This is a genomic window from Streptomyces griseobrunneus (genome assembly GCF_046713465.1).
In the GTDB taxonomy this organism is placed as follows: Bacteria; Actinomycetota; Actinomycetes; order Streptomycetales; family Streptomycetaceae; genus Streptomyces; species Streptomyces microflavus.
In genome coordinates, this window is sequence record NZ_CP177080.1 from 5,400,099 (window position 1) to 5,456,842 (window position 56,744).

The 56,744-nt window shown below is 70.9% G+C and carries 51 protein-coding genes and 1 tRNA gene (1 of these 52 only partly in view); 19 read left to right on the forward strand and 33 right to left on the reverse strand.

The features are described 5' to 3' along the window. Window positions 1–27: 27 nt before the first annotated feature. Both ACK8N7_RS24505 and ACK8N7_RS24510 read left to right on the forward strand, forming a co-directional pair. Entirely contained in the window at window positions 28–1,002 is a 975-nt protein-coding gene (locus ACK8N7_RS24505; protein ID WP_403218941.1) for an ABC transporter ATP-binding protein, read from the forward strand. Further along, entirely contained in the window at window positions 999–1,781 is a 783-nt protein-coding gene (locus tag ACK8N7_RS24510; RefSeq protein WP_500444155.1) for an ABC transporter permease, read from the forward strand. Before ACK8N7_RS24505 ends, ACK8N7_RS24510 begins: the two co-directional genes overlap by 4 nt. A 119-nt stretch (window positions 1,782–1,900) precedes the next feature. Here ACK8N7_RS24510 and ACK8N7_RS24515 read toward each other — a convergent pair whose 3' ends face one another. Together ACK8N7_RS24515 and ACK8N7_RS24520 are read right to left on the reverse strand one after the other, a co-directional pair. Continuing rightward, entirely contained in the window at window positions 1,901–3,841 is a 1,941-nt protein-coding gene (locus tag ACK8N7_RS24515; protein WP_500444156.1) for a TerD family protein, read from the reverse strand. 194 nt (window positions 3,842–4,035) lie between these two features. Continuing rightward, window positions 4,036–4,108, reverse strand: a tRNA-Arg gene (locus tag ACK8N7_RS24520). Window positions 4,109–4,415: 307 nt separating this feature from the next. On the opposite strand from ACK8N7_RS24520, the gene ACK8N7_RS24525 reads away from it, so the two are divergent. From ACK8N7_RS24525 to ACK8N7_RS24540, 4 genes are all read left to right on the forward strand, one after another. Then, window positions 4,416–6,059, forward strand: coding sequence for an ATP-binding protein (locus tag ACK8N7_RS24525; protein ID WP_500444157.1), 1,644 nt, complete (start codon window positions 4,416–4,418; stop codon window positions 6,057–6,059). Continuing rightward, window positions 6,056–8,005 (forward strand): GTPase, encoded by a 1,950-nt coding sequence (locus ACK8N7_RS24530; protein WP_403218935.1) that lies wholly within the window; start codon window positions 6,056–6,058, stop codon window positions 8,003–8,005. The genes ACK8N7_RS24525 and ACK8N7_RS24530 overlap by 4 nt, the downstream gene beginning before the upstream one ends. Window positions 8,006–8,111: 106 nt before the next feature. Continuing rightward, a complete protein-coding gene (locus ACK8N7_RS24535) occupies window positions 8,112–8,585 on the forward strand; it encodes a single-stranded DNA-binding protein (protein WP_500444158.1) in 474 nt (157 codons plus the stop codon). A gap of 189 nt (window positions 8,586–8,774) precedes the next feature. Next, on the forward strand, window positions 8,775–10,355 hold the full coding sequence (locus ACK8N7_RS24540) for a Cys-Gln thioester bond-forming surface protein (protein ID WP_500444159.1): 1,581 nt from the start codon (window positions 8,775–8,777) through the stop codon (window positions 10,353–10,355). Between the two features lie 235 nt (window positions 10,356–10,590). Here ACK8N7_RS24540 and ACK8N7_RS24545 read toward each other — a convergent pair whose 3' ends face one another. The 14 genes from ACK8N7_RS24545 to ACK8N7_RS24610 form a co-directional block, all read right to left on the reverse strand. Continuing rightward, window positions 10,591–11,847 carry a tyrosine-type recombinase/integrase gene (locus ACK8N7_RS24545; RefSeq protein ID WP_500444160.1) on the reverse strand — a complete coding sequence of 419 codons (1,257 nt, stop codon included), beginning with the start codon at window positions 11,845–11,847 and terminating at the stop codon, window positions 10,591–10,593. Next, on the reverse strand, window positions 11,847–12,041 hold the full coding sequence (locus ACK8N7_RS24550) for a helix-turn-helix transcriptional regulator (protein WP_364805917.1): 195 nt from the start codon (window positions 12,039–12,041) through the stop codon (window positions 11,847–11,849). The genes ACK8N7_RS24545 and ACK8N7_RS24550 overlap by 1 nt, the downstream gene beginning before the upstream one ends. Beyond that, window positions 12,038–13,447, reverse strand: a complete 1,410-nt coding sequence (gene repSA, locus ACK8N7_RS24555) for a replication initiator protein RepSA (RefSeq protein ID WP_500444161.1) — start codon at window positions 13,445–13,447, stop codon at window positions 12,038–12,040. The genes ACK8N7_RS24550 and repSA overlap by 4 nt, the downstream gene beginning before the upstream one ends. Before the next feature lie 2 nt (window positions 13,448–13,449). Continuing rightward, window positions 13,450–13,644, reverse strand: coding sequence for a hypothetical protein (locus ACK8N7_RS24560; RefSeq protein WP_364442668.1), 195 nt, complete (start codon window positions 13,642–13,644; stop codon window positions 13,450–13,452). A gap of 5 nt (window positions 13,645–13,649) precedes the next feature. Continuing rightward, window positions 13,650–13,835: a hypothetical protein gene (locus tag ACK8N7_RS24565; RefSeq protein WP_500444162.1), complete on the reverse strand. Its 186-nt coding sequence runs from the start codon at window positions 13,833–13,835 to the stop codon at window positions 13,650–13,652. A 93-nt stretch (window positions 13,836–13,928) separates the two neighbouring features. Then, window positions 13,929–14,255 (reverse strand): SpdD protein, encoded by a 327-nt coding sequence (locus ACK8N7_RS24570; RefSeq protein WP_397701328.1) that lies wholly within the window; start codon window positions 14,253–14,255, stop codon window positions 13,929–13,931. A gap of 14 nt (window positions 14,256–14,269) precedes the next feature. Then, on the reverse strand, window positions 14,270–14,458 hold the full coding sequence (locus ACK8N7_RS24575; RefSeq protein ID WP_030075804.1) for a mobile element transfer protein: 189 nt from the start codon (window positions 14,456–14,458) through the stop codon (window positions 14,270–14,272). A gap of 20 nt (window positions 14,459–14,478) precedes the next feature. Continuing rightward, a complete protein-coding gene (locus ACK8N7_RS24580; protein WP_500444163.1) occupies window positions 14,479–15,153 on the reverse strand; it encodes a DUF2637 domain-containing protein in 675 nt (224 codons plus the stop codon). A 79-nt stretch (window positions 15,154–15,232) separates the two neighbouring features. Then, window positions 15,233–15,430 (reverse strand): hypothetical protein, encoded by a 198-nt coding sequence (locus tag ACK8N7_RS24585; protein WP_500444164.1) that lies wholly within the window; start codon window positions 15,428–15,430, stop codon window positions 15,233–15,235. An 88-nt stretch (window positions 15,431–15,518) separates the two neighbouring features. Next, window positions 15,519–16,871, reverse strand: a complete 1,353-nt coding sequence (locus tag ACK8N7_RS24590) for an FtsK/SpoIIIE domain-containing protein (RefSeq protein ID WP_500444165.1) — start codon at window positions 16,869–16,871, stop codon at window positions 15,519–15,521. A gap of 2 nt (window positions 16,872–16,873) precedes the next feature. Further along, a complete protein-coding gene (locus ACK8N7_RS24595) occupies window positions 16,874–17,203 on the reverse strand; it encodes an SCO3933 family regulatory protein (protein WP_031053368.1) in 330 nt (109 codons plus the stop codon). Between the two features lie 165 nt (window positions 17,204–17,368). Next, window positions 17,369–18,139, reverse strand: coding sequence for a GntR family transcriptional regulator (locus tag ACK8N7_RS24600; protein WP_358727245.1), 771 nt, complete (start codon window positions 18,137–18,139; stop codon window positions 17,369–17,371). A 55-nt stretch (window positions 18,140–18,194) separates the two neighbouring features. After that, window positions 18,195–18,614 carry a TIGR03668 family PPOX class F420-dependent oxidoreductase gene (locus ACK8N7_RS24605; RefSeq protein WP_425845978.1) on the reverse strand — a complete coding sequence of 140 codons (420 nt, stop codon included), beginning with the start codon at window positions 18,612–18,614 and terminating at the stop codon, window positions 18,195–18,197. A gap of 37 nt (window positions 18,615–18,651) precedes the next feature. After that, window positions 18,652–19,506 (reverse strand): nuclease-related domain-containing protein, encoded by an 855-nt coding sequence (locus ACK8N7_RS24610; protein WP_500444166.1) that lies wholly within the window; start codon window positions 19,504–19,506, stop codon window positions 18,652–18,654. Window positions 19,507–20,136: 630 nt separating this feature from the next. Here ACK8N7_RS24610 and ACK8N7_RS24615 point away from each other — a divergent pair. Then, on the forward strand, window positions 20,137–21,495 hold the full coding sequence (locus ACK8N7_RS24615) for a hypothetical protein (protein ID WP_500444167.1): 1,359 nt from the start codon (window positions 20,137–20,139) through the stop codon (window positions 21,493–21,495). Window positions 21,496–21,980: 485 nt separating this feature from the next. Next, window positions 21,981–22,787 carry a DUF6602 domain-containing protein gene (locus ACK8N7_RS24620; protein ID WP_500444168.1) on the forward strand — a complete coding sequence of 269 codons (807 nt, stop codon included), beginning with the start codon at window positions 21,981–21,983 and terminating at the stop codon, window positions 22,785–22,787. Window positions 22,788–22,846: 59 nt separating this feature from the next. Here ACK8N7_RS24620 and ACK8N7_RS24625 read toward each other — a convergent pair whose 3' ends face one another. Beyond that, window positions 22,847–23,962 carry an SRA domain-containing endonuclease gene (locus tag ACK8N7_RS24625; RefSeq protein WP_500444169.1) on the reverse strand — a complete coding sequence of 372 codons (1,116 nt, stop codon included), beginning with the start codon at window positions 23,960–23,962 and terminating at the stop codon, window positions 22,847–22,849. 334 nt (window positions 23,963–24,296) lie between these two features. On the opposite strand from ACK8N7_RS24625, the gene ettA reads away from it, so the two are divergent. The 3 genes from ettA to ACK8N7_RS24640 are packed head-to-tail and all read left to right on the forward strand — an operon-like array spanning window position 24,297 to window position 27,087. Then, entirely contained in the window at window positions 24,297–25,961 is a 1,665-nt protein-coding gene (ettA, locus tag ACK8N7_RS24630) for an energy-dependent translational throttle protein EttA (RefSeq protein WP_015608572.1), read from the forward strand. A 5-nt stretch (window positions 25,962–25,966) separates the two neighbouring features. Further along, complete coding sequence (locus tag ACK8N7_RS24635) at window positions 25,967–26,389, forward strand: acyl-CoA thioesterase (protein ID WP_403207976.1); 423 nt, start codon at window positions 25,967–25,969, stop codon at window positions 26,387–26,389. Beyond that, complete coding sequence (locus ACK8N7_RS24640) at window positions 26,386–27,087, forward strand: DUF8010 domain-containing protein (protein ID WP_500444170.1); 702 nt, start codon at window positions 26,386–26,388, stop codon at window positions 27,085–27,087. Before ACK8N7_RS24635 ends, ACK8N7_RS24640 begins: the two co-directional genes overlap by 4 nt. A gap of 30 nt (window positions 27,088–27,117) precedes the next feature. Here ACK8N7_RS24640 and ACK8N7_RS24645 read toward each other — a convergent pair whose 3' ends face one another. Beyond that, window positions 27,118–27,522, reverse strand: coding sequence for a globin (locus tag ACK8N7_RS24645; protein ID WP_015608569.1), 405 nt, complete (start codon window positions 27,520–27,522; stop codon window positions 27,118–27,120). A 107-nt stretch (window positions 27,523–27,629) separates the two neighbouring features. Here ACK8N7_RS24645 and ACK8N7_RS24650 point away from each other — a divergent pair, with 107 nt between their 5' ends. Further along, window positions 27,630–28,658 (forward strand): methyltransferase domain-containing protein, encoded by a 1,029-nt coding sequence (locus ACK8N7_RS24650; protein ID WP_500444171.1) that lies wholly within the window; start codon window positions 27,630–27,632, stop codon window positions 28,656–28,658. Window positions 28,659–28,684: 26 nt separating this feature from the next. On the opposite strand, the gene ACK8N7_RS24655 is transcribed toward ACK8N7_RS24650, so the two are convergent. From ACK8N7_RS24655 to ACK8N7_RS24670, 4 genes are all read right to left on the reverse strand, one after another. Further along, complete coding sequence (locus ACK8N7_RS24655) at window positions 28,685–30,124, reverse strand: FHA domain-containing protein (RefSeq protein ID WP_403207982.1); 1,440 nt, start codon at window positions 30,122–30,124, stop codon at window positions 28,685–28,687. Between the two features lie 79 nt (window positions 30,125–30,203). Further along, window positions 30,204–31,565, reverse strand: a complete 1,362-nt coding sequence (locus ACK8N7_RS24660) for a vWA domain-containing protein (RefSeq protein WP_403207984.1) — start codon at window positions 31,563–31,565, stop codon at window positions 30,204–30,206. 19 nt (window positions 31,566–31,584) lie between these two features. Then, window positions 31,585–33,066 carry a protein phosphatase 2C domain-containing protein gene (locus ACK8N7_RS24665; RefSeq protein ID WP_500444172.1) on the reverse strand — a complete coding sequence of 494 codons (1,482 nt, stop codon included), beginning with the start codon at window positions 33,064–33,066 and terminating at the stop codon, window positions 31,585–31,587. 2 nt (window positions 33,067–33,068) lie between these two features. After that, on the reverse strand, window positions 33,069–35,597 hold the full coding sequence (locus tag ACK8N7_RS24670) for a serine/threonine-protein kinase (protein WP_500444173.1): 2,529 nt from the start codon (window positions 35,595–35,597) through the stop codon (window positions 33,069–33,071). A 40-nt stretch (window positions 35,598–35,637) separates the two neighbouring features. On the opposite strand from ACK8N7_RS24670, the gene ACK8N7_RS24675 reads away from it, so the two are divergent. Then, a complete protein-coding gene (locus tag ACK8N7_RS24675) occupies window positions 35,638–35,931 on the forward strand; it encodes a hypothetical protein (protein WP_457810820.1) in 294 nt (97 codons plus the stop codon). A 34-nt stretch (window positions 35,932–35,965) separates the two neighbouring features. Here ACK8N7_RS24675 and ACK8N7_RS24680 read toward each other — a convergent pair whose 3' ends face one another. From ACK8N7_RS24680 to ACK8N7_RS24725, 10 genes are all read right to left on the reverse strand, one after another. Next, the gene (locus tag ACK8N7_RS24680; protein ID WP_403207990.1) at window positions 35,966–37,336 is read right to left on the reverse strand and encodes a hypothetical protein; all 1,371 of its coding nucleotides are present in this window, start codon (window positions 37,334–37,336) and stop codon (window positions 35,966–35,968) included. An 86-nt stretch (window positions 37,337–37,422) separates the two neighbouring features. Continuing rightward, window positions 37,423–38,472, reverse strand: a complete 1,050-nt coding sequence (locus ACK8N7_RS24685; RefSeq protein ID WP_403207992.1) for a glutamate ABC transporter substrate-binding protein — start codon at window positions 38,470–38,472, stop codon at window positions 37,423–37,425. 11 nt (window positions 38,473–38,483) lie between these two features. Next, on the reverse strand, window positions 38,484–39,872 hold the full coding sequence (locus ACK8N7_RS24690) for a GlnX family signal transduction membrane protein (protein ID WP_403207994.1): 1,389 nt from the start codon (window positions 39,870–39,872) through the stop codon (window positions 38,484–38,486). A 384-nt stretch (window positions 39,873–40,256) separates the two neighbouring features. Further along, entirely contained in the window at window positions 40,257–41,231 is a 975-nt protein-coding gene (locus ACK8N7_RS24695; RefSeq protein ID WP_500444174.1) for an N-acetylglucosamine kinase, read from the reverse strand. Next, window positions 41,222–42,487, reverse strand: a complete 1,266-nt coding sequence (locus ACK8N7_RS24700) for a 6-phospho-beta-glucosidase (RefSeq protein ID WP_403207998.1) — start codon at window positions 42,485–42,487, stop codon at window positions 41,222–41,224. The genes ACK8N7_RS24695 and ACK8N7_RS24700 overlap by 10 nt, the downstream gene beginning before the upstream one ends. A gap of 2 nt (window positions 42,488–42,489) precedes the next feature. Then, complete coding sequence (locus tag ACK8N7_RS24705) at window positions 42,490–43,392, reverse strand: carbohydrate ABC transporter permease (RefSeq protein ID WP_500444175.1); 903 nt, start codon at window positions 43,390–43,392, stop codon at window positions 42,490–42,492. Window positions 43,393–43,395: 3 nt separating this feature from the next. Further along, a complete protein-coding gene (locus ACK8N7_RS24710; RefSeq protein ID WP_403208002.1) occupies window positions 43,396–44,337 on the reverse strand; it encodes a carbohydrate ABC transporter permease in 942 nt (313 codons plus the stop codon). Between the two features lie 7 nt (window positions 44,338–44,344). Continuing rightward, window positions 44,345–45,676, reverse strand: a complete 1,332-nt coding sequence (locus tag ACK8N7_RS24715) for an ABC transporter substrate-binding protein (protein WP_500444176.1) — start codon at window positions 45,674–45,676, stop codon at window positions 44,345–44,347. An 83-nt stretch (window positions 45,677–45,759) separates the two neighbouring features. Further along, on the reverse strand, window positions 45,760–46,965 hold the full coding sequence (locus ACK8N7_RS24720; protein ID WP_403208006.1) for an ROK family transcriptional regulator: 1,206 nt from the start codon (window positions 46,963–46,965) through the stop codon (window positions 45,760–45,762). Window positions 46,966–47,151: 186 nt separating this feature from the next. Then, window positions 47,152–48,222, reverse strand: a complete 1,071-nt coding sequence (locus tag ACK8N7_RS24725; protein WP_403208008.1) for a mechanosensitive ion channel family protein — start codon at window positions 48,220–48,222, stop codon at window positions 47,152–47,154. A gap of 315 nt (window positions 48,223–48,537) precedes the next feature. Here ACK8N7_RS24725 and ACK8N7_RS24730 point away from each other — a divergent pair, with 315 nt between their 5' ends. After that, window positions 48,538–49,074 carry an HNH endonuclease gene (locus tag ACK8N7_RS24730; RefSeq protein ID WP_031122726.1) on the forward strand — a complete coding sequence of 179 codons (537 nt, stop codon included), beginning with the start codon at window positions 48,538–48,540 and terminating at the stop codon, window positions 49,072–49,074. A gap of 39 nt (window positions 49,075–49,113) precedes the next feature. Here ACK8N7_RS24730 and ACK8N7_RS24735 read toward each other — a convergent pair whose 3' ends face one another. Further along, a complete protein-coding gene (locus ACK8N7_RS24735) occupies window positions 49,114–52,098 on the reverse strand; it encodes a beta-N-acetylglucosaminidase domain-containing protein (RefSeq protein WP_403208010.1) in 2,985 nt (994 codons plus the stop codon). 325 nt (window positions 52,099–52,423) lie between these two features. Between ACK8N7_RS24735 and ACK8N7_RS24740 the strand changes: the two genes are divergently transcribed. The 5 genes from ACK8N7_RS24740 to alc all read left to right on the forward strand — a co-directional run. Beyond that, window positions 52,424–52,735, forward strand: a complete 312-nt coding sequence (locus ACK8N7_RS24740; protein WP_015608551.1) for a secreted protein — start codon at window positions 52,424–52,426, stop codon at window positions 52,733–52,735. Then, the gene (malQ, locus tag ACK8N7_RS24745) at window positions 52,736–54,907 is read left to right on the forward strand and encodes a 4-alpha-glucanotransferase (RefSeq protein ID WP_500444177.1); all 2,172 of its coding nucleotides are present in this window, start codon (window positions 52,736–52,738) and stop codon (window positions 54,905–54,907) included. It abuts the gene before it with no gap. A 20-nt stretch (window positions 54,908–54,927) separates the two neighbouring features. Then, on the forward strand, window positions 54,928–55,158 hold the full coding sequence (locus ACK8N7_RS24750; RefSeq protein WP_015608549.1) for a hypothetical protein: 231 nt from the start codon (window positions 54,928–54,930) through the stop codon (window positions 55,156–55,158). Window positions 55,159–55,252: 94 nt separating this feature from the next. After that, complete coding sequence (locus ACK8N7_RS24755) at window positions 55,253–56,164, forward strand: LysR family transcriptional regulator (RefSeq protein ID WP_500444178.1); 912 nt, start codon at window positions 55,253–55,255, stop codon at window positions 56,162–56,164. Between the two features lie 64 nt (window positions 56,165–56,228). After that, window positions 56,229–56,744, forward strand: partial view of an allantoicase gene (gene alc / locus ACK8N7_RS24760; protein WP_500444179.1) — the beginning only. Its footprint extends 639 nt past the window's final position; the window shows 516 of its 1,155 coding nt (coding positions 1–516); its start codon is at window positions 56,229–56,231; its stop codon lies beyond the right edge, outside the window.

Sequence of the window (56,744 nt, forward strand, 5' to 3'; positions counted from 1 at the left end):
CGGGCCCCCGCTCGTAGCGTCGGAACCATGATCGAAGCAACGGAACTCACCAAACGCTACGGCGGGCGGACCGCCGTCGACCAGCTCTCGTTCACCGTCCGGCCCGGCCGGGTGACCGGCTTCCTCGGCCCGAACGGCGCCGGGAAGTCGACCACCATGCGGCTGATCCTGGGCCTCGACTCCCCGAGCGGGGGACGGGTCACCGTAGGCGGCAAGGCCTACCGGGACCTCCCCGTACCGCTCCGCGCGGCCGGCTCGCTGCTCGACGCGAAGGGCGTCCACGGCGGCCGCTCCGCCTACCACCACCTGGCCGGACTCGCCGCGAGCACCGGCATCCCGCGCCGCCGCGTCGACGAGGTGCTCGACCTGGTCGGCCTGCCCGCCACAACGGCCCGCAGACGCACCAAGGGCTTCTCGCTCGGCATGGGCCAGCGGCTCGGCATCGCGGCCGCGCTCATCGGCGATCCGGAGGTGCTGATCCTCGACGAACCGGTCAACGGCCTCGACACCGAGGGCATCCGCTGGATCCGGGAGCTGATGAAGTCCCTGGCGGCTGAGGGCCGTACGGTCCTGCTCTCCAGCCACCTCATGAGCGAGATGGAGCTCACGGCCGACCACCTCATCGTGATCGGCCGGGGCCGGCTCATCGCGGACACCACGATGCGGGACTTCATCGAGACCAACTCCCGCGCCCACACGCTCGTACGGTCCCCCGAACCGGAGAGACTCCGGGCCCTGCTGGGGACGGCGGGGGCGCAGGTCCGCCTGGACGCCACGGGCGGCTGGCGGGTCGACGGACCGGACGCGGCGGCCATCGGCGACCTGGCCCGCGACCACGGGGTCGCCGTCCACGAACTCACGCCCGCCCACTCCTCGTTGGAGGAGGTCTACACGACGCTGTCGCAGTCCTCGGTGGAGTACCGGACCGAGGAACGAACCCCCGCGATGCCCCCGGCCGGCCGGAAGATCCCCCCGTCGAGCCAGAAGGAGACAGCCCGATGACCACGCTCACCCTCCCCGCCGGACGCAGGGAGAAGACCGGATTCCGGCACGCCCTGGCCTACGAGTGGATCAAGTTCCGCAGCGTGCGCTCCACGGTGTGGACGACCGCCGCGACCGCCGTACTGCCCGTCCTGGGCGCGGTCTTCGTCGCCGCCACCGGCAGCCTGCAACCCGACGACACCGTCCTCGGCGGCAGCCTCACACTCTCCGTCGTCGCCCAGATGCTGGCGGCGGTGGTCGGTGCGCTGGTGGTCTCGGGGGAGTACAGCAGCGGCACCATCCGGACGACCTTCGCCGCCGTCCCGCACCGGTCGACGGTGTTCGCGGCGAAGGCGGCCCTGGTCGCGGGGGTGATGTACGTCCTGGCCCTGCTCTCCTGCTCGACCGCCTACCTGGTAGGGAACGCGATGCTGCCGGAGGGCCGCTACGCCCAAGGAGACCCACTGCCCGCCCTCTTCGGCATCGCGGCGTCGTTCGCGGCGGCCGCCGTGCTCGGCCTGGCTGTCGGCACCCTCGTACGCCACTCCGCAGGCGCGGTCACCACGGTGATCGGCCTGCTGCTCCTGCCGTCCCTCTTCGGCCCCCTCTTCGGGAACGCCGAACGCTGGATCGCCGGCCTCTCCCCGACGGCGGCCCTGGAGAAGCTCACCCAGACCTCGGACGCCGCCGCCGACACGGTGGGCAGCCTGGGCCCCTGGCCCTCCCTGCTCCTGGTCGCGGCCTGCACGGCCGCCGTCTCCCTCGCCGCGCTGCTGCTGCTCAGGCGACGGGACGCGTGAGAGGGAGCGGGCGCGGGCCCACAGTTGCGGGTCGCTGTTGGTGAGGTGAGGCGGCGCGTGGGCGGGCCCCGCCTCGTCCCGCTGCCGCGCCCTTCGTCCCGCTCCCCGCGCCTGCCCGCTCAGTCGGCGATGTCGACGCCGTAGCCGCGTGCCAGGCCGGCGAGCCCGTGGTCGTACCCCTGTCCGACCGCGCGGAAGCGCCAGACCGGCCCGCGGCGGTAGAACTCGGCCAGGAGCAGGGTGCGTTCCGTGGTGGCGGCGTCGAGGGTGGCCCTGGCCAGCGGCGCGGCGCCGGTGCCGGGGACCGCGGTGACCTGGACCGCGCCCACGTCCCTGAAGGTCCTCTCCCTGTCGATGGCTGCCGCGACGGCGACCTTGCGGGAGGCGGGCGGCAGCGCGGCGAGGTCGACGGCGATCGTCTGTTCGGCCGGGCCGTCGGTGAGGAGGTGTACGGTGCCCGCGGGATTCTCGGGGGCACCGTAGAAGACGAAGTCCTCGTCGAACGTGACCTGTCCGTCCTCGTCGAGGACGAAGGCGACGACGTCGATGTCGCACGCGTCCTGTGGTGCCCAGGCCGCGGTGATGTGCCACAGCGGTGCCGGAGTCCCCTGCGGCGCGGGCAGGTCCACGACACCGCCGCGCGGCAGGACGAGAGGTGTCCGCGGATGATCCGGCACCGAGGGCCGGGTCGCCGTGGGGGTGGTGCCGGTCCCGTCGGGGGCCGCCCCCGGCACGGTCAGCCAGTGTTCGTCGTGCAGGGGAATTCCCAGGTCCGACATCCGCCCTGTCCGGCGATCGGCCTCCCCTCCCGCCAGGAGGACGGCATCGGTGACACTTCGCGAGAGGTTGACGGCCGCGGAACCGCCCAGTTCGACGATCCGGGTGCGCGCGGCGGCCGCAGCGGGGTGGGTGCCGCCGAGGACGAGGACGCGTTGCCCGGTCAGGGGGCGGGCCTGCGGTGTGTCCGCCGGGGACGGCCGACGTGGAGCGGGGACGGCCGTTCCCGGGGAGGAGGGGATACCGGAAGCCGCAGGTGCGGTGGGTGTGGGGGTGGTCACCGTGGGGGCGGCAGCGGCGGTGGCGGCCACCTTGGATGTCGTGCCGGCCGCCTTCGTCTCCGCCGCCCGGTGCGGTGTCCCAGGGCGTACGTCGCTCAGCAGCTTCAAGAAGGTGTGCTCGTCGATCACGGGTACGCCTTCGGCGGCCGCCCGCCGTGCCTTCGAGGACCCCGATCCCGCCTCGTTGGTGACCAGCGCGCTGGTGTGGCGGCTGACCGAGGACATGACGTTCAGCCCCGCCGCGACCGACCGCGCCACGAGCTCGGCGCGCGAGGTCGCCGTCTCCCCGGTGATGGCGATCTTCATGCCCTGCACGAGCGGACCGCCCGCCTCCGTCCGCCCCGGATTGCGGTAGGCGCAGGGCGTCTTCGGCGGCTGAGGCGCGAACTGCGCGTCCTGGCGCGGCGGGCAGGCCACCAGGGGGAGGGGCAGGTCGAGCAGCGCGGCCTCCCGAAGCGTTGCGCGGAGGATGCCGGCCAGCACCCGGGTGTCGTCCAGGGCGTCGTGCGCCCGCGTCTGCGGTACGCCGTAGTGCGCAGCCAGTGTTCCCAGCTTCATGTCCTCGGCGGGCGGGTCCACCTGCCGGTTGAGGGCGAGGGTGCACAGCCGCTGTGAGACCGGCAGGTACAGGCGGGCCCGCGCGAACTCGTGCGCCAGGAAGTCGTAGTCGAACTGGGCGTTGTGGGCCACCAGGACCCGGTCCTGCAGCAGCGCCCCGATCCGACCCGCTACCTCCTCGAAGGCCGGTGCCCCCAGCAGCCGCTCGGCGGTCAGGCCGTGCACCTCCACCGGCCCGGGGTCGCACCCCGGGTTCAGCAGGGTCGAGAACTCCCCGGTCTGCTCCCCGTCCGGACCGATGGTCACCACCGCGATCGACAGCACCCGGTCACGCCGCGCGACGAGCCCTGACGTCTCCACATCCCCCAGCGCCCAGTCGAAGGCGTAATCACGCAGGCCGGACACATCAGAAGAGGGGGAGGGGATGGGGGTACGCGGCGTCATGCCCGCAAGAATGATCCGGCATGTGCCCACTCCTCAACCGGAATGGCCTTTTGCCTGGATATGCGGAGAGGCGTTGTGCGCTGGGCCAGATGAGTGACCTCTCTTACGCCGTCACTACGCCGCCCCCCGTTACCCTGCCCCGACCAGCGAAAAGGCCCCCCAGTGCGGAGGGCCTCACGGTCGTGCGGGCGGTGCGCCCCCGGCAGGACTCGAACCTGCGGCCAAGCGCTTAGAAGGCGCCTGCTCTATCCACTGAGCTACGGGGGCCGGGAGTCCTGATCGGGTGGTTCCGTGGCCGTGCCGGGACAAGGATAGGGCTCCGATCGCCTGGACCCGGTTGCTTCACCTGCGTGGCACGATGTGGAGGTTCGGTGAAGCGAACCGATAATCGCAGGTGGGTGCGGATCCCGCACCGCTTTTCGCGCCCTGCGGCCCGGGTGTTGTGCACTCGTTATGCCTGCGCCCCACTCGTCCCCTCTGTCCCGACTCTGTCCAGAGGGTGGAACCGCCGCGCAGAGGGGCCTATACGCTTCAAAAAGGCGCCAAAATTGGGCATTCTTCGCATGTGGTGACCATGGACGTACGGCCTCAGCTCATCGACGCACTTTCCGCCCTGCGCGACCGTGTCGCCGCCGTGCGTCTTCCACTCCCGCTGCCGGGGGCCGAACGCGCCCGGCAGACGAGGGTCGAACTCCTCGCACAGCTCGACGACTACCTCCTGCCCCGGCTCAAGGACCCCGAGGCCCCGCTCCTCGCCGTGATCGGCGGATCCACCGGGGCGGGGAAGTCAACGCTGGTCAACTCGCTGGTGGGGTGCCGGGTCAGCGAGGCCGGGGTGCTGCGGCCCACCACCCGCACCCCGGTGCTGGTCTGTCACCCCGACGACCACCACTGGTTCGCCGGCGTACGGGTGCTCCCCCAGCTCACCCGCATCTGGCTGCCGCCGGGTCAGGTCCGGGACCCCGACGGGCTCGACGACCTCGGCCCCGGCGCGGACGACGAGGGGAACGTGCTGCGGGTGGAGACCGCGGTCAGCCTGCCCCGCGGGCTCGCCATCCTCGACGCCCCCGACATCGACTCGCTCGTCGTACGCAACCGGGTCCTGGCCGCCGAACTCATCTGCGCCGCCGACGTCTGGGTGATGGTCACCACCGCCTCCCGGTACGCCGACGCGGTGCCCTGGTACCTGCTGCGTACCGCGAAGGAGTACGACGCGGCCCTCGTCACCGTCCTCGACCGGGTGCCCCACCAGGTGATCGCCGAGGTCTCCCGGCAGTACGCGGCGCTCCTGACCCGCGCCGGGCTCGGGGACGTACCCCGCTTCACCATCCCCGAACTCCCCGAATCCGCGGGCGGCGGCAGCGGACTGCTCCCCACCACCGCCGTCGCCCCGCTGCGCGCCTGGCTCACCCACCGGACCCAGGACCCCGCCGCCCGGCAGCAGGCGGTGGGGCGCACCGCGTCCGGGCTCATCGAATCGCTGAACGTACGGATCCCCGGGCTGGCCGGCGCGGTCGCCGCGCAGTACGCGGCGTCCGTACGGCTCACCGGCGTGGTCGAGGACGCCTACGGCAAGGAGGCCGCCCGGATCCGCCGCAGGCTCCAGAGTGGAGCGGTCCTCTCCGGAGATGCCCGGACCCGGTGGCGCGGCTACCCCCTCTACAGCGCACCCGGCGAACTCCTCGAAGCGCTGGTCGACAGCCTGATCGCCCTGCTCCAGTGCGCCGCCTCCGCCGCCGACCAGCAGATCCGTACGCAGTGGGGCCGCGAGCCCGCCGCCGGAGTCTTCCGGTTCGAGGGCGCCGGGCGGGAAGCCGGGGGGTGGGGGCCGGCCGAGGACATCGAGGGCCGGATCGCCGTGGCCGTACGGCGGTGGCGACGGGTCCTGGAGGAGCTCGCCGAGGAAGAGGTGCGCCAGCTCGAACGCAGCGTGGCGCCCGACCCCGAGACCGTCGCCGCCCTCCTCGCGGCGGCCCTGCTCGGCGGCCGGCGGGCCCGAGCGGCGGGGGAGCAGCTCGCCGAACGCATCGGAGCGCAGGGCGCGCTGCGCCTGAGGGACAAGGGCGGCGAACTGCTGACGACCTATCTGGACCAGGTGCTCGGCGCCGAACGCGAGCGCAGGCTCGCCCCGCTCGACGCGCTCGACGTCGCCCCCGAACCGCAGGCCGAACTGATCGCCGCACTTTCCGTACTGCAGAAGGAGAGGTGGCAGCGATGACCGCCGTCACGGACGAGGACCAGGGCAACGGCACGACGGAGACCGGCGAACGGAAGGAGAAGGAGGCTCAGGGCAAGGGCGGCCGCTGGGACGACGGGCTCATCGCACGGCGCGCCGCGGCGGCCGACGCCCGCAGCGACGATTCCGGAACCGGAGACTCCCGTACGGACAGGACCTCCACGGACTCCGCCGGCTCACCCGACGCCGCCGGCTCCCCTCCCGACGAGGACGACGTACAGCCGCAGGTCGAGGCGTACGGGCCCTCCGACGGCCCCCTGCCGACCCGGCTCGACGCCCTGCGCGAACTCGTCGGCCTCTCCCGCGCCCGGCTCGACCGGGACACCCTCGCCGAGGCCGGACGCGTACTGGACGAGGCGGCCGCCCGGCAGCGGCTCTCCTCCCGGCACACGGTCGTCGCCATCGCGGGGGCCACCGGGAGCGGCAAGTCGACCCTGTTCAACGCCCTGTCCGGGGCCCAGATCTCCGACACCGGGCTGCGCCGCCCCACCACCTCCCAGCCCATCGCGTGCAGCTGGACCGACGGGGCCGCCGGCCTGCTGGACCGCCTCGCGATCCCCGGCAGGCTCCGCCGCAGGCCGCACCCCGGACCCGCCGCTTTCGACGAGGCGCTCCAGGGGCTCGTCCTGGTCGACCTGCCCGACCACGACTCCGCCGCGACCGCCCACCGGGACCAGGTGGACCGGGTGCTGGCGCTGGTCGACGCGGTGATCTGGGTCGTCGACCCGGAGAAGTACGCCGACGCCGCCCTGCACGAGCGCTATCTGCGCCCCCTGGCCGGGCACGCGGAGGTCACCTTCGTCGTCCTCAACCAGATCGACCGGCTGCCCGGCGAGGCCGCCGACCTCGTGCTCGACGACCTTCGCCGGCTCCTGGACGAGGACGGCATGGCGCTCGGCGAGCACGGCGAACCCGGCGCCACCGTCATGTCCCTGTCCGCGCTGACCGGCGACGGGGTGCCCGAACTGCGCGAGATGGTCGGCCGGTTCGTCCAGGACCGCACGGCGGCCACCCGCCGCCTCTCCGCCGACGTGGACGCGGCGGCGGCCCGGCTGCGCCCCGTGTACGTGGCGGAGGGGCGGCCCGGACTCGGTGAGCGGGCCCGTGAGGAGTTCGCCGACCGGCTGGCCGAGGCCGTCGGAGCGGCCGCCGCCGGGCAGGCCGCCGAGCGGGAGTGGCGCAGGAACGCCGGGCGCGCCTGCGGTACGCCATGGCTGCGGCTGTGGCGCTGGTACGAGTCCCGGGGGCTGCCGGGCAGCCTGGACCGGATGGGCCAGGCGCTCGCCCCGCCCGAGGAGGAGCCGACCGCCCGGCAGCGGGTCGAGCAGGCGGTCCGGGTCGTCGCGGACGACGCCGCGGACGGGCTGCCCGCACCCTGGGCGCAGGCCGTGCGCGAGGCGGCGTTCAGCGGGGCGAAGGGGCTGCCGGAGGCGCTGGACGAGCTGGCGGTCGCGGGGGGTGCTTCCTCCAAGGGCCCGGGCAAGGGCTCGGGAGGCGTCGGGCGGGTCGGCGCGGTGGGGGGCACAGCCACCGGCCCGGCGTTCGGCGGGAGGCCGGCCAAGCCGCCCCGGCCGAAGTGGTGGCCCGCCGCGGTGCTGGCCCAGGTGTCCATGACGCTGCTTCAGGTCTTCGGCGGTCTGTGGCTGCTCGGCCAGATCGTCGGGATCCTGGAGCCGGGGCTCGTCACCCCCGCCCTGATCATGCTGGCCGGAGTCGTCGGCGGGCCGCTGGTGGAGTGGTCCTGTGCGGCGGCGATCCGGGGCCCCGCCCGGCGCTACGGGCAGGACGCCGAACGCCGGCTGCGCGAAGCGGCGGCCGGATGCGGCCGGGCCAGGGTCCTGGACCCGGTCTCGGCGGAGCTGGTGCGGTACCGGGAGGTGCGCGAGCGGTATGCGGCGGTGACGGAGTTTTCCACAACCGGCCAGTAGTCCACAGGCTCCCGCGCCATTCGCTCCCGGCGCCCACCATGAAGTCAGCACACCGGTGGACGGAACGACCGGAACGACGGGAACGACGGAAAGCGGGGGGCGGAAAATGAACGAGACGATGGTGACGCTGGTGGGAAACGCCGCCACGGCGGTGGAGTTCCGAGAGACGGCGACGGGGGGAATGGCGCGATTCCGCTTTGCTGTGACACCGAGGCGCCGGGACCGCGAGACGCAGCTCTGGACGGACGGCCCCACCAGCTTCTACACGGTCTGGGCCTGGCGGACGCTGGCCGCGAATCTGGCCGGTTCGGTGGGGATCGGGGAACCTCTGGTGGTGCACGGCCGGTTGAAGGTCCGCGAGGAGGAACGGGAGGGCGGGCGAAGGACGTTCGTGGACGTCGAGGCGGTCGCGGTGGGCCACGACCTGAGCCGCGGTACCGCCGCCTTCCGCCGGGTCGTCAGGACCGAACCGGCGCTGACGTCACCGTCGCACCACGGGCCTGACGGTAGGTCGGAAGGACCGCCGGGCGGCACCACGGAGGTGTCCTTCGCCGTGCGGGAAAAGGTGGCGGTGTCCTGAAAGGGCTGGTCGGGAGGGGCGGCCCGGGGATAACGATTCCGATTCGGAATGGTTGACCGAGGGCAGTACGGGGGATTGTGGTTCGCCCGGTCCTTAGGATTCCCAGAGCTCATGGGTCACTTGAGTCTGCTGGCGGGGCATTCCCCACACGCGCACCACGCGCGAGGGCCTCGCCCGGAGGGGAATTCTGTGTTTTCTGCGTCTTCTGTGTCCGCTTCGCCGTCCGACACGAAGGCGGTGCACGCCGTCCGCGGCAGAGCCGCGCGCGTCGGGGAGACCGCCGGGGCCGGGCGCACCGGGGAGACCCGCAGGGCCGGACGGAGGGGGCGCGGCCGGGCCGCCCTCCGCCCGGTGACCGCTCTGCTGCTCTCCGGTCTCGTCACGGCGGCCACCCTCGCCGGGACGGGCACGGCGGCCGCCGACGACCCGGGCCGGCACCAGGGCGGCGCGGCGGCGGTACTCGACGGGCTGAAGACCTTCGACAGCGCCGTGCTCCGTATGCCGGGTGAGAACGGCGCCCCCGACCGTACGCAGGAGCTGCCCGCCGGGCTCTTCGAGATGACCGTGGACGGCGGCGGCAAGCTCAAGACGTACTGCATCGACCTCCACAACCCCACCCAGGACCAGGCGAAGTACCTGGAGACCCCCTGGGCCGAGACCTCCCTCGGCGCCAACCGGAACGCCGGGAAGATCCGGTGGATCCTCCAGCACTCCTACCCCCAGGTCGACGACCTCGCCGCACTGGCCGAGGCGGCGGGCACCGGCCCGCTCACCGAGCGGACCGCCGCCGCGGGCACCCAGGTCGCCATCTGGCGCTACTCGGACGACGCCGATGTCACCGCGTCGGACAAGCAGGCGGAGAAGCTCGCCGACTGGCTGCAGAAGCGCGCGCGCAACGTCGCCGAACCCCGGGCCTCCCTGACGCTGGAGCCCACGGCGGTCTCCGGCCGGGCGGGGGAGCGGCTGGGCCCGGTGATCGTCCGTACGGACGCGGACCAGGTCTCCGTGTCACCCCCGGTGGACGCGGCGGCGAGCGGCATCTCGGTGACGGACGAGAAGGGCGTGCCCGTCACCTCCGCCACCGACGGCGCCCGCCTCTACTTCGCCGTACCGAAGGGCAGCACCGACGGATCCGCCTCGCTGACCGTCCAGACGACCACCTCCGTACCGGTCGGCCGGGCGTTCGCCGGGACCACCCGCACCCAGACCCAGATCCTGGCCGGCTCCAGCGAGTCCACGGTCTCCGCACGGGCCACCGCCACCTGGGCCGAGACGGGCGCCGCCCCGGCGCTGACCGCCCGGAAGAACTGCGCCGCCGGCGGCGTGGACATCACCGCGGCCAACCAGGGGGACGAGCCCTTCACCTTCGAGCTCGGCGGCACCGAGCACACCGTGGCCGCCGGAGCCACCGAGACGGTGACGATCCCGGTCGCCGAGGACCAGGCGTACGACTTCACCATCACCGGCCCCGGCGGCTTCCGGAAGAACTTCACCGGCGTGCTGGACTGCGCCACCAGCGGCAGTGTCATCGCGGCCGAGGCCGACCGGCAGAGCGACGACGACACCGGAGTCGGCACCCAGAGCGCCCGCCAGTCCGTCCCCGCCTCGACCGGCACCACCACCTCCGGCCTGGAGGGCGACCTCGCCGAGACCGGCGGCTCCAGCACCACCCCGATGATCGCGGCCCTCGCCGTCGGCCTCCTCGTCATCGGCGGCGGCACCCTGTTCGTCCTGCGCCGGAAGGAAGCGCGCCAGCACGCCGAGCAGTGACCGTGTGCGGCGTCGACCGGCGGCAACCCCGGACAACAGCCAGTGACAGATCAACTACGCGCCCGGGGCGTCGGCGTCCAGGTCGCGGGCGCCTGACCGTACTCGTTTCCATTGGGGGATGGACGTCAGGCAAGATGGGGTGTTTCTGGCGGCCCGAGAACGCAATTCGGCCCCTGACCTGGGGCGGAACCGCCAGGTAGGGGCCGAATCGGGGCCGTGGGCCGTCTGTGGGCCGTCAGGCCGCCGCCGCGAGGTCATCCAGTGAGCGGACCCGCCGGAACACGGACGACATGGCGGCTCGGGCCTTCTCGTCGCTGCTGGGCAGGAGATGAGTGTAGATCCGGAGCGTGAACCCGGGGTCGGAGTGCCCCAGATAGGTGCTCAGAGCCTTGATGCTCCCTCCGGCTTCCAGGACCACCGAGGCGTAGAAGTGCCGCAGCGCGTGCATTCCGTCGTCAGGAGCGGCAGCGTAGCGCTGTCCCGGTTCCTTGGGCGGGATGACGCCAGCGTGGGCCAGGGCGGGCTTCCAGACGTAGTCATCGAAGTAGCTCCGCCAGATGGCCTTGCCGACAGCGCTGGTGAAGACCAGCTTCCGCGTCACCAGGGGACCGCTCGGGGTCTTCCACGGCAGAGTGACGGCAACGGGCGGGAACGAGTCCATATGCTCCTGCAAGCCGGTTCCCACCGCGTCACTGAGAGGGGCATCCCGCAGCTTGCCACGCTTGGGCGGAGCGAAGACGAGGGTGCCGCCCACGCGCTTGATCTGCTGACGGACGTGGACCCACCCCGTCTTGAAGTCCAGGTTGTCTTCCGCGAGGCCCAGCACCTCCCCCTGCCGCAGACCGCAACCTCCACCAGCGTCCACGGTGGCCGCATACCGGTCGGGCATCCCCGAACGAACACTCAGCACGCGATCCTCGGTCCAGGGCACGATCAGCCGCTGTTCCGGGATCGGAGGCTTGACCGACTGGGCGTGGCACGGATTGGACTTGATCACGCCGTCATCTACCGCGGCATTGAACAGGGACGACACCGAGTCGTAGATCGCCCGGCGGTAGGTGCCGTTGGGCACGGCCGATTGGAGGGCGTTCAACCAGGTGCGCATGTGCTCGGGCTTGAACGATCCCATGGGGCGCGTGCCCAGGTAGGGGAAGGCGTGCAACCGAATGCGCCTGCACACGACTTCCTGACTACCCAGATCGGTCGTCAGCCCGCTCAGCCACTTCTCGCCGTAGTCCCGAAAGACGATCTCCCCGGCCTTCGGGTCAATGTACTGTCCCGCATCCATGTCCGCTGCGATACGGGTCAGCCACTCCTCAGCCTTGCGCTTCTGCCGGTCGGGGAAGCTCTTGGACTTCTCCGTGCCGTCCGGGCCGATGTAGCGGGCGCGGTAGCGCAGGCCGATCCCGTAGCGGTCGGTCTTGACGCGTACGGGCTTGCCGGTGGGTCCGGGTTCGGTCTTGTACCAGCGGTCTTGGATGTGTCCGGCCATCAGGCGGCCTCTTCCATGAGGGAGGAGACCCAGGCGCGTACGTCTTCGGGGTCGTAGCGGAGGTGTCGGCCGACGCGGAAGCCGCGGGGCCCGGTGTCCTTGCGACGCCACTGGTAGATCGTCTCGATCGGGACGCCGAGGAGGTCGGCCAGATCGACCGGGGTCAGGTAGCGGTCGGGCAGAGGTCGCTTCATGCCCACACCTCCGGTCCGTCGAGGGCTTCGAGTTCGGCGCGGTGTTCGCGGGCGGTGTCGCGGTTGTGTTGGATGTCGCGGTGGATGTTGGCGGCGAGCCAGGATTCGCCGGGGGTGTGGCCGTTTCCGGCGTAGGCCCAGTGCGCGAGCGTGAGTGTGGTGGCTTCCGGGTGGTCGTCGGGGTCGGGGAGGCCGAGGGCGGCGCGTTGTTCGGCGGCGCGGTAGTCGGCGCGGGTCTGGCGGAGGGCTCCGAGGGTGGTGGAGTAGGCGCGGGATTTGGTGGAGAAGTGGCCGCGGAAGCCGAGCATGTGGGCCCAGTCGCGGAGCTTGCGTTCCGGGTAGGCGTGGTGCAGGTCCAGGCACGCTTCGATCAGCCGCCGGGGGTGCTCGGGGACGTCGAGGAGGACGAGGGCTTCCTTGTTCCCGACCCGGTGGTCGACGGTCCCGGTGGTCTCGGCGGCTTTGGTGGCGTACTTGGCGACGTAGGAGGCGACGGCCTGTTCGGTGAGGTCCTCACCGTTGCCGAACGCCCCGATGGGCTGCACATCGAGCTGAGTGCCCCACCGCAGCGTCCACCCCTGCGTGACCCCGGCTTCCGGAACGGCCGGCACGACGACTTCGACGCGTGCGGCAGCGGCGCGGATCGCGTCGTCCAGCAGGTCGAGGGTGGCCCAGGCCGGGGGCGCGGTGTCCGGGCCCTCGGGTCCGTCGAAGCGGATCACCGCGTGGAAGTGGACGGCAACGCGCTTCTGGTACTCCGCGACCTTGCCGAAGGACACCTTGGACTGTTCGCGGGCGGCCTTCTGGGTGAGTCCCGCTCGCTTGGCGATCTCGCGGCGGAGGTAGATCGTGAAGTAGCGCCAGAGGTCGGAGGCGTGGTTGTTCCACAGCACCGCCCCCGCGTAGTCGTAGGTGTCAGGGTCGAGCGGCGTGCCCAGCTCCGGGGCGTCTTCGGGGTGCCGGGTGCCGCAGCGGCAGGTGCGGTTGCCGGGCCGGTTGTGGACCGGGCCGAACGAGGGGGCCGTCAGGGTGGCGAAGACCCGGGGGTGATCTCGGATCGTGGTGGGGGTGCCTTTGTCGGGGTCGCCGGTGAGTCCGGCGCGGATGAGGTGGTAGGTGTCTCCGGCGTAGGTCCAGGCGCAGGCGGGGCAGCGTGAGGCGCGGCGGTTGCCGCAGGCGATCCGTAACCGGCCGCCGGGCTCGGTGTCCGTGGAGTAGTGGTGCAGCAGGGTGCCGGTGGTGTGGTCGATGGTCTTGGTGGCGCCGGTGAGGTGGATGGGCTGGGAGCAGCCTCCGGTGCGGCGGAGTTGTTCGGTGAGGCGGTCGAAGCCGGGAGACCCGGTCACCCTCAGCAGATCGCCCAGGGTGGCCGGGTCCAGGCCCGCCGCAGTAGCAGCGGTGGTCATGGTCAGCGGCCCGTCCGGCCGTGCGCGGCACCGTGGTTCGCGGTGTAGCCCTCAACCAGGGCACGCACCTGGTTGTCGCCGGTCGCGGTCGCGGAGGCTCCGCAGTGGCAGACGGCCGAGCCGGTGGCCGGGGCGTTCGGGGAGGGCTTGCTGACGTGGAGGCCGGGGCGGTCCGGGGTGGGGGTCAGGTCGGCCATGGCGCTCAGGCCCCGATCCGGCTGTGGGTCCGGGCGGGGGTGGTGGTGTGGCCGGTGCCGCGGCAGGCGGGGCAGTTCGCGGTGATGGTCTGGCGCTGCCCGGCAGGGGTGGTCTGGCCGGTGGTGATGGTGACGGTGGGGAAGCCGTCGCAGTGGCCGCAGATCGGCCGGGGCGGGGTGGGCTGGGGCATGATGGGATCTCCCTTTCGGGTCCGTTGGATCTGGAAGTGGAATGGGCGCCCGGGGCGGCGGAAACTTGGCGGTTGAGGCCGCCCCGGGGGCTGTCAGCGGTTGTTCGTGTGGTTGAGGAGCGAGCGCAGGACCACGGCGCAGATCGCGACGGACGCGGCGGTGATCGCGGTCGCGAGCAGCATGGAGACGAGGACCGTGCCGATGATCAGGACCATGGCGGTCCCGCCCGCGGCGGCGACGAGGAGCGATCCCGGGGTGAGCTGAACGGCCGGCCGGGAGACCGGAGCGGGCGCCGGGGCCGCGGCGGGGGTGTGGTGGCAGGTGCAGGCCGGGGTGTGGGTGATGCCGGTGAGCGGCTGGACGAGGGACGTTCCGGGGGTGGGTGCGGTGTCCGGGGGCGGGATCTTCGGGGTGAACACGGGTGGGCCTCCTGTCAGGGGTTGCAGCGGTGGGTGCGGGCGGCGAGTTCGGCGGCGGAGCGGTTGAGGTAGTCGGCGGAGAAGTTGCAGCCGGGGGCGGTGCAGGCGGCGGTGTGCTTGGTCCGGCCGCGGCCGTCGTGGTGGGTGCCGACCTGGACGGGGCCGACGCGGAGCACGTTCGTGAAGCGGTTCGGGCGCGCCATGGAATGAACCTCCTTACGGGTTAGGCGAGTTGGGCGGTGATGGCGTCTGCGAGGGGTGCGGGGACGCCGAGGCGGGCGCGGAGGGTGGCGGAGTCGATCCGGCTGCCGGTGGTGGCCTGGTGGGTGTCGGCCAGCTTCCGGGCGTGATCCAGAAGGGCCGGAGGAACGGCCGCGGTCGGAGCGGAAGCCGGAGCCGGAGCGGGTGCCGCGGCTTCTTCCGGAGCGGGTGCGGGCGGCAGTTCGGGAGCGCGCTCCACTGTCACGTCCGGGACCGGTTCGGGCTCGGAAGGGGTGGGCAGCGGTGCCGCGGGGACGGGCGCGGTCTCGGTGGGCGCAGTGATGGGGCTGTGGACGAGGAGGGTTCCGCCGAGGAAGGCGAGGGCGGGCCACCCGGCGACGAGGATGCGCAGCCAGGCAGGAACGTCGTTGAGGTCGAGGAGCCCGGCGGTGGCGACGTTCGCGCCGAGCGAGGCGGTGAGGGCGATGATGAACCAGGCCCAGGCGGCGCGGTTGTCCGCGGTGGTGCGCATACGGCGCCAGGCGGCGACGAGGAGCAGGTCGACGCTGACGGGGTAGGCCCAGGCTTTCCAGCCGTCTTGTCCGGCGGCTGCGGCCAGGTCGTGCAGGTGGGCGAAGGACAGAGCACCGGCAATGACGGCCTGGATGAGTACGGCGTCGATACGGATGCGGGACACGGGTTCACCTCCTTTCGAAGGGGCGAGGCCGGGGCCGGGCGAGGGCGAGAGTTCACCGCCCGGCACCGCGGCGAAGGAGTCAGGCGTCGGGGTCGGTGCCGGAGCCCAGGCAGTTGAGGCAGAGGCCGTCCTGCTGGCCGACCGGGCGGCGCTTGCGACCGACCCGCACCGTGATCGCGACATTCCCCGTTCCGCCGCACGGCTGGCACGGCGCCGGTTCGACCGGGACGGGGGCGGGGGTCTTCGGGGTCTTGGCGGTGGTCAGTCGAGGTGCCATGGCGGGGGTTCCTTCCGGTTCCGGGCATGGGCGGGGTAGGGACCTGGCGCGAGACGGTCACGCCAACCGGTCTTGCGGGGTAGGGGTGTTAGCTGGTGGCGGGTCGGGGCTTGAGGAGTGGGGAGCCCGGGGCCGGGGCGGTGGAAACGGCCGGCCGGAACGGTGCCAGAGCGGCAAGGTGCGGGGTGAGGTGGGCGTACTCCCGGCAGATGGCGACGGCTTGGGCCGGGGTCATGGCGGGGGTGCGGATCCGGGACCAGCCGCCGGACGAATCTCCGGCCACGGCGACGCCGGGGCGGTCGGGGGCGATGGTGGTCACGGCGAACACGGCGTCGGGGGCGATGTCGCCCAGGCCCATGTCTGCGGTCTGCTTGTCGTTGACGCGGTGGACGACGCGGCCGGTGAGCTGGGCGCGGAGCATGGTGGCGCCCTTGCCGAGGTCGGAGCCGAAGCGCTGCCCGCAGACCTCCAGATAGATGCCGACCGCGCGGGCCATCTGCGCGAGCCGGATCATGTGCATCACCATCCGGTCCCGCCGGTCCTCATCCTTCTTGGCCGAGACGAGGAACAGTTCGGCGACCTCATCGACCAGGACCACCAGCGGCACCGGCCGCACCGCGGCAGGCAAGCCCCACAGGTCCGAGACACCGTGGTCGCTGAGGAGGTCGAAGCGCTCTTCCATCTCGCCCACGAGGGCTTCCAGCAGGCCGGAGGCTTCGTTGGGGGTGATGGCGAGGGCAGAGAGGCGGGGCGCGTACCCGCGCTGTTCCACCCCCCGTTTGCAGTCGATGCCGACCAGGCCGACCGGGAGCTTCGCGAGCCCGGAGACGAGGTTGCGCTGATACATCGACTTGCCCGACTGGTTCGCACCCAGCGTCAGGCTGTGCGGGATCTTCTGGTAGTCCCGCACGAACGCGGTGCCGTCCTCCCGCAGCGCCACCGGCACGACCAGCGGACCAGCGAGCAGCTTGCGGGGCAGGCGGCGGGGCATCTTCACCCGGCGCAGCACGTCGTAGCCGGTCATCCGCAGTTCCACGAACCCCGGCTTCACCTCCACCACGTGCACGGAGTGGACGCCCCAGGCGTGCCGAAGCCTTTCGGAGGCGGCGGCTACGTCGGCGGGCTCCAGACCGGCGGGGAGGCGGAGGATGGCCCGCATCCCGGTGGTGGAGTAGCGGACGCGGCGGACCTGCGGGGGGACCGGCTGGACGTCCTGGCGGCGGGCCAGGTTGCGGACCATGAACGCCCGCAGGCGGGACGGCTGGACCGTCAGCCCGCACACATCCATCGTCGCCCGGTACGTGAGCGTGAACCGGACCCGCGCGACCGGGGCACCGACCAGCGACCAGAACACCCGAGGGGACCGGGCCTTCGCGTAGCCGAGGCCACCGGCAGCCGATAAGGCCCCCGCCACCTCGATCACCGTGGACAGGTCCGACATGATCAGGCACCCACCGTGATGGCCACCGCGCGGAACGAAATACCGTGCCGGGTCTGACCGTTGAACGTGTTCTCCCAGTCCCGGGCCTTAAGCCCGACCACGTGCACCATCGTCCCCGGGGCCAGGCCCTCCGGGACACCCGTGCTCGGCACGGTCACCTGGTAGAGGTTGCCCTCCCCCTCGTCCGAGATCAGCAGACCCACGGTCGCGAGCGGGGCGCCGGTCTCACGGTCGATGGCGATCTCGCCGGTCTGCTTGCTCACGAGCTTCGGCGTCGGGGGCGTCGCCACGAACACGACAGCGGAAGAAGTGTCGATCTTGAAGGACGGCATACAGCAGCTCCTGTGCCAGGCGGAGGACCAGAGATGAGGAGGTCCCCCACGAGTCGTCAGCTTGTATATGCAAGCTGTGTCATCAAGGTAGGGCGGTCAACTTGGATATGCAAGTGGTGAGTTGAAAAAAGAGGGCCCGAAGGCCCTCTCCGGCAGCACCGTTGATCAGGGAACGTCGATCACGTATCGGAAGACGTGGCGATCGCATGGCACCCGCGAATCGAGCACTTCCACCACCTGACCAGCGGATGTGTGCGCCGTACGAAGCACGCGTGCGAGCGGTACCCCGGGTGGAATCTTGAGGGCGGCTGCTTCCGCAGGTGTAGGCATGCGGATCTCAAGATCTTCTACGAACTGCGTGATCCGCTGCCCTACAGGCCCGGAGGGATCTTCGATCAGTCGGCTGACGCCCCCACGGATACGGCGGGGCTCGGCAACCTCGGTGCCAGCGAACAGGGTTGACGGGTAGTACCCATCGACAAGTTGCATTGGCTCCTCGTTCACGAAGAACGCCCTGCGTCGAATGATCACCTCGGCATCTTGGGGGCCCCCGAGGCGATCTGCCACGTCGGCCGGCGCGAGACCGGACTCCACTGACAGGATGCGTTGCTCGGGGCGTAGCCCCTGGGCCTCGGCTTCTGCGTTGAAGTTGCTGACGCCGGTGTCGCGCCGCTTGCGGAAGTTCGCCCCTGTAGTGAGCATCTGTACGTTGGGGCGCGGCCGCACGAAGACGCCCCGACCTTGCTCGCTGATCAGCAGTCCATCGGCCTTGAGTAGAGCCAAGGCCTTTCGCACCGTAACGCGCGTGGTGCTGTACTGATCCTTGAGTTCATTCTCAGACTTGAGCTTCTCGCCGGAGCGCAACTTCCCGAGCAGGATGAGTGTGCGCAGTTCGTCGGCGATCTTCCGGTACGTCGGAAGATCCTTCTCCGCCATCTAGGTCACCTCGACTTGGCTATGCAAGCCAGCTTACGGGGTGCACTGACAATCGTCACCCGGCGTAGGCCCAGCCAGTCCAAGCAGCTACATGGATGGCGACGACCGGCCCCTGGGGTGGTGACTCCTTGTACTGGTGGTACTTGTGTTGTAGCAGGTTGAGGGCCCTCACCCTCTCTTCGCCGTCGTCCCGGATCGCTGCCCGTCCGTCGGCGCGGGCCCACCACAGGTCTGTCCAATCATCCGCGTACCGATCAGCGATGACCGAGACCATGGGATTCTCGGCGATATTGCGCAGTCGACGGAGGTTGGTAGAGCGCTTCGGCTTGTGGTCGATGGCGAAATAGATCATGTCGTCGTCCACGGCAAAGGTGACTGGCACGATGTGCGGCACGCCAGCGGCATCGGCGGTTGCCAGGCGGGCAATCGGAGAGCCTGCGAAGCGTTCACGTGCATCGGCCTCAGAGAGGTTCATGGTCCGAACGTACCCACGGTGATGACGTTCATCGGCATCACCTGCCGACCCAGTTGCGACTGTCGCGTGCCACGGCGTACACGAGCTCTAGCTGTGCGGGATCAAGAACGCCAGACCGTGGACCAAGGCTCGACAGGTCCCGTTCGCTCAGAGCCCGCACATCCAGAAGTGTTTGCTCAACTCTGATGGAAGCTGGTTTGACAAAGACGATCAGAGGGGTGACCGGCACCGGGAAGCCACATCCCCGCTCAAGGACCCGTGTGGCACGAGCTGCCTCGCCACGGCTTTTTCGAACGTATGGATAGGCCTCACCTCCATTCAACTTCACCATGTCGTTGCCGACCCAAATGGATGCTTTGGGATGATTCTTGGTGTTGATGGTGAACGCGCCGCCGGGGCCGATGAGTAGGTGATCGATGTCGTTTCTGGCGGAGAGCGGGATCGAGTGCAAGGCCCGCCAACCATGACGTGACAGGCGTTCAAGTTCACGGCCGACCGTGCGCTCGCCGACGATGCCCGCGTTCCAGCTATACGCAGCAGTGCGACGCCGGAGTATCCATGCCAGGGAACGTTGGAGCAGCCCCGGGGTGGCCTCCCGCAGCTTCGGCAGCAGACTGACACCAGGCTGGTTAAGAGCTAGGTCGTACTCCGGTGGGGGAGGAGAGGGGCGCCCCTTCTCGAAGTCAGACGCGACGGAGAAGGCGTTCGAAGCAGGCGAGCGGGTGAGGTAGGGGGCCAGGGCCTCGATCGCTGCTTCTCGGAGAGCTTCCACCTCGATGACGATCCTCCCGGTTGCCCGGTCGAACCATGCCACGGTGGTGCCATCCGGCTGACTGACGTATAGCCGGTCCTTTCCGTACCTCTTCCATGCCGATACTCGCAGTTCGCCCATACCTCGTCCTCAGCAGCCGCGATGCGCAGCCACCATGGGAGCAAGGGGCGACCTGCCGCACAAGGGGGCCGATCCGGCCAGGAGATCGATCGGAGTTGTTACAGGTTTCTCTACCTCATCAAGGCACCCGGCTGCGCTCCGCTCCGCCGGGCGCGCTTCCCGGCTCTGGCTGCGCCCGCGCTCCTGCCTTCGGCCCGCTCGGCGCTGCCGCCGCCGACGCGCGCCCGCAGTGGATAGGCCCGTAGGGCATGAGACGAGAACCAAGCCCGCGGCTTCAAGAGGATGCCTCCGGCGGGGGCGCTCAGACTCCGGGATGGACGGGGCACCGTTCGCGAGTGCCGGCCGGAGCAGGGCGAGCGTCGTGCGGCTCCCATCCCGACCACCTTCGACCCAGGCAGAGCCGAGCAGTCGCGGCCCAGGGCGTCAAGGTCGTTCGTACAGTGGCGCGCTCCACCTTGACGCCCTGAACCACGACCGCTCCACGGTGTGTGGGTCGAAGGCGGACGGGATGGGAGCTGGGGCGAGCGGTGGGTTGAGATCAGCACACAGCGCAAGGCCTGAAGCGATCGTGCAACTACGAGATCAACGAAGTGTATGGCGGGCCGACCGAGAGCGTGACATCGTGTTCCGATGCTGCGAGGAATCACTAAGAGAGCCATGGTCGGAACACACCCAGAGGATGCAATCGGGCTTCTGACCGAAAAGCTTCCTGCGACCTATAAGCCCACCATCAGGCCACTGATCAAGCATCAGGCAGAACTCTTTGGAATTTCGGAGGATGCATTCAGAGGGAGCGACTCCGATCCTTATGCGCGCTCAAGTTATCGCCCCGATGACGACGCTCTGGATGCCGAGATCTTCACCTTTGGAAGCGTATTGATCGTAGTGGGCACCTCCCGGGCCACCCGGATGAAGCGAAGCAGAAATGAGGACGGGGAACTGGTCACGACCGAGGAAGAGGAAGATTCCGTTCTCGTCACCTACGCAGTCCCGTTCGTCGAAGATCCAGATATTGCAGAATTCGAGAGAATCGCGTCGGAGGTTTGGCCCGATATGGAACTGCGGGAGATTCGCCCGATCTCCCGCAGACTTCGAGAACTCGACAAGGGAAAGCCCAACCCAGCAGAAGTTCCCACACCAGAAGAGGAGAATGCAGCCAAGGTACTTTCTGAAAAGTCCGTGAGAATGCTCGCCATTGCAATCAAGTCCTCGAAAGGCTTGCTGCTAGGCGATGCATCGAAACAGATTCCCCCAGCTGAGCGCGGAAGAGTCGACGAACTAGTAGCCCTCCTGGGTGAAAGCGGCATGATCGACACGGAAATCGTCGTCATCTGCAGCAAAACATCCGCACAGATTAACCTACTACCCTCCATTGAGACGCTTGACCATCTCGATAAGGCCGGCGTTAGGTGCGCGTGCGGCCGAGCACTGTCAGACGAGAGGCGGGAGGAAGCTCTTACTGTGACCGACTTCGGTCGCGCCATGCTTGATGGAAATCGCTGGATGTCGATCCTCGTACTTCAGCATTTGATCAAACTGGGAATCCCTGTCTCTAATATCAGAATGGAGCAAATTTACGCTGGAGAGGAGGTCGACTGCATCACTGAAATCCACGGGCGCATCGTTCTTTTCGAGCTTAAGGATAAGGAGTTCAATCGAGGTAACGCCTATTCGTTTGGGGCAAAGATCGGAATCTTCCAGCCAGATATCTCCGTAGTTATTACGACAGAGAAAGTCGGCGTAGACGCCCGGGATCATTTCACAGCGAGATCTGCTGGCAGCTCTAGAACTCGCAGGCCCTTTACAGAGTCTTTCGATGGTGAAAGTGTGACATTCATCGAAGGTTTGCCTAATCTGGAAAGCGGGCTCGATGCGATTGTGACAGAGGTTGCAAAGTCGGCCCTCGCTCCAAGATTCCGCACCGCGCTCTCATTCACCAGCCCTGGCCCATTCTCACTGCTGTCCGCTTGGGCTGGTGAGAGCTCCTGACTCGGACTAGTCCGATGACTTACATCCGCTTCGACTTCAACGGCAGCGCATAACAGAGCTCCTTGAATCCTTGAGCGCGATCAGCGATCAGCGATCGTTTGGCGACATCGGCTCTGGGCCGTGCCGGGGCCGTGGAAGGGCGCTCAAGGACGACCAACACTGACAACAGCTAACCGCTCAACAGCTGGTCACAGCGTTGATCGATTGCGCGGCCGCAGCTCGGAACCCCGGCACGTCACTTCTTCGGCTACTGATCGAGCCAGGGCTCGTGGCCCGCTCGGCGGCGCCAGCGGTTCTCGACTAGGGCATGGAGCGCCACCAGCTCCGCGGCGCCTAGGTGACCACCAAGGAGACAGCTCGCAGCAGGGAGTTCGCCCCTACCCGCAGTGGCGGCGGGTTCGGCGGCCGGCGTGGTGGGCACATTTAGGCGTTCTGGGCTCTCGCTACTTCCTGGAGCTCGGCCGGTATCCATTAGGATCTTTTTCATGACGCAAGAGAAGCTTGGCAAGATCCTAAAGTCGGTCGCTGTGAAGATGCGGGCTGATTATGAGCAGTCCCAAAACTTCAACCATAACGGCGAAGCTGGAACCTCGCGTGAGCTGCTCATTCAGCAGTTTCTCTCCGGTTACCTTCCGGCCCATGTTGAAGCTGTTCACAATGCGGAAGTTATTGCGGCGAACGGTGATGTATCCCCTCAATCTGACATTGTCCTTATCGATCGTGGTACTCCGCCGTTCACTACGCTCCAGGGGTTTCGGATCATTCCCAATGAATGTGTATACGGGATGATCGAAGTCAAGACTAAGTTGGACGGGGTGCAGGTAGTCGACGCCTGTGAAAAGATCCGCAGGTTGCGGCGTATGCCTAAAAGTGCGTATCGCCCCATTCCGGGAGTGATTTCTCGCCGAGCTAAGGCGTATGGGAGTGAATATGACTACTTCCCAACCTCCGGCATGATTATTGCGTTCGATGGCCTGAAGTTGGAGACGATTGGCAATCATCTCGTGAACTGGTGTCGGACGCGTAACCCTAGTGAATGGCCCGACAGTGTGTGGGTGACAGGGAAAGGGCACCTGCAATGGGGTGATCCGCGAACTGGGGCGCTGCTGAGGTCTCCGGTGGCAGGCGCATCACTAATTCAAATTGACGCTATTCCCGATCAGGATATTTTGATGTCACTGGCCCTTCACCTGAACATCCACTTTTCCGATGCTTGGATGAACCCGCTCGATTTGGTTCCCTATTCTGGTATTTCGCCGTTGGGAAACATTGCGCACGTGTGGACCATCTAGGTGGTCGAGCGTTGGGTGCCTCGGCCACGGTGTGATGGCAGAGGCACCCTCGCCGTTGGTCAGCCGCGAGGGGCTGTTGCGTCTACGAAGCGGCCGTCGTCTGATCTGTAGACGACTCCCACGTCGTATCGATCGAGCAGGCTGTACATGTCAGGCGTTGGGGCGGCCGGCAGCAAGATGACCCGCTTGGGCTCGCCCTCGTGCCTTTCTGAAATGACGTACCGGCTGTAGTCCAAGATTTGTCCGAGCGCCATGCGGATGTCTTCACGTGAGTTAGAGCCCTTGGCCTCGTAGAGCACATGTTCTGTTGCGTCATAGAGGTCGGTGCGGAGCGTCGAGGTTAGGCCCTTAACTTTGATCTGGAAAGCGCCGGTCTGATGTCCGGCGGATTCCAGAAATGTTTTGTACGCCTGGGTCAATTCAGCTTCATGTCGAACAGCCACTGTGGCGGCCGTAGCGGCCCGTAGGCTCAATTTGGTACCAAAGGTCTCAGGGACGACAAAGGTGCCGCTGGTCTCCGGGTTCGGGGCCGGCTTTTTAGTCTTGGTTGTTTTAGTTGTACGCTGCTTAGGCAGAGGCAGATCGCCGCTTGTTGCCGGCTCGGACTCGAACATTGCCGCGGTGACCGCCTGGAACGGCACGAACTTCGCCGTAGTCTCCTTGGCGGGCGGAACCATGTCCTCTGCGGCGTGCTGGACGGGCCCCTCAGCGCGAAGACGGAACACGACAACGTCACGCTCAAGGCCGTCCTCGCCGGGTGCACGTCTCCACACGTAGGGCTCCAGGCCATCCAGCGTGAACGAACCCAAGTAGCGGTGTGTCTTCGTGTCACTGCCGGGCACCTTGCCAACCCGGGTGAAGACGCGGAGGGTTCGTCCCTGCTGAGCGTGTTGAAGGATCGCCCTGTTCCCCGAGCCGGCGTCTCCTTCGAATGTCTGATTGCCTGACTTGCCGGCTCCCGTGTACTCGAAGACGGGCCCAAGCTCGTCTTCCTCTGCCAGCCAGCCGTCGTAGTAACCAACCCGCTCGCCTACGTCTGGGTCGGAGTAGAGGTTGACGCTGTGTCTATCGACGGAAGGACAGATGCCTCCTTGCGGGCTCCCTCCGAACACTGCGCGAATCTGCTTCCGCGTACGGACGTCTCCGGGGTTGATCACTTGGGCGCTAGCAGTCATAGGCGCGACCCTAGAGGATGGGTCTGACATGCTCTCCCGGGCCGAGCTTCCTCCCCGGGGCCGGTGCGTGCCGCGCGACAGTGGCGATCCAGAGGTAGGAGTTCCAAGGCGGCTCCTCGCCAGTCAGTTTCGGGCAGCTTCTGGGCCGTCCCTGGGCCGTGCGGGGTCGACCAGGGTCGACCACAGGCGACATCTAGTGACAGATCAACTACGCGCTCGAAGCAGCAATGCCCAGGTCACGGCCCCCTGACGAGACGGGTTACCACCCAGGGATGGACGTCAGGCAAGATGGGGTGTATCTGCCCACACCTCTATTGCTGCCGGACGGTTTCTCTTGGCTGAGTTCATCTACACCATGCGCAAGACGCGCAAGGCGCACGGCGACAAGGTGATCCTTGATGACGTCACCTTGAACTTCCTGCCCGGCGCGAAGATCGGTGTCGTGGGGCCCAACGGTGCCGGTAAGTCCACGGTGCTGAAGATCATGGCGGGCCTGGAGCAGCCGTCCAACGGTGACGCGTACATGTCGCCGGGGTACAGCGTCGGCATCCTCATGCAGGAGCCGAAGCTCGACGAGAGCAAGAGCGTCCTGGAGAACGTCCAGGACGGCGCCGCCGAGATCATGGGCAAGCTCAAGCGCTTCAACGAGGTCGCCGAGCTCATGGCGACCGACTACTCCGACGCGCTCATGGACGAGATGGGCAAGCTCCAGGAGGACCTGGACCACGCCAACGCGTGGGACCTGGACGCCCAGCTGGAGCAGGCCATGGACGCCCTGGGCTGCCCGCCCGGCGACTGGCCGGTCGTCAACCTCTCCGGTGGCGAGAAGCGCCGCGTGGCGCTCTGCAAGCTGCTCATCGAGGCCCCGGACCTCCTCCTCCTCGACGAGCCCACCAACCACCTCGACGCCGAGTCGGTGAACTGGCTGGAGCAGCACCTCTCGAAGTACCCGGGTGCCGTCGTCGCCGTCACCCACGACCGGTACTTCCTGAACAACGTCGCCGAGTGGATCCTTGAGCTCGACCGCGGCCGCGCGATCCCCTACGAGGGCAACTACTCCACGTACCTGGAGCGCAAGGCCACCCGCCTCAAGGTCGAGGGCCGCAAGGACGAGAAGCGCCAGAAGCGCCTCAAGGAAGAGCTGGAGTGGGTGCGGTCGAACGCCAAGGGGCGCCAGACCAAGTCCAAGGCCCGTCTCGCCCGGTACGAGGAGATGGCGGCCGAGGCCGACAAGATGCGGAAGCTGGACTTCGAGGAGATCCAGATCCCGCCGGGCCCGCGCCTCGGTTCCATCGTCGTCGAGGTCGAGAACCTCTCGAAGGCCTTCGGCGACAAGGTCCTCATCGACGACCTGTCCTTCACGCTGCCCCGTAACGGCATCGTCGGCATCATCGGTCCCAACGGTGCGGGCAAGACCACGCTGTTCAAGATGATCCAGGGCCTGGAGACGCCGGACAGCGGCGCCATCCGGGTCGGCGACACGGTCAAGATCTCCTACGTCGACCAGTCCCGCGCCAACATCGACCCGAAGAAGACCCTTTGGGCCGTCGTCTCGGACGAGCTGGACTACATCAACGTCGGCCAGGTCGAGATGCCCTCCCGCGCCTACGTCTCCGCGTTCGGCTTCAAGGGCCCCGACCAGCAGAAGCCGGCCGGTGTCCTCTCCGGTGGTGAGCGCAACCGCCTCAACCTGGCGCTGACGCTCAAGGAGGGCGGCAACCTGCTGCTCCTCGACGAGCCCACCAACGACCTCGACGTGGAGACCCTGTCCTCGCTCGAGAACGCGCTGCTGGAGTTCCCCGGTGCGGCCGTGGTCATCTCCCACGACCGCTGGTTCCTGGACCGCGTCGCCACGCACATCCTCGCCTACGAGGGTGACTCCAAGTGGTACTGGTTCGAGGGCAACTTCGAGTCGTACGAGAAGAACAAGGTAGAGCGGCTCGGCGCGGACGCGGCCCGCCCGCACCGCGCCACGTACAAGAAGCTCACGCGAGGCTGATCGTCGTGGCTCGGCACATCTACAGCTGCCCCCTGCGCTGGTCGGACATGGATGCCTTCGGCCACGTCAACAACGTGGTCTTCCTCCGCTACCTGGAGGAGGCGCGCATCGACTTCATGTTCCGGCTGGCGCCGGGCGACGGCTCGCCGTCGTTCTCGGGCGGGTCCGTCGTGGCCCGGCACGAGATCGACTACGTACGGCCGCTGGTGCACCGGCACGCGCCGGTCACCGTCGAGTCGTGGGTCACGAAGATAGGTGCCGCGTCGCTGACGATCGCCTATGAGATCAAGGACCCCGACCAGGTCTACGTACGGGCCTCGACCGTCGTCGTCCCGTACAACCTGGCAGAGGAGCGGCCCCGGCGGATCTCCGCCGAGGAGAAGCTCTTCCTCCAGAAGTACCTGGCAGAGGAGCCCGCCGCGGCATGACGTTGCCTGTGCAGTCGCTGCTGTTCGCCGACCCGAGGGAGGCGGCGGATCTCGCCGCCTTCCTCGGTCGGCTGCTCCACTACGACCGGGCCGCCGCGGTCCGGTTGCAGGCGGGCGGCGGCGACGCACTGGCCGTGTTCGGCCGCCCGCCCTCCTTCGAGGTCCTCGCGATCCGTACGGCCCGCCTGGCCCGCCCCGAGACGCTCGATGTCACGGTGTCGGCGGGCGAGCTGCTGGAGTCCCTCGACATCTCCGGGGAGGGACCCGGGGAGCGGGGCGGTGCGCTGCCCGCCCCCGTCACCGGGCCGCCCTGGACCGGCGTCCTGCCGCCCCGGGGACCCTGGCGTGAACAGGCCGGCCTGCCCCGGCCGGACGCCCTGCGTGCCTCCCTCGACGCGGCCGTCGCCGAATTCCGTACGCGGGACGAGGCGCTGCCCGAAGAGCTGCGCACCCGCGCCGAGCGCGACCGTATCGGCCGGGAGATCTGGTCCCGGCCGGTCGGCGCCACCGTACTGCCACTGCGCGCGGTTCACGCCGCCCAGTCCCTCGGCTTCCTGCGCGCCGACCCCGGCTTCCCCGTCTCGCTGTTCGCCTCGGGCGGCTGGCTGCGGCTGCGGACCCCCTTCGGGTCGGTCGCCCTGCGCCGCGACCCGGTCGGCGGGCTGGGATCACTGGCCCTGACCGTCGGGCACCGCTGAGCCCGGCAGGCGGATCGCCCGCCCGGCCCGTCAGTCGGCCGTGTTGACCATCGAGGCCGCCGCGTACGTCAGGTAGTCCCACAGCTGCTTCTCGTGCTCGGGCGCCAGACCCAGCTCGTCCAGCGCGACCCGCATATGGGCCAGCCAGGCGTCATGGGCCGCCCGGTCCACCCGGAACGGGGCATGCCGCATCCGCAGCCTCGGGTGGCCCCGGTGGTCGCTGTAGGTACGCGGGCCGCCCCAGTACTGCATCAGGAAGAGGGTGAAGCGCTCCTCGGCCGGGCCCAGATCCTCCTCCGGGTACATCGGCCGCAGCAGCTCGTCGCCCGCGACCCCCTCGTAGAAGCGGTGGACCAGGCGTCGGAAGGTCTCCTCGCCGCCGACCTGCTCGTAAAAGGTCTGCTCCTGAAGCGTGTCGCGCGGAATCTCTGTCACCCGTCCATGGTCGCAGACGCACCGGCCGAGGTCAGGGGTCCTAGGACCAATGGCCGGGACCGCCCCGCCCGGTCGCCTCCGCCGCGCCGCCGCAGGACAGTGGAGGCATGGGTGCACACCGGAAAGTCCCTTCCGAGGCCGCTACGGACGCCGAAGTCGGCACCGGCGCAGATACCGACGCCGAGGCCGACGCGGCGCACCAGGCCCTGGTGCGGGACATCGTCGCGCTGGGCGGGCTCACCGATCCCGCCTGGCGTGCCGCCTTCGAAGGGGTGCCGCGTCACCTCTTCGTGCCGTACTACTACGTGCACGGCATCCGGGGCTACGAGCGGCTCTGGGGCGAGGACCCCGATCCCGTACGGCGCCGGCGCTGGCTGCGCGGGGTGTACGGGGACGAGCCGCTGGCCACCCGGATGCGGGACGGCGAGCTCATCTCGTCCTCCAGCCAGCCCTCACTGATGGCCCTGATGCTCGACGCCCTCGACGTGCGGGACGGGCACACCGTCCTGGAGATCGGCACCGGCCCCGGCTACAACGCGGCGCTGCTCTCCCAACGGCTCGGCGCCCCCGCGGTGACCAGCGTCGATCTGGACCCGGAGATCACGGAGTCGGCCCGTAGCCACCTCGCCGCCGCAGGGTACCGCCCGACGGTCGTCACCGGCGACGGGGCCCGGGGCTCCCCGCAGCAGGCCCCGTACGACCGGATCATCGCGACCTGCACGCTGCCCTCCGTACCGCCCGCCTGGCCGGAACAGTGCTCGCCCGGCGCGCGCATCCTGGCTCCGGTCGCGACCGGGCTCGTCTCGCTGGAGGTACGGGAGACGGCGCACGGCCCGCGCGCCGAGGGGCACTTCCTGCACACCCCGGCGTACTTCGTGCCCCTGCGCGGGGCCTCACCGCTGCCCGGACCCGTCACGCGCTCCGGCGGAGTGCCGAGGCGCGCGATCGGGAACGAGCTCTTCCGGTTCCTGCTGACCCTGACCGCCGGCAGCCTCGACCCGCACGAGGCCCTCTCCCTCTGGGAGCGCGAGGAGCGCCCGCAGCGGGAGAGGTACGGCATCACGGTCGCGGACGGCCGGCAGTGGGCCTGGCTGGACGACCCGGAGGGGCCGTACACCTGGCCCCTGGCCGGGTGATCTCCGGCCCGTCGGGGGGACGGGGCTCAGTCCCGGCGGATCGTGATCGTCGTCCAGGCCCCGACGTGTACCTGGTCGCCGTCCTGGAGGGGGACGGGGACGTACGGCTGGATCGGGTCCTCGGCGCCGTTGAGCGTGGTGCCGTTGGTGGACTTCTGGTCGACCACCGCCCAGCCGCCGTCGGGCTGCTGCACCAGCACCGCGTGCTGGTGGGAGACGCCCGGGTCCTCCGGCGGCACCGACAGGTCGATGTCCGGGGACTCGCCCGTGCTGTGCCGACGGCGGCCGATGGTGACCTGGCTCCCGGTGAGCGGCAGACGCTGCTCGGGGGAGTACGCGGGCAGGTTCAGCCCGGTCGCCTCGGGGCCGCTGCGCTGCATCATCGCCAGGAAGTACTCACGGTCCGGCGCGATGACGGCGGTCCAGGACGCGGCCTGCTGAGGCTGCCCCTGACCTGGGGCCTGGCCGTACCCCTGGTCCTGGCCGTATCCCTGATTCCCCTGACGCTGGTCGGGGTGTCCGACCTGCTGCCCGCCCGGCCCCTGCTGTCCGCCCTGGTACGGGGCCTGCTGCTGGAACGCCTGCGGCGGCTGCGGTGCCTGCGCCTGGGACGGCGGTGGCAGCACCCAGTCGTCGCCACCGCCACCGTGCGGGGACTGCTGCTGCGGCGGCGCGGAATGCTGCTGCTGGGGCGGGAAGGGCGAGGACTGCTGCGGCTCGAACGGCGAGGGCGCCGACTGCTGCGGCTCGAACGGTGACGGTGCCGACTGCTGCTGGTGCGAGGGCGGCGGCCCCTGCTGCTGGAAGGCCGGCGGAGGCGGCGGGCCCTGCTGGAACGCGTGCGGCGGAGGGCCGCCCTGACCGCCCTGGACACCGCGCTCGTCCTGGCCGCCGTGACCGGTCCGCTCCGGAGCGAGCGGCTCGGCGGGACGGTTCATCTGCGAGGGCCGCGAAGCCTGGAACTCGAACGGGTCGTGCTGCTGGGACCCACCACCGGGACCGCCGGGACCACCCTGGCCGCCCAGTCCTCCGGGACCGCCGTGGCCACCTTGTCCGCCGGGACCCTGCTGGGATCCTCCGGGACCCTGCTGGGACAGGAAGCCGGGCGGCAGGTTGAGACCGGGCGGAGGCCCGCCGGGGCCACCCGGGCCGCCGGGCGTCCCGTGCTGCGGGGCCAGCGGCGTGTACGAGGTCGCAGTGTTGGTGAGGAAGTTCCAGCGGCACTCCTCGCAGTACGGCGCGTTCGCCTCGCGCGGCGTGCGGCACTGCGGGCAGAGCTCCGCCTGCATCGTCGGCGGACCCCCGTCGTTGCCTGCGGGCGGCGGATAGCCGTAGCCGGGCGCGGGGGGCGGCGGAGGGGGCGGGGGGACGGCGCCGGCGGGGGCGCCCGTTCCGGTCATGCGGTGTCCGCAGACCTCGCACCAGTCCTCGGAACCCGACTGGTGTCCGTTCGGGCAGGTCGGCATGTCGGCGCTTCCCCCTCTCCTCGTCCGGCCCCGGGGGCCGTCATGCTGTCGATCGTGACCGTTCGGCCACCAGATGCTGCTACTTCTTGACGCGAACTGTCTTGGTCGAGCGCGTTTCGAGGGTCATCTCGTCCGCTTCCGCGACCTTCGCTTTCAGTCGCACAGTACCTGTCGCCGCATCGACGACGTCGACCACCTTCGAAAGCAGTTTCGCAGTGTCCTGGTTCCCGGACGCCGATGCCAATTGCACCGCACGGCCCAGTTTCGCCGTCGCACCGTCGAAGTCGCCCGACTTGCGGGCGTCCAGCCCCTGCTGGATGACTTGTGCCAGTTCCGCCTGACCTGTGTAGTGCGCGACCTGCGGATTGATCGAGGTCGACGCCACCATGTCGTCCGTCCACACCGCCCGGACGAGCCCTTGGGAGAGGACCTGCGGAGTCCCCGCGCCGGAGGGGTCGGGCAGGATCAGCGAGACCCGGGCCGCCAGCATCTCCTGGCCGATCCCGGCCTCGGGGACCAGGACGCACACGTGGTAGTCGCGGGACTCGTCGCCCCAGGAGCCGGTCGGGTAGTCCCCGGCGCGCGGGGACGCCTCGGTGCGCCGGCCGGTCAGGTCCTCGACCGTGGGCGCCACCTGCTTCACGAACCGGATCTCCACCCCGACGGGCGTCCAGAGCCGCAGCGCCACGTCCGCGACCTCCTTGCCCATCGCGTTCACCATCATCTGCGTGAAGTCGGCGGCGAGACCCGCGGGATCGGCGACGATGTCGGCGGTGCCGAGGAGCGCGGAGGCGATGGAGGTGACCTCCTTCACCTCCCAGTCGGTGCCGACGCCCCGGGCGTCACAGGTGAACCGGCCCGCGCAGGAGTCCAGCGCGGCCCGCAGGTCCTCGGGCGCCTCGTGCTCGTTGCGGCCGTCGGTAAGCAGGATGCCGTGCCGGATGCCGACGTCGGCGGCGCCCAGCAGCCGGTCGGCCAGCCGCAGCCAGGTGCCGATCGCGGTCCCGCCGCCCGCGCTCAGCTTCCGCAGGGCCTCCTTGGCCTGGGCCTTCGTCCGCGCGTCGGCGACCGCGAGCTGCCCGTTGCCGGGATAGACGTCCTTGGCCACATGCGTACCGGCGACCACCGAGAACCGGGTGCCCTCGCGCAGGGTGTCGATGGCCGCCGCCGTCGCGTCACGCGCGTTGCGCATCTTCGTCGGCGGGTAGTCCATGGAGCCGGAACAGTCCACCATCAGCACCACCGCGGCGCTCGGCGCCTGCCCCGGGCCGTACCCGGGGGCGGCCGCCGCGCCGGGCAGCGGGATGCCGCCGGTGGTGCCGCCGCCGGTCGAGGTGACGGTGACGATCCCGTTGACCTCGCGGCCGCCCTCCGGCAGGAACTCGTTCTGGTACACGTCGACGGAGAACTGCGGCACGTTCGACTTCGAGAAGTTGGCCATCTGGTCTGCTCCTTGAGGCTCAAACGGTGTTGCAGGCCGATCCTGCCCCCTGCTGCTCCACGGCGAACGGCAGCAGAGCCACTGTTACGTTGTCGTGGCCCCCGCCGTCGAGCGCGTGTCCGACGAGCACCTGGGCGCCGTGCAGCGGGCGCAGGTGGGCCTCCGGAGGCACGGCGGCGGCCATCTCCTCGGCGGATTCCGCGTAGTTCCACAGGCCGTCCGTGCAGACCACCACCAGACCGGGGCGGTCCGGCTTGAACGAGGCGGTGTGCGGCTCCAGTTCGTAGGAGTCGGCGCCGAGCCAGCCGGTGATGGCGTGGGCGCGCTCGTCCGCGTAAGCCTCGGCCTCGTTCATCAGGCCCGCCGCCACCATCTGCGCGGCCCATGAATCGTCCTCGGTGAGCCGGGCGGGCGGGCCCGTCCGGTCCTCCGGAACCCAGTAGACCCGGCTGTCGCCTACCCAGCCGACGACCAGCAGACCGCCTGCCATGATCGCGCCGACCAGGGTGCAGGCCGGGGCGTTCTGATGGCGGTGGGCCTCGTGCTCGGCCGCCCCGGGCGGATCCTGGGCCAGCACGTTGACCGCCTCGGACGCGGCGACGATCGCCTCGTGCATCGCCTGCTGCGGGTGCGTGCCACGCGGCAGGGACTCCAGCAGGGCCTCGTTGGCGGCGGCCGCGGCGGCCGCCGACGCCTCGTCGGGCCGGCTCGCCGAGGAGACGCCGTCGCAGACGATGGCGACGACGGCGGGCGAACCGTCCGGCAGCGCGGTCGAGGAGACCGCGAAGGAGTCCTCGTTACGGTGGTGGCGCAGGCCCCGGTCGCTGACGGCGGCCACCGAGCCGAGCTCCTGCTCCATGTGGTCGCGCTCGCGGGGCTGGGCGTGCCCGCAGTTCTCGCAGTACCCGTCGGGGTCCACCCGGCCGGACCGGCAGGCCACACAGACCTTCGTGCCGGCGGCGGGCGTCGGGGTGGGCTCCGCCGTACGGGGATCGGGCGCGGCCAGCGCGAAGTCGCCGGAGCTGTCGGGACTGTCGGAGCTGTCGGGACCGAAGGGGGATCCGGCGGGCTCGGTGGCGGGCTCCGCGGCGGCCGGAACCGCCGCCGCCCGGTCGTCGTGGCGCACCGGAGGCGTCGTCGGCAACGGCTTGCCGCCCGAGTCCGTGCCGGGCAGGTCCGTCGCCCGGTGCACGGGCGCGGGCACGTCGGAGCTGTCCGTCTCCGATGCGGCGGGCCACTGGACCGCCGCCACGGGGGGCGCGGGCGCGTCGGGTACGGGCGGGGCCGCCGACGGCGGTCCGGCAGGCGCGGGCGGGCCCGTCGGCGACAGGGCAGGTGCCGCCGGGGGCACGGTGATGGCCATCGTCGGCCGGTCGTCGGGGCGGGCCGGCACGGCCGAGAGGTCGTAGCCGCACGCACCGCAGAACAGGTCGCCGGACGCCGGCGGCTCCTCGCAGCCGGGGCACCTCGCCAGGGCGGGCTGCTGGTGGCTCTCTGACATCTTCACACCCACGTCCGGGGGCGGAAACGGTTGGCCCGCTCCACCAGTTCGATCCTCTCGTCGCCCCGCTGCGCGAGCCGGGCGAGCATGCGGTACGAGCGTTCGAGGCCCAACCGCAGTCCCCGCTCCTCCAGTTCGGCGTCGAGCAGCTTCCGGGTACCCGGAGGTGCGGCCGCCGATCCGCCCGGCGGCGGGGCGCCGGGACTACCGGAGAGTATCCAGTCCAGCGCCTTGCCCAGTACCTCGGTCGTCAACTGCTCGCGGCGCACCGGGTCCAGACCGAACCCGGTCAGCGCCGCCACCTGGACGGCGGCGGCCGTCAGATCGGCCAGCAGCGGCTCGGCGGGGTCCCGCTCCCGCAGCCGGGCGCGGACGGCCGTGACCCGGGCCGCCGTGTAGTGGATCGACGCCTCCGGCACCGACTCCAGGGTGTGGGCGGCCCCCGCCCGGTCCCCGACGGCGATCTGCACCCGGGCCAGGCCGAACGCGGCGCTCACGAAGCTCGGATCGGTCGCCCACACCAGGCGGTAGTACTCGGCGGCGTTGTCCAGCTGGCCCAGCACCTCCGCGCAGATCCCCAGCGCCAGCTTGGGCGCGGGCTCCCCGGGGAACGCGTCGTACACCGCGTCGAAGGAGAGCGCCGCGACCTCGTGGTCGCCGGTCACCAGCGAGGTGATGCCCCGGTACCAGACGACCCGCCAGTCGTCCGGGTGCCGGCCCTCCAGGTCGGTCAGCGCCCCTGCGGCGGAGTCCAGTTCGCGCATCTCCAGCCGGGCCCGCAGCTCCCGCAGCCGGGTCTCCAGCGAGGCCGCGGGCACCGCCTGCAGGGCCGCGATCAGCTCGGCGGGTGCGGAGGCCATCAGCCCGGCGAGGAACCCCGCGTTCGGGTCGTTCGCGTCGACCCGGGGGACCGGCAGCGCCAGGGCGGTGGCCCGCGCGTCGAACAGGGCGAGCCGTACACCTCCGGCGGTCGCCCCGAAGGGGCCGTACGGGCCGGACCGCGCGGCGGGTGAGGCCGTGCGGGGTGCAGGCACGGGGGCCTGCGCGGGGGGCGCGTACGCCGCCGCCGGGCCGCCGCCTTGAGAGCCGGCGTACGCACCGGCCTGAGGACCGGTCTCCGCACCACCCGGTACGCCGCTCTGCGGACCGCCCCGCACATGGGTCGCCGACGCCGTCAGCGGAGCCGCCCCCGCCCCCGGACCGGACGGCTGCCCGCCCATCGGAAGCGCACCGGCCACCGCCGACGTCACCGCCCCCGGAGCGACCGGCACACCGCCACCCTGACCCGGTACGCCACCACCGGGCACCGCACCGCCCTGCCCCGCAACTCCGCCGCCCTGCGCCGGAATGCCAGGCAGCGGGCCCGCACCGCCCTTGCGCCGCCCGAAGCGGCCACCGCGCCCCGTGGCCGCCGCCCGGGCGCCCAGCCGCGACACATCGTCCACCTGCTCGGCGAACAACACCGTGTCCGTCACCCGCAGTTCCGTACCGAACAGCGTCGACAGCGCCGGCCTCGGCCGCCCCGTCTGGAGCGCCACGACCTCGCGCAGCACCCCGGTCAGCTGCTCGGCCATCTCGGAGGCGGAGGCGAACCGCTGGGCCGGGTCCGGGTCGGTGGCCCGGACCAGCAGCCGGTAGAAGGACTCGTAGGTGCGGAAGACCTCGATGTTGTCGGGGTTCGGCAGCGAGTCCACGAAGACGTTCGTATATCCCTGGAAGTCGAACGTGAGGACCGCCAGCGTCCGCGCCACCGTGTACAGGTCGGAGGCGACCGACGGGCCGACCTCGGCGACCTCGGGGGCCTGGTAGCCGACGGTGCCGTAGATGGCGGACTCGTCGTCGTCCATCCGGCGGACCGCGCCCATGTCGATCAGCTTGAGCTGGTCCTCGGTCTGGATCGCGTTGTCGACCTTGAAGTCGCAGTAGAGCAGATTCCGGCTGTGCAGATGACCCAGCGCCTCCAGCGCCTCGATCCCGTACGCGCAGGCCTGCTCGACCGGCAGCGGGTCGCGCTTCCCGGCCGGGGTGCGGCGCTCGTTGGCGATCTCCTTGAGCGCCTTGCCGCCGACGTACTCCATGACGATGTACCCGTCGAGCGAACCGGTCCGCTGGTCCAGGTGCTCCACGAAGTTGTAGATCCGGACGATGTTGGCGTGCTCGATCTCGGCGAGGAAGCGGCGCTCGGAGATCGCCGCCGCCATCGCGTCCTGGTCGCCGGTGTCCAGCAGGCCCTTGAGGACCACCCAGCGGTCCGAGACGGCCCGGTCCACCGCGAGGTAGACCCAGCCGAGCCCGCCGTGCGCCAGGCAGCCCACGACCTCGTACTGGCCGTGCACGATGTCGCCGCCGGTCAGCTTCGGCACGAAGGAGTAGGGGTGGCCGCACTTGGTACAGAACCCCTCGGTGCGGCCCGGCCGGTCACCGCGCGAACGGCCCACCGGGGCCCCGCAGTCCGAGCGGGAGCAGAACCGCTTGCGCTCGGGCACCTCCGGGTTCTCCATCACCGCCGTACGCGGGTCGGGCCGGGGCACGTCGGGTACCTGCACCAGACCGACGCCGAGCCGCCCCCGGGTGGAGGAGGCGACCGACGAGCCCGAGGAGCGCACCGAGACCGAACGGGAGGTGGAGGAGCCGGAGAGCGAGCGTGACAGCCGCCCCGACACCGAGCGCCGCGAGGTCGACGAACGCGACGAGGAGCGCGCGGAGGCCCGGGAGGAGGAGCGCTGCGAGGAGCTGTCCCGGCTGCTCGCCCGCCCGCCGCCCGCGATCCCCGTGGGCGGCGAGGAGACCATGCCCGTCGGCGAGACGACCGGGGCCAGACCGCAGGTGTCGCAGTACAGCTCACCGCCGCCCATGTCCTCGTAGGCGCCCTCGCACGCCGGGCGCTGGCACTGCGTACTCATCGAATCTCCCCCTGGTCGCCCGGCCCGGACCCGCCCCGCCGGTCCTCGGGGCCGTCGGCCCCGTCGGGCGGGCGCGGTGTCAGCAGCTCGGCCGCCGCCTGCTGGTAGCGCAGCACGTTCTGCTCGGCCACCCGCAGATCGCACGGCGCGCTCCACAGCATCCGGCGCGCCGCGTCGTACCGCTCGATCAGCAGCGGATCCTCCGCCAGACCGTGCCGGGCCACCTTGGCCTTGTACGCGTCGAGCCGGCCGCGCAGCTCGGCGCGGACCGCCAGCGGGGCCGTCACCGAGGTCAGCGACTCCCGGGCGCGCAGCAGCTCCTCCTCGGCCTCCTGCTCCAGCGACTCCAGGAGCGGGGAGAGCCGGTTCCACTGGGCGCGCCTGCGGTACTCGGACGCGATGTCCAGCCGCTCCTGGAGGGCGGTCGCCGGTCCGCTGACGGCGGGCACCTCGGAGGCGGCGATCTTGGCCAGCACTTCGCCGCGCGCCGCCCGGGCCTCGGTCAGCGTGCGGTCGGCCCGCGAGAGCACGTCCCGCAGCCGCATCAGCCGCGCCTCGGCGTCCTGCCGCACCGCGAGCACCGCCTCGATCTCCCGCCGTACGTCCTCCAGGGCGCGGGCCGCCCGGTCGTAGCGGGAGGTGTCCGGGCGTCCGCCGCCGGGCGCGGCGCTGCCGGGGCCCGGCAGCCAGAACGCCAGCGGGTCGGAGATCACCTGCACCCGCAGGGTGGTGAGCTCCTCGGTGATCTCCGCCAGGTCGTCCCCGGCAGGGTGCTCACCGGGGCGCACGCCCACCGAGTGGGCCAGCGAACGGGTCCGGTGCAGCTCGGCGGCGAGGAGGTCGATCCGGGCGGGCAGCGCCGACCAGACGGAGTCCGAGGCGACGACCATGTCCAGCGACCTGGCGTACAGCTCGTTCATCCGGGCGACCAGCTCCTGGAGCGAGAACCGCTCGGAGAGCCGGGCCGGGCCCGTCACCGAAGAGGGCGGCAGGGCGCCGGGATTGGCCACGGTGACCGCGTCGCCGCGCAGCAGCTCGGTCAGGGCGACCAGGTCCTCCCGGTTCGGGTGGCGGCGGCGGGCCCGTATCTCCCTGGCCTCCTCCCGCGCACCCGCGTAGGCGTCGAAGTACTCCCACAGCAGCGTGATCGACTGCTCGGTCGTGGCCCAGCGGTCCCGGGTGATCCCGGTCAGTTCGGCGCCCTCCAGGAGGCGGCGGCCCGCATGGTCCTGCAGGGCGAGGAGCGAGGTCTCGATGGCCTCGTGCTCCGCGCCGAGCCGGGCCAGCGCCCGGTCCGCCTCTTCCCGGTCCATGACCGGGCCGGGGGGCCTCCCCGCGAAGCTGGGGAAGGATCCCGCGACGCCCATCGATCACCTCTCCGCTCTCGCCGCCGGGCCGGTGGGCCCGGACGGGATCAGTTGCTCCGGTATGTACGCGCCCCGGCGCGCCGGGGTCACTCGCTGCGGTACTTCGGGGCCGGTGGCGCCGTGATGCCGGGCAGTCCGGCCGCCAGCCACTTGCGGTACGACACCATCCAGGCGCTGTCCGCCCCGCCCGCCCGGTAGTCGACCAGGACCTTGTTGACCCGGGCCACCAGATCGTCGGCACCCTTCTTCGCCGCCACGCCGTAGTACTCGGTGGTGAACGGCCCCGCGCCCTTGAGGGCCACCGCCGGGTCCTGTGCCGCCTGCCCGGCGCCGAGGGCGTTGTCCGTGAGGACGGCGTCGACCTCACCGAGCTGGAGCCGGACCAGGCAGTCCAGCTGGTTGGGGACGGTCAGCTGGTCCCGGTCCCGCTCGGTGCCGTCGGACTCGTCCTTGAATATCGCCCCGTACGACTCCTTCTCCAGCGCCTCGTACGCGGTGGTGCCCTCGCCGGAGCAGACCCGCTTGCCCTTCAGCGATCCGTCGTACCCCGTGATGGCGGAGGCCTTGGGGGCCAGGATCTGCTGGCCGGTCCGGAAGTAGGCGGTGGAGAAGGAGACCTGCTCCAGCCGCTTGCAGTTGATGGTCATCGTCCGCACGATGACGTCGACCCGGTCCCTCTCCAGGGCGGCGATGCGCTGGTTGGTCGGGATGGCCCGGAAGATCACCGCGTTCGGGTCGCCGAGGATGTCCTTGGCCAGCGCCCGCACGAGGTCGATGTCGAACCCTTCCAGCTCACCGCTGTAGGGGTTGCGGTACCCCCAGCGGAAGCTGTTCTGGTCGACGCCCGCGACCAGCTTCCCGCGCGCCTTGATCTTCGCGATGCCCGGCCCGTCCGCCGCCGAGGGCGGCAGGCTCGCCTCCGGATCGGTGCACGCCTCGGCCCGCGCCGGGAAGGCCGCCGCCGTCCCGCCGCCGACCGTGTCCGCCTCCGCGGTCCGCCCGCCGTGCCGGGAGAGCGGCAGCAGGGTGAGCGACGCGGTGATCACGCACGCCACCGCCATCCCCGTCACCCCGCCCCAGCCACGCAGCCCGCCCCGCGCGGGGCGGTGCCGTGTCCCCGTTCTCGCCCTGGTCATCGCTGCCCCTCTCACCGGTACTCCGAGAGCCTGCGGTTGACCCCGAGGATCGCGGCGACCGCTCCCAGCACCGCCAGCGCGGCGGCTCCTGTCGGCAGGCCGCGCAGGGCCCCGCGCCCGTCCTCGGCGGCCGAGGTGAACTCGCCCTGCTCATGGGCGAGCGCCTTCCGCAGCGCGGTGTCCACCTGCTGGAAGGACTGCCCCGTGGAGTCCTCGGCGCCGATGATCTGCTTCAGCGCACCGTCGTAGTCGCCCCGGTCGTCCGTGGCGCGCGCCTTGCGGTGGCGCTCCTGCCACTCGGTGACGCTCCTGGCGGCCTCGGCCACCGGGGCGCTGCCGCTCTTGTCGTCCGCGAGCTGTCCGGCCTGCTTCAGCTGCGCCTTGAGGGCCTTCATGCCCGTGGTGTAGTCCGTCTCGTACTGGTCGGCCGAACCGTCGGCGGTCAGCACGGCGCCGCGCGCCACCAGCGTGAGGTTCTCGTTGGCGCGCGCCTTCAGGGAGTTGATCCGCGCGTTGTTGAGGACATCGAGCGACTCCTGGCCGTGCGTCATCGCGGACCGCAGCTCGGTGCGGGCCACCGTGTGCCCCACCGCCAGCCAGAGCAGCACCACCGAGGCGGCGGCCGTCGCCACCAGCAGTCCGTGGTTGAACACCCGGTTGGTGCGGCGGTAGTTGCGGCGCTGCATCCACACCAGCGCGCCCAGCACCACGATTCCGGAGGCGAGCGAGAGGAAGGGCCACTGCCGGGCGTCGGCGGAGTCCCGGTCGAGCCGGCCCGTCTCCGCCGCGTACAGCCGCTCGGCGGCGGGCAACAGCTCGTTCGTCATCTTCTGGTTGGCGTACCGCAGATAGGCGCCGCCCAGCGGCAGCCCCTGCCGGTTGTTGGCGCGGGCCCGCTCGATCAGGCCGGTGTAGACGGGCAGCAGCTCGTTGAGGGTGGTGATCTCCTGCCAGGAGCTGGTCGAGGCGTCGGTGTTCGCCGATGCCTTCACCAGCAGCCGTGCCGCTTCCTCGATGTCCTTGCGGTACTGGTCCTGGACGGCCTTCGGCTCCTGGGCCCCCGCGAGGAAGCCGCCGGCCGCCATCGTGTCCGCGTCGGCGAGCGAGCGGTAGATGTTCGCCGCGTCCGCGCTGAGCGGCTGGCTGCGCCCCACCACGTCGTCGGCGGCGGAGGAGCGGTGCGAGATCTCCAGGGCGGTCACCGCCCCGAACGCCAGGACCAGCAGCGCCAGCACGGCCCCGATGATCTGGAGGCGGCCGGGCTCGGTCGTCGCCACGGCGCGCAGCCGCCGGCTCTGCACCGCCCAGGTGCTCGGCCGCTGTGCGGGCAGGCCGATGGGCGCGGGCGCCTGCTCCGGCGCGCGCTGCGTCTGCGGGCCGCCCTGCGGCAGCTGTGTCACTCGACCTCCCCCTCGGTCACTGACGGTGCCCCGGACCCCGGCCGATCGGGGCCGGCGCCCGGCCAGAAGTATGGCCGCAGGGACGGACATTCACCTGAAGAACGCCTGGATCCCGCACCGGTCAACGCATTCGATCAGGGCGAACGCGGCCGATCAAGGCGATCGGCGCAACGTGCCCCGAAACATCCCCATAAGCGAACCGGCCCCCGTCGGCGGCTTCCCACGACCGCCCGGCCGTCCAGCCGTCCCCCGGCTTTCCGGACTCCCCATCAGGTACACGAGCGGGACGCCCGATCGGTTCCCCGGCCCGCTCGCGTTCCCCCGAACGAGGGGCGTCCCGCCGCGTGAACGCGACGGGACGCCCCGGCAGGTTGTGCCGGAGGCTCAGGCGTACTGTGCCCGGAGCCGGCGGTGGACCTCGGGCGCCGCCCCCGTACGGTCCAGGCCCAGCAGAGCGGCCCCCAGCACCGGCGGCTCGGACACCACCCGCACGACCGCCTTCGGGGCTCGCGCCGACAGCAGTTCGGCGATCCGGTCGTTCAGCTGCGGATGGCGCGCGGCCAGCACGCTGCCGCCCAGCAGCACCGGCGCCGCCTCCTCCAGCAGGCCCAGGCGGGTCAGCGCCACCGACGCCATCGCCACCACCTCCTCGGCCTGCTGCTCCACCACCGCGGTTGCCACCGGGTCCCCCGCGGCGGCCGTGGCGAACAGCACCGGCGTCAGCTCGTGCCGCCTGGCCAGCGGGATCGTGCCCCGGTGCAGCGCCTCGATCAGCGCGTACATCGAGTCCAGCCCGAAGTTGGCCGGCAGCGTACGGGCCAGCTCGGTCGGCTCACCGCGTCCGTCCTCGGCGCGCGCGGCGAACCACAGCGCCTCCTCCGCGAGCCCCCCGCCGCCGCCCCAGTCGCCGGATATCCGGCCGATCGCGGGGAAGCGGGCGGTCCGCCCGTCCGGCACCATGCCCACGCAGTTGATCCCGGCCCCGCAGACCACCGCGACGCCCCGGGGCTCGTCCACCCCCGCGCGCAGGATCGCGAAGGTGTCGTTGCGCACCTCGACCGACGCCGCCCAGCCGCGGGCCTCCAGGGCCTCGGCCAGCTCGGCCTCCTCGACCGGCAGGTCGGCGTTGGCCAGGCACGCGGAGAGGTGGCCGGGAGAGCCGGGCGCGGACGGCAGTTCCGCGACCGCCCGGTCCAGGACCGAGCCCAGCACGTCGAGCGCCGCCTCCACTCCGACGAGGGGCGGCTGGAAGCCCGCGCCCCGGGCCTTGGCCAGGATCGTGCCGTCCGCACCGATCAACGCCACATCGGTCTTGCTGTTGCCCGCGTCGACGGCGATGACCGAGACGTTCACGCCCACGCGAGGTGCTCCCGGTTGTGCGCGATCAGCCGGTCGGTGAGCCCCTCGGCGTAGTCGTACTGCCCGATCAGCGGGTGGGCGAGCAGTGCCTTGAAGACCCGGTCCCGGCCACCGCGCAGCGCGGCTTCCAGGGCGAGGTCCTCGTACGCCGTCACGTTGGCGATGAGACCGGCGTACAGCGGGTCCAGCGCGGGCACGGCCAGCGGGGTCGCACCGCCGTGGTCCACCCGGGCCTGCACCTCGATGACCGCGTCGTCCGGGAGGAACGGCAGCGTCCCGTTGTTGTACGTGTTCACCACCTGGACCGGCGAACCGCCGCCGCCCAGCAGGGAGGCCGCGAGGTCCACGGCCGCCTCCGAGTAGAACGCCCCGCCGCGCTTGGCGAGCAGCTCGGGCTTCGTATCCAGCGTGGGGTCGCCGTACATCGCCAGCAGCTCCTTCTCCATCGCCGCGACCTCGGCGGCGCGGGACGGCTTGGTGCCGAGCTCCCGCACGACCTCGTCGTGGGCGTAGAAGTAGCGCAGGTAGTACGAGGGGACGACGCCGAGCCGGTCCACTATCTGGCGCGGCATGTGGAGGTCGTCCGCTATGGCGTCACCGTGCTCGGCCAGCAGCTTCGGCAGCACGTTCTCGCCGTCCGGGCCGCCCAGGCGCACGCCCAGCTCCCAGGTGAGGTGGTTGAGCCCGACGTGGTCCAGGTGGACCTCGGAGGGGTTCACGTCCAGCAGCCGGGCGAACTTGCGCTGGAAGCCGATCGCCACGTTGCACAGGCCGACCGCCTTGTGCCCGGCCTGGAGCAGGGCCCGGGTGACGATGCCGACCGGGTTGGTGAAGTCGATGATCCAGGCGTCCGGGTTGGTGCGGCGCACCCGCTCGGCGATGTCCAGCACGACCGGCACGGTCCGCAGCGCCTTGGCGAGACCGCCGGCGCCGGTGGTCTCCTGGCCGATGCAGCCGCACTCCAGCGGCCAGGTCTCGTCCTTGTTCCGCGCGGCCTGTCCGCCGACGCGGAGCTGGAGGAGGACGGCGTCGGCGCCGGCCACGCCCGCGTCCAGGTCGGTGGTGGTGGTGATCTTCCCGGCGTGGTCCTGCTTGGCGAAGATCCGCCGGGCCAGGCCGCCGACCAGTTCGAGCCGGTCGGCCGCCGGGTCGACGAGCACCAGCTCCTCGACCGGCAGCGTGTCCCGCAACCGGGCGAAGCCGTCGATCAGTTCAGGGGTGTAGGTGGACCCGCCACCAACTACTGCGAGCTTCATTGTCAGCCCTTTACTCCGGTGAGTGTGACGCCCTCGACGAATGCCTTCTGAGCGAAGAAGAAGACGGCGATCACGGGGGCCATGACCAGAACGGTCGCGGCCATGGTCAGGTTCCAGTCGGTGTGGTGTGCGCCCTTGAAGGATTCCAGGCCGTAACTGAGCGTCCAGGCGGCCGGGTTCTCGGAGGCGTAGATCTGTGGTCCGAAGTAGTCGTTCCAGGCGGCGAAGAACTGGAAGAGGGCGATGGCCGCGATACCGGGCTTGGCCATCGGCAGGACGACCTTCATCAGGGTACGGAACTCACCGCAGCCGTCCACCTTGGCCGCGTCCAGGTACTCGTTCGGGATGGTCAGGAGGAACTGCCGCAGCAGGAAGATGGAGAACGCGTCACCGAAGGCCATCGGGATGATCAGCGGCCAGAGGGTGCCGGAGAGGTCCATCTGCTTCGCCCAGAACAGGTACATGGGGATGATGACGACCTGCGGCGGCAGCATCATCATCGAGATGACGAGCATCAGGGACAGCTTGCGGCCGCGGAAGCGGAACTTCGCCAGCGCGTACGCCACGGGGATCGACGACACGACGGTGAGTACGGTGCCGAGTCCCGCGTACAAGAGGGTGTTGCGCCACCAGATAAGGAAGCCGGGCGTCTCGAAGGCCTTCTTGTAGTTGCCCCACTCCCAGGTGTTGGGGGTCAGGTCGCGGGTCAGCGCCTGCTGGTCGTTCATCAGCGAGGTGAGCACCACGAAGACGAACGGCAGCACGAAGAAGAGCGCGGCGGCGATCCCGAGCGAGTGAACGGCGATCCAGTGCAGCAGCGCCTTGCGGCGTGCGGTGCGGGCGGCGGGCGTGTGCGGGGCCTTTGCCGGGGAGGCGGGGGCGGGCTTGTCGAGTAGTTGGGTCATGGCTCAGTCACCGGCCTGGATCAGGTTGTTGCGGCCCCGCATGAGCAGCGCGGTGAAGGCCATGGCCAGGGCGAACAGGATGAGGGCGACGACGCAGGCGGCGCCGTAGTCGAAGCGCTGGAAGCCGAGGTTGTAGACGAGCTGGGGGAGCGTCAGTGTCGACTTGTCGGGATAGCCGGGTTCGAAGGACTGGCCGGAGCCGCCGATGACTCCGGAGGCGACCTTTCCGGCCACCAGGGGTTGGGTGTAGTACTGCATCGCCTGGATGACGCCCGTCACCACGGCGAACAGGACGATCGGCGCGATGTTCGGCAGGGTCACGAAGCGGAACCTCTGCCAGGCGGAGGCGCCGTCCAGCTCGGCCGCCTCGTACTGTTCGGTCGGCACGTCCAGCAGCGAGGCCATGAAGATGACCATCAGGTCCCCGATGCCCCAGACCGCGAGCATGGTGAGGGCCGGTTTGGACCAGGCGGCGTCGTTGAACCAGCCGGGCGTCGGCAGCCCCAGCTCCCCGAGGATCGCGTTGACCGGCCCGGTGCCGGGGTTGAGCAGGAAGACGAAGGCGAGTGTCGCTGCGACGGGCGGGGCCAGGTAGGGCAGGTAGAACAGGGTCCGGAAGACGCCCGTCCCCGTCTTGATCCTGGTGATCAGCAGGCCGATGCCGAGCCCGAAGACGACCCGGCAGGTGACCATGACGACCACCAGCCAGAGCGTGTTCCACAGCGACGGCCAGAACATCGGATAGTCCCGGAAGACGTACGTCCAGTTCGTCAGCCCGTTGAAGACCGGCGCCCCGAACCCGTCGTACGACGTGAAGGAGAAGTAGACCGTCGAGACCATCGGGTACGCGAAGAAGACCGAGAACCCGATCAGCCACGGCGACATGAAGGCCGCGTTCCGCAGCGTCGATCTGCGGCGCTTGGAGCGGAGTGTGTGCGTCGTCATCGTCGGGCTACTTGGCCTTGGCGATGTCGGTGTCGATCTGCTTCGCGGTCTTCTCCAGGCCGGCCTGGAGGTCCTTCACCGCGCCCTTCTCGTACTGGTAGCCGAAGTCCTGGAGGGTCAGCTGGTACGCCGCACCGTTGACGGCCCCGTCGGGGGTGTTGGACTTCGGGTGCTGGGCGATGTCGAGGAACGTCTTGAAGCGCGGGTCGAACTTCAGGCCGGGCGACTTCAGCGCCTCGAAGGTGGAGGGCACGTTACGGATGCCGTTGGCGAAGTTGACGACCGCCTCGGTGTCGCTGGTCATGTACTTCACCAGCTCCCACGCGGCGTTCTGCTTCTTGCTGGCCGGGGCGATGCCCACGATGGTGCCGGAGAGGAAGCCCTTGCCGTAGCTGTCCGCCTCGTCGTCGGCGACGGGCATCGGGGCGACCCCGATCTCGAAGCCGACCCCGGCGTCCTCGGCCATCCCGAGCCGCCACTCGCCGTCCAGCTGCATGGCCACCTGGCCGGTGTGGAACGGGTGCTTGGCGCCCCACTCGTCACCGAAGGTGCCGCGGTACTTCTCCAGCTTGTCGTAGCCGCCGAGGGTCTCCACGAGCTTCTTCTGGTACGTGAACATCTCCGCGAACGCCGGGTCCTTGGCGATGTTCGACTTGCCGTTCTCGTCGAAGTACGTGTGGTCCCACGAGGACAGGTAGTGGTCGGCGACCGTCTCGTAGCCGTGGAAGGTGGGCATGAAGCCGAGCTGCTGGTAGCTGTCGCCCTTCTCCACCGTCAGCTTCTTGGCCACGCTAGCCAGTTCGGACATCGTCTTCGGCGGCGCGGTGATCCCGGCCTTCTCGAAGGCGTCCTTGTTGTAGTAGAGACCGTAGGCGTCCGTGAGCAGCGGCAGGGCGCAGCGCTTGCCCTCGAACTGGGTGTAGTCGAGGAGGACCTTCGGGAACGTCTTCTCCAGGTCCAGCTTCGACTTCTCGATGAACGGCTTCAGGTCGGCGAAGGCGCCGGACGAGCAGAACTTGCCGACGTTGGAGGTGGTGAAGGAGGAGACCACGTCGGGCCCGTTCGAACCGCCCGCGCGCAGCGACTGGTTGAGCTTGTCGTCGTTGATGTTGCCGGAGACCTTCACCGTGATGTTCGGGTGGGCCTTCATGAACCGGTCGACGTTGTCCTTGACCGCCTTGACCTCGGCAGGAGAGCTCCAGCCGTGCCAGAAGTTGATCGTGGTCTTCGCCTTCGGGTCGTCGGTCCCTCCGGCCTCGGTCTGGCCGGTACACGAGGTGGCGAGCACCGATATCGCGGCGACGGCGACAGCGGTGGCGGTGAGACGGTTTGTGCGCATGACAAAGCTCCCAGGGGCGGGGAAGAGAAGCAGACGACAGGGGCGGGGGAGGAAACGGGGGCAGGGACGGGGGAATCGGTGGGTCAGCGCGAGGTGTCGAACACTTCGTCGCGGGTGTCGGCGAGCGCCCTCTCCAGGGCGCCGCGCAGCACGGGGGTGCGGTCGATCTCGCCGACGACCAGCCGGGGCCGGGAGGCGGCGAGCTCGGCCAGCTCGGACTGGATCAGGGAGCGCAGGACCTCGCCGCCCGCGACGACCGCACAGCCGGACAGCACGATCAGCCCGGGGTCCAGGACGGCGGTGACGGAGGCGAGGCCGGTGGCGAGCCGGTGGGCGTACTGGCCCAGCAGCTCGGTCAGCGCCTCGTCCTGCTCGTACGCGGCGGCCGCCCGCTCCAGCAGGGTGGCGGCGGCCTTCGCGTACGGCTGCTGCGGGGTGTCGATGCCGAGCGCCTTCGCGAGCCGGGGCACCGACTGGGCGCCCGCCAGCTCCTGGAAGCCGCCGCTGTTGGCCTTGACGACCTGGCGTACGAGGGGGGTCCCGGGCACCGGCAGGAAGCCGACCTCGCCCGCACCGCCGGTGAAGCCGCGGTGCAGGCGCCCGTTGATGACGAGGGCGGCGCCCAGGCCCTCCTCGTTCCAGAGCAGAACGAAGTCGTCGTGGCCGCGGGCCGCACCGAGACGCTGCTCGGCGACGGCGACCAGGTTGACGTCGTTCTCGTACTCCACCGGCATCGGGAGGTACGCGGCCAGCTCGTCCAGGAGGGTGGGGGAGTGCCAGCCGGGCAGGTGCGACGCGTACCGCAGCCGCCCGGTGCTCGGGTCGAAGGCGCCCGGGGTGCCGATGACGACCCGGTGGATGTCGGCACGGGTGAGCCCGGCCTCCTTCACCGCCCCGTCCAGCGCGTCGGCCACCTGGCGCACCACGCTGTCGGCACGCCGGCCGGGAGTCGCCAGCTCGAACTGCCCGACCGTGCTGCCGGTCACGTCCGCGACGGCGGCGACGATGCGCCGCTCGTTCACATCGAGCCCGGCCACATGGGCGGCGCGCGCGTTCACCATGTAGAGCTGCGCGTTGGGCCCGGGGCGCCCCTCGCTGGTCCCGGTGGCGACGACCAGACCGGCCGCCTCCAGCCGGGCCAGGAGCTGCGAGGCGGTGGGCTTGGACAGGCCCGTCAGCTTGCCGATCCGGGTGCGGGAGAGCGGGCCGTGCTCCAGCAGCAGATCGAGGGCGGCCCGGTCGTTCATGGCCCGCAGTACCCGGGGGGTGCCCGGTGTGGTTCCCGTCATCGTGGACGCACCCACCCTTGTCGACTCTGTTAGGAAACTTTCCTATTCTGGGAGGACCGTAAGACGCAGGTCACCGGGGCGTCAATGGGCACCGCCTCTCCGGCAATCAAAGTGTTACCTCGCACGCAAACGCCCCCGGCCGCCTTCCTGGGGTCCAGGGGCGGCCGGGGGCGTCGCGGAAAGGGCTTACTTGTTCAGGTTCGTCGTCGGCGGCGGTATCGGGGTCGCCGCCAGCGACTGCGGGGAGGTAGCCGACGCGTACGCCGAAGGGGCCGCCATCGCCGCCGTCGGGTCCGCCGCGGACTCGGCCTCCGCCTGGAGCGGCACCGCGCCGATCATCCGGATGCCCGCGTCGTCCAGCGCCTGCTTGATGCGCCAGCGCAGCTCGCGCTCCACCCCGATCGCCTTGCCCGGCATCGTCTTCGCGGTGACCCGGACCGTCATGGAGTCCAGCAGGACCGCGTCCAGGCCGAGCACCTCCACCGGGCCCCAGAGCCGCTCCGACCAGGGCTCTTCCTTCGCCATGGTCTCGGCGGCCGAGGTGATCGCCTCGCGGACGTGCTCCAGCTTCTCCGTCGGGCGGACCGTGACGTCGACCCCGGCGGTGGACCAGCCCTGGCTGAGGTTGCCGATCCGCTTCACCTCGCCGTTGCGGACGTACCAGATCTCGCCGTTGTCGCCGCGCAGCTTGGTGACGCGCAGGCCCACCTCGATGACCTCACCGGAGGCCACCCCGGCGTCGATCGTGTCCCCGACCCCGTACTGGTCCTCCAGGATCATGAAGACGCCGGAGAGGAAGTCAGTGACCAGGTTGCGGGCGCCGAAGCCGAGCGCCACACCGGCGACACCGGCGGAGGCGAGGAGTGGCGCCAGATTGATCTTGAAGGCGCCCAGGACCATCAGGACGGCCGTTCCCATGATCATGAAGGAGGCCACCGACCGCAGGACCGAGCCGATCGCCTCCGACCGCTGGCGTCTGCGCTCGGCGTTCACCAGCAGACCGCCCAGCGCGGTGCCCTCCACCGCCTGGGCGCTGCGGTTCATCCGGTCGATCAGATTGGTCAGAGCGCGCCGGATCAGGTAGCGCAGCGTGACCGCGACCGCCACGATCAGCAGGATCCGCAGACCGGTGCTCAGCCAGGTGGACCAGTTCTCCTCGACCCACCCCGCCGCGTTCCCGGCCTGTTCGGCGGCTTCGTCGAGCGAGCCGCCCGGCTCGGGTGACGGGGCTGCGGCCAACAGGACGGACAGGTGCACGGTGGGGACCTCCAGAGGGACGACGGCTGACCGACAACACTAACGAAGCCGGGGGAGTGGATCGTTGCCGTCCTCGGGGGAGAGACACGTCTCATTGGGGATACGTCCGCTGTGGCCGATCGCACAGTGCGCGCGGCCGTCCTGGTAGGACCGCCCTCCGGGGCCGGGCCGGCGCCCGCCGCGCCCGGGGGTGAGAAAAATCCTCCCGGCCCGTTACCCGTACGTGGTGGCGCTTTGACCAGGCATGAGGAGAGACTGAGATCGGATCGTCCCGGCGCGAGCCACGCGCCGCCGGCGTACAAGGAGGCATCCACCGTGCCGCACGTCCTGGTTCTCAACGCGTCGTACGAGCCGCTCGGCGTCGTACCGCTCCGCCGCGCGCTCGTCCTCGTCCTCGAGAACAAGGCGATCTGCCTGGAGGAGACCGGCGCCTTCCTGCACAGTGCCACCCGTGCCGTGCCCGCGCCCAGCGTGGTCCGGCTCAAGCGTTTCGTCCGGGTCCCCTACCGGGGGCCCGTTCCCCTGACGCGCCGGGCGCTGTTCGCCCGGGACGGGGGGCGCTGCATGTACTGCGGGGCCGCCGCGACCAGCGTCGACCACGTCATTCCACGCAGCCGCGGCGGACAGCACGCGTGGGACAACGTGGTGGCGGCCTGCCGCCGCTGCAACCACGTCAAGGCCGACCGCCACCTCCCCGAGCTCGGCTGGCGGCTGCGTCACCAGCCCGCCCCGCCGACCGGCCTGGCCTGGCGGATCATCGGGACCGGGCACCGCGACCCGCGCTGGCTGCCGTATCTGCAACCGTTCGGCGCGGACGACGTGATGGCCCGGATCGACGGCGTTTCCGCCTGAGACCGGGCCTTCGTCGTCCGTCGTGAGCGGCTGTACGGGTCACTCCGCGACCGCGTACGCCTCCACCGACCAGAGCGAGTAGCCGTACTGGGTCGCGCGGGTGTCGCCCTGCACCCGGACGAAGCGCGTGTCCTTCGCGTCCATCCGCACCGACTCGCGCCCGCCCCGGCCCTCCCGGACGGTCGCCGCGGTGCGCCAGGTGCGGCCGTCGGCGGAGACCTGGATGCGGTAGCCGGAGGCGTACGCGTCCTGCCAGGACAGCACCACCTGCCCCAGCCGCACCGGCTGCGGAAGCTCGGCCTGCCACCACGCGCCGTCCTCCACCGGGGAGGACCACCGGGTCTCCGGGTCGCCGTCCGAGGCGGCGGACGCCGGGAAGTCCGGGGTCTCGTCGGCGGAGGAGGAGGCCCTGGCCGTACGCACCAGATCCGGGCCGCCCGTACGCGGGAAGGCCCGCACGGTCAGGGTGGACTCCTGGCCGCCGAAGGTCAGCGGCACCTCGTACTCACCCGCCGGAGTGTCCGCCGGAACGGTGATGTCCACCGGCACCTCGGTACGGGATCCGCGCGGCACCGTCGTCTGCTTCGGGACCCGCACCTCGATGCCCTTGGGGGCCTTCGCGGTCAGCGCGCCCTTCACCTCGGCCGGACGCCGCCCCGCCAGCCGCGCCGCGACCCGCTTCGGCCCGCCGCCGATCTCCGCGTCCGTCTCGCCGTGCGCCAGGTCGAGCACGGCGTCCGGCTCGTCCCCGAACCACGGCACCAGGGCGCGCAGCCGCGGGGTGCCCGCCGGGACCGCCGGGGCCGGCGGCAGGCTGGGGCTCAGATAGGACGGGGGAGTGGTCCGGGCGGCCTCGGGCACCGTGACCCGTACGGCGTCGGCACGCAGCCCCTTCGCCGCGGTCTGGGTCCAGCCGGTCGGTGACAGCTGCCCCAGCGGCCGCCAGCCCTCGCCCGGCACATGGGCCTCGACGACCGCGCCGGTCAGGTCGGAGGAGGGCTCGGCGAGCGCCGTCACGGCCTCCACCGGGCGGGCCCGCTCCAGCCGCACCGTATAGCTGTGCGTGTCCTTGGTGACCCGGCCGCTGGTGCGGTCGACGCCGTTCCAGCCGTCGGCCGCCTTCTCGGCCCGGTCCAGGAAGGGATCGAGCACGCCCTTGCCGACCGTGGCCTTCCCCGCCGCGATCTCCTCCCGCAGCGACTCCAGGGCCAGCTGCGCCCGCCAGGCGCCCGCCCCGTCACCGCCCGCCTGGGACTGGAGCAGGTCCACGGCGAGCTCACCGGCGTGGCCGTAGCGGGCCAGCTGCTCGGTCCACGGGCGCACCTCGTCGGCCAGCCGCCCCTCGGCGGGGGTGGCGAGCCGGTCGGGGGTCTGCCGCATCACGGTGAAGGCCGTCCGCAGGTCGCGCGCCGCCCGGTCACGTACCGGAGCGGCGGCTGCCCGAGACTGCCAGAACGCGGCGAACAGGGGCTGCAGATAGGCGGACTCCGCCGAGCCGAGCACCGAGTCCGCACTGTTGCCCGCCAGCGCCCGCAGCGCCTCCCGGGCCCCCGCGTCACCGCCCGCCAGATCGTCGATCGCCGCCTGCCAGGACTCGTCCGCGCGGTACCCCTTCGGGTTCCAGGCGAAGTCGGCCGCGGTGAACAGCGGGATGCGGGAGGCGGAGGCCTGCTCCATCGCGTTGGCCAGCAGCGCCGCCGAACCGCTCGCCACCGCCGGGTCCCGGCCGGTGTACGGCCCCAGGAAGATCCGGTCCTGGGCGTAGTCGTTGACCGGGTAGTTGTCCATCGTCACCAGCGGGTGCCGGAACGCGGCCCGCGCCCCGGCCAGCTCACGCCCGGTGATCTTCTTCGGTACGACCCCGACGCCGGTCCAGGCCACCTGCACCCGGTCGTCCAGCTCGGCGGCGAGCGCCGTGCGGTAGTCGGTCGCCCCGTCCTGGTAGAACTCCGTCGGCAGCACCGACAGCGGCGCCCCGCCCGGATGGCGCTCCTCCAGATGCCGGGCGACCGCCCCGGCCACCCGTGCCTGCGCGCGGGCCGCCGCCTTGGGGCCGCTGCCGAACGTCTCGGCGTCCAGGTCGCAGTGCCACTCGCTGTAGCTGACGTCCTGGAACTGGAGCTGGAAGACCCGCACCCCCAGCGCCCACATCGCGTCGATCTTCTTCGTCAGCGCCCGGACGTCCTGGTCGGAGGCCATGCACATGGCCTGCCCCGGCGAGAGGGCCCAGCCGAGCGTCACATGCTCGGCCTCGGCCTTCTGCGCCAGCGCCCGGAAGTCGGCCCGCCTCTCGGCCGGGTACGGCTCACGCCACCGGGCCAGCCGGTAGGGGTCGTCGCCCGCCGCGTAGAGGTACCGGTTCTGCTTGGTGCGGCCCATGAAGGCGAGCTGCGCAAGCCGCTCCTCCTGGGTCCAGGGCTGTCCGTAGAACCCCTCGGCCATGCCGCGCACGGCCGTGCCCGGCCAGTCCCGCACCACGACCCCGGCCACCGCACCGCCGCTCACCAGCTGCCGCAGGGTCTGGACCGCGTGGAACAGGCCGTCCTCGCCGAGCCCGTCCAGGGCCACGGTGGCGCGCCCGGCGACCTGGCCGGACGCGATCCGGTAGCCGCCGGTGGGCAGGTCGGCGCGGTCGGGTGCGCGCAGCGCCCGCAGCGCCTCGCCGGCGCCCGTGCCGCCGATCCGGATCAGCGGCCCGCGGCCGGGCAGGCTCTCGTGCAGGGTCCGGACCCCGGCGGTGCGCAGCAGGGAGCGGAGCTCCGCCACGGCGTACGGATCGGCGTCCGGCGCGGCGAGGACGGTGGCCTCGGCGCCGAGCGGCAGGGCGGGTCCGGTGGCCTTGATGCTCTGGGGCCGGGGCCACACGGCGGGCGGCTGCGCGCTGTCGGCGCGGTCGGGCGAGGTGGCGGGGGGTTTGCCGGGGTCGGCGGGGGCGGCGGTCGCGGCCGGTGCGAAGGGGCTCAGCAGCCCACCGATCACGGCGACGGCCACGGCCGTGGCCTGCTTCCTGCGCCCGAACCGCACGTCGCGCTCCCTCGAAAGGCCTGAGTGGGGTCCGAGCCCACCACCCGTGCGCGAGGGTGTCAATGCGCGTGGCGGTTCTGTCGGATTTGCCGGGAATAGTGGCACCTTCGTGCCTGGTGGGGCGGGTGCGACTGACGGGATTGGCTGAAAACGGCCCATACCTGCCGTACGGGGGAACGGAATGTGACCCACGGCACGTTGGGCTCGTTGTCCTGATGCGTGCGTGGTAACTGCCTGGAGATGACGTGTGTGTCACGTCCAGGTCTGCGCACGCGAGGCCTGGGTAGGCCTGCTGTGTCCTGTTCTCCATGGCCAGGAGGCCACCATGCCCGCAGCCGCGCAGCTTCTGCTCTCCGCCCTCTCCAAACAGGTACCCGCCCAAGCCGACCCCGCGCCGCTGACCAGCGGACTTCCCCTCGCCGATGTCGCCCACCTGATCAGCGGGCCGCCGCTCGCCGACATCTCCCTCCTGCTCGGCGAATCCTCGTTCGCCGATGCCGCACCGCTGACCAGCGAGCCCCCGCTCGCCGATGCCACCCCGCTCACGAGCGAGCCTCCGCTCGCCGCCGTCGCCCCTCTGACCAGCGAGCCGACCGCACCCGGCACCGCAGGGGGCATGGAGTTCCCAGGAGTCTGAATGGGCTTGTCCCGGCTCGCCGCACTGCACGGTGTCGCCACCTCCTACTCCCCGTCCCCGGATGTCACGGTGTCCGTCCCCGACGACACGGTCATCGCCGTGCTCGCCGCGCTGGGCGTGGACGCCGGCACCCCGGAGGACGTACGGAGGTCACTCGCCGCGGCTCAGGCGCGCTCACGCCTGCTGCCGCCCACCGTGGTGGTCTGGGCCGGTGAGCCGCTGCCGCCCGCGCTCACCGGGCTGCCGCCCGGCTCGGCCGTCACGGTCGAGCCGGAGCAGGCCGGCGGGCCGCCGGTGCCCGCCCTCACCTGGACGGTGCCGGAGACCGCCTCGTCCTGGAAGGTCCCGGAGGCCGCCGATGCGGTCACGGAGCCGGGTGAGCCCCGGCCCACCGCCCCCGCCGGATGGACCGAGCCCCCCTACGGCGTCCACCGCCTCCACGTCCGCGCGCCCGACCACCACGAGGCCACCGCCACCCTCGTCGTCGCCCCGGCCCGGGTCCCGCAGCCGCCCGGGCGCACCCACGGCTTCCTGGTCCAGCTCTACTCCCTGCTCTCCGCCCGCTCCTGGGGCATGGGCGACCTCGGCGACCTGGCCGACCTCGCCGCCTGGTCCGGGCGCACCCTCGGCTCCGGGTTCGTCCAGGTCAACCCGCTGCACGCGGCCGTTCCCGGGAAGCCCGCCGACCCCTCCCCCTACCGGCCCTCCTCGCGCCGCTTCCCCGACCCCGTGCACCTGCACGTCGAGTCGGTCCCGGAGTACGGGCACGTCCACGACCGGGCAACCCTGGACGACCTCCGCCAGGACGCGGCGGCGCTCAGCGAGGCCGTGCTCAACAAGGGGGCGCTGATCGACCGGGACGCCGTCTGGGAGCTGAAGCGGCAGGCCCTGGAGCTGATCGCCGAGGTGCCCCTCACCCCCGGCCGCCGCGCCGCCTACTGCGACTTCCTCGCCGAACAGGGCCAGGCCCTGGAGGACCACGCCCTGTGGTGCGCGCTCGCCGAGGTGCACGGCCCCGACTGGCACAGCTGGCCCGAGCCCCTGCGAGACCCCCGCTCCCCGGGGACCGCCCGCGCCCGCGCCGAGCTGCTGGACCGGGTCGACCTCCACTGCCGCCTCGCCTGGCTGACCGCCACCCAGCTCGCCGACGCCCAGCGGGCCGCCGAGGACGCCGGGATGGAGATCGGGATCGTCCACGACCTGGCTGTCGGCGTGCACCCGGCGGGGGCCGACACCTGGGCCCAGCAGGACGCCTTCGCCCACGGCATGTCCGTCGGCGCGCCCCCGGACGCCTTCAACGCGCGCGGCCAGGACTGGGGCCTGCCGCCCTGGCGCCCCGATGTCCTCGCCGCCACCGGTTACGCCGCCTTCCGGGGCCTGCTGCGCGGCCTGCTGGCCCACGCGGGCGCCCTGCGCATCGACCACGTCATGGGCCTCTTCCGGCTCTGGTGGGTGCCCGAGGGCCGCCCGCCCACCGACGGTACGTACGTCGCCCAGGACGCCGAGGCCATGCTCGCCGTCCTCGTCCTGGAGGCCCACCGCGCCGGGTCCGTCGTCGTCGGCGAGGACCTCGGCACCGTCGAGCCCGGCGTCCGCGAGGCGCTCGCCCGGCGCGGGGTCCTCGGCACCTCCGTCCTCTGGTTCGAGCGCGACTGGGACGGCGACGGCCGCCCGCTGGCCCCCGAGAAGTGGCGGCGCGACTGCCTCGCCACCGCCACCACCCACGACCTGCCCTCCACCGCCGCCCGGCTGACCGGCGATCATGTGACGCTCCGCCACCGCCTCGGCCTGCTCACCCGCCCCCTGGACGAGGAGCTCACCGAGGACGTCACCTCCACCGCCGAATGGCTCGCCCTCCTCGCCCGGCTGCGGATGCTCCCCGAGGGCGACGGCAACGAGGAGGCGGCCGTCCGCGCCGTCCACCGCTTCCTGCTCGCCACCCCCGCCCGGATGACCGGCGTCTGGCTCCCCGACACCGTCGGCGACCGCCGCCCGCAGAACCTCCCCGGCACCTGGGACCAGTACCCCAACTGGCGGCTGCCCGTCGCCGACGCGGAGGGCCACCCCGTCACCCTGGAGGAGATCGCCGCCTCGCCCCGGCTGCACGGACTGATGGACGTCCTGCGGCCCGGGAGGGCCCGTACGGCACCCCCGGGCGAGCGCCCCGCCTAGGCGTTCGCTACGTTGGCACCGTGGACAAGAAGAACGCTAAGCGCGCCGGCGTCGTTGCGGCCGGGACGACGCTGATGATGCTGCTCATGTCGGCCCCGGCACTCGCGCTCACGCCCGACGACGGTGACGACCCGGGTCCGGGCCTCAGCGCGATGGAGACCATCGGTCTCTACGTCATCGCGCCCATCGCCCTGTTCCTGGTGATCACGGCCCTGGTCATGGTCCTGGACAAGTCCAAGAAGCAGGTCTGACCCGCACACGTACGAAGGGTGCGCCGCCGGTGGGAGCTACCGCGCGGCGCATCCGCACGTCCGGCGGGGGAAGGCACCCCGGTAGGTTGCGGCCATGACCGAGTGGGACGTCAAGAAGCTCCGCATCCTGCGCACCCTGCGGGACCGCGGCACGGTGACGGCGACCGCCGAGGCGCTCCTGATGACCCCCTCCGCCGTCTCCCAGCAGCTCACCAACCTGGCCAGACAGCTCGGCGTGGAGCTCCTGGAACCCCAGGGCCGCCGGGTCCGCCTCACCGATGCCGCCCACCTCGTCCTGCGCCACGCCGAGGCGGTCTTCGCCCAGCTGGAGCGGGCTGACGCCGAACTCACCGGCTATCTGCGCGGCGAGGCGGGCGAGGTCAGGGTCGGCGCGTTCTCCACCGCCGTACCCGCCCTCGTCGTCCCCGCCGTGAGGCTCCTGCGCGCCGAGGACCGCCCGGGACCCGACGTACGCGTACGGGAGGCCGAGGCCGCCCAGGCTTACGAGCTGCTCACCGCCGGCGAGGTCGACCTGGCCCTGTCGCTGGCCGCCCACGCCCCGACCGCGCGCGATCCCCGCTTCTCCGTCTTCCCGCTGCTGGCCGACCCGCTGGACGTGGCGCTCCCCGCCGGCCATCCCCTGGCCGACGCGCCCGCGCTGCGCCTCGCGGACCTGGCTGCCGACCGCTGGATCTTCGGCGGCTCGGGCCCCTGGTCCGAGATCACCACGGCCGCCTGCGAGACGGCGGGTTTCGTCCCCGAGCAGGCCCACAGCGCCGCCGGCTGGACCGCGATCCTCGCCCTGGTCGAGGCGGGCATGGGCGTCGCCCTCGTCCCCCGGATGGCCTCCCGGGAGCAGCGCCGCGAGGGCGTGGTGATGCGGGTTCTGGAGGCGGACCGGCCGCGCCGCCATGTGGTGGCGGCGGTCCGGCACGGGGCGGAGACGGGCCCGGCGGTGGCCCGGGTGCTCAAAGCACTCACGGACATCGCGGCATCGTTCAGTTGAGCTGAATGGTATCTGCGAAAACTTTCGATGGACCTGATGGGTCCGGTGGCGCGAAGGTAAGGGCATGACCTTCGACGCGAGCGAGACCACATTCCAGAACTCCGACACCGATCCCCACGCCAATGACGCCGCGCCCTATGGCGGCGGCGACCCGTACGCCGACTACCGCGAGGCGGGCGACCTCCCCTTCACCGAACTCGTCGACCTCGCCGACCGCCGCCTCGGCGCGGGCGTGATCGCCGCCAACGACGAGTTCTTCGCCCAGCGCGAGAACCTCCTCCTGCGCGAACGCGCCGTCTTCGACCCCGAGCACTTCGGCCACAAGGGCAAGATCATGGACGGCTGGGAGACCCGCCGCCGTCGCGGCGCCGACGCCTCCCACCCCTTCCCGGCCCCCGAGGACCACGACTGGGCGATCGTCCGTCTCGGCGCCCCCGGCATCGTGCGCGGCCTGGTCGTGGACACCGCGCACTTCCGCGGCAACTACCCCCAGCGCGTATCGGTGCAGGCCACCGCCGTCGAAGGCGCCCCGAGCCCCGAAGAGCTGCTCGCCGGCGACGTGAAGTGGGAGGAGATCCTT

Coding starts and splice junctions, on each gene's coding strand:
- ACK8N7_RS24720 (WP_403208006.1), bottom strand. CDS start 46,965: ATGACGGGAACCACACCGGGCACCCCCCGGGTACTGCGGGCCATGAAC.
- ACK8N7_RS24685 (WP_403207992.1), bottom strand. CDS start 38,472: ATGACCAGGGCGAGAACGGGGACACGGCACCGCCCCGCGCGGGGCGGG.
- ACK8N7_RS24545 (WP_500444160.1), bottom strand. CDS start 11,847: ATGGCCGGACACATCCAAGACCGCTGGTACAAGACCGAACCCGGACCC.
- ACK8N7_RS24590 (WP_500444165.1), bottom strand. CDS start 16,871: ATGTCGGACCTGTCCACGGTGATCGAGGTGGCGGGGGCCTTATCGGCT.
- ACK8N7_RS24535 (WP_500444158.1), top strand. CDS start 8,112: ATGAACGAGACGATGGTGACGCTGGTGGGAAACGCCGCCACGGCGGTG.
- ACK8N7_RS24575 (WP_030075804.1), bottom strand. CDS start 14,458: ATGGCGCGCCCGAACCGCTTCACGAACGTGCTCCGCGTCGGCCCCGTC.
- ACK8N7_RS24585 (WP_500444164.1), bottom strand. CDS start 15,430: ATGGCACCTCGACTGACCACCGCCAAGACCCCGAAGACCCCCGCCCCC.
- ACK8N7_RS24680 (WP_403207990.1), bottom strand. CDS start 37,336: ATGGGCGTCGCGGGATCCTTCCCCAGCTTCGCGGGGAGGCCCCCCGGC.
- ACK8N7_RS24605 (WP_425845978.1), bottom strand. CDS start 18,614: ATGAACCTCTCTGAGGCCGATGCACGTGAACGCTTCGCAGGCTCTCCG.
- ACK8N7_RS24510 (WP_500444155.1), top strand. CDS start 999: ATGACCACGCTCACCCTCCCCGCCGGACGCAGGGAGAAGACCGGATTC.
- ACK8N7_RS24625 (WP_500444169.1), bottom strand. CDS start 23,962: ATGACTGCTAGCGCCCAAGTGATCAACCCCGGAGACGTCCGTACGCGG.
- ACK8N7_RS24650 (WP_500444171.1), top strand. CDS start 27,630: ATGGGTGCACACCGGAAAGTCCCTTCCGAGGCCGCTACGGACGCCGAA.
- ACK8N7_RS24660 (WP_403207984.1), bottom strand. CDS start 31,565: ATGGCCAACTTCTCGAAGTCGAACGTGCCGCAGTTCTCCGTCGACGTG.
- ACK8N7_RS24615 (WP_500444167.1), top strand. CDS start 20,137: ATGCTGCGAGGAATCACTAAGAGAGCCATGGTCGGAACACACCCAGAG.
- ACK8N7_RS24515 (WP_500444156.1), bottom strand. CDS start 3,841: ATGACGCCGCGTACCCCCATCCCCTCCCCCTCTTCTGATGTGTCCGGC.
- ACK8N7_RS24525 (WP_500444157.1), top strand. CDS start 4,416: ATGGACGTACGGCCTCAGCTCATCGACGCACTTTCCGCCCTGCGCGAC.
- ACK8N7_RS24550 (WP_364805917.1), bottom strand. CDS start 12,041: ATGAAGCGACCTCTGCCCGACCGCTACCTGACCCCGGTCGATCTGGCC.
- ACK8N7_RS24705 (WP_500444175.1), bottom strand. CDS start 43,392: ATGACCCAACTACTCGACAAGCCCGCCCCCGCCTCCCCGGCAAAGGCC.
- ACK8N7_RS24620 (WP_500444168.1), top strand. CDS start 21,981: ATGACGCAAGAGAAGCTTGGCAAGATCCTAAAGTCGGTCGCTGTGAAG.
- ACK8N7_RS24655 (WP_403207982.1), bottom strand. CDS start 30,124: ATGCCGACCTGCCCGAACGGACACCAGTCGGGTTCCGAGGACTGGTGC.
- ACK8N7_RS24740 (WP_015608551.1), top strand. CDS start 52,424: ATGCCCGCAGCCGCGCAGCTTCTGCTCTCCGCCCTCTCCAAACAGGTA.
- repSA (WP_500444161.1), bottom strand. CDS start 13,447: ATGACCACCGCTGCTACTGCGGCGGGCCTGGACCCGGCCACCCTGGGC.
- ACK8N7_RS24560 (WP_364442668.1), bottom strand. CDS start 13,644: ATGGCCGACCTGACCCCCACCCCGGACCGCCCCGGCCTCCACGTCAGC.
- ACK8N7_RS24710 (WP_403208002.1), bottom strand. CDS start 44,337: ATGACGACGCACACACTCCGCTCCAAGCGCCGCAGATCGACGCTGCGG.
- ACK8N7_RS24600 (WP_358727245.1), bottom strand. CDS start 18,139: ATGGCGGAGAAGGATCTTCCGACGTACCGGAAGATCGCCGACGAACTG.
- ACK8N7_RS24530 (WP_403218935.1), top strand. CDS start 6,056: ATGACCGCCGTCACGGACGAGGACCAGGGCAACGGCACGACGGAGACC.
- ACK8N7_RS24755 (WP_500444178.1), top strand. CDS start 55,253: ATGACCGAGTGGGACGTCAAGAAGCTCCGCATCCTGCGCACCCTGCGG.
- ACK8N7_RS24595 (WP_031053368.1), bottom strand. CDS start 17,203: ATGCCGTCCTTCAAGATCGACACTTCTTCCGCTGTCGTGTTCGTGGCG.
- ACK8N7_RS24565 (WP_500444162.1), bottom strand. CDS start 13,835: ATGCCCCAGCCCACCCCGCCCCGGCCGATCTGCGGCCACTGCGACGGC.
- ACK8N7_RS24700 (WP_403207998.1), bottom strand. CDS start 42,487: ATGAAGCTCGCAGTAGTTGGTGGCGGGTCCACCTACACCCCTGAACTG.
- malQ (WP_500444177.1), top strand. CDS start 52,736: ATGGGCTTGTCCCGGCTCGCCGCACTGCACGGTGTCGCCACCTCCTAC.
- ACK8N7_RS24715 (WP_500444176.1), bottom strand. CDS start 45,676: ATGCGCACAAACCGTCTCACCGCCACCGCTGTCGCCGTCGCCGCGATA.
- ACK8N7_RS24640 (WP_500444170.1), top strand. CDS start 26,386: ATGACGTTGCCTGTGCAGTCGCTGCTGTTCGCCGACCCGAGGGAGGCG.
- ACK8N7_RS24505 (WP_403218941.1), top strand. CDS start 28: ATGATCGAAGCAACGGAACTCACCAAACGCTACGGCGGGCGGACCGCC.
- ACK8N7_RS24610 (WP_500444166.1), bottom strand. CDS start 19,506: ATGGGCGAACTGCGAGTATCGGCATGGAAGAGGTACGGAAAGGACCGG.
- ACK8N7_RS24665 (WP_500444172.1), bottom strand. CDS start 33,066: ATGTCAGAGAGCCACCAGCAGCCCGCCCTGGCGAGGTGCCCCGGCTGC.